The 55,384-nt window shown below is 71.2% G+C and carries 59 protein-coding genes (2 of these 59 running past the window's edge); 28 read left to right on the plus strand and 31 right to left on the minus strand.

All coding sequences use genetic code 11. The features are described 5' to 3' along the window. On the minus strand, positions 1–140 hold the 5' end (the start) of the coding sequence (ligM, locus tag CVS47_RS15435; protein WP_127096880.1) for a vanillate/3-O-methylgallate O-demethylase. The gene continues 1,267 nt to the left of window position 1, outside the view; the window shows 140 of its 1,407 coding nt (coding positions 1–140); its start codon is at positions 138–140; the stop codon falls past the left edge of the window. A gap of 208 nt (positions 141–348) precedes the next feature. Between ligM (CVS47_RS15435) and CVS47_RS15440 the strand changes: the two genes are divergently transcribed. The 6 genes from CVS47_RS15440 (at position 349) to CVS47_RS15465 (ending at position 6,728) form a co-directional block, all read left to right on the plus strand. Continuing rightward, entirely contained in the window at positions 349–1,104 is a 756-nt protein-coding gene (locus CVS47_RS15440) for a PIG-L deacetylase family protein (RefSeq protein WP_127096881.1), read from the plus strand. After that, on the plus strand, positions 1,101–1,811 hold the full coding sequence (locus CVS47_RS15445; RefSeq protein ID WP_127096882.1) for a 4-carboxy-4-hydroxy-2-oxoadipate aldolase/oxaloacetate decarboxylase: 711 nt from the start codon (positions 1,101–1,103) through the stop codon (positions 1,809–1,811). Before CVS47_RS15440 ends, CVS47_RS15445 begins: the two co-directional genes overlap by 4 nt. Then, positions 1,804–2,916: a PrpF domain-containing protein gene (locus CVS47_RS15450; protein WP_127096883.1), complete on the plus strand. Its 1,113-nt coding sequence runs from the start codon at positions 1,804–1,806 to the stop codon at positions 2,914–2,916. Before CVS47_RS15445 ends, CVS47_RS15450 begins: the two co-directional genes overlap by 8 nt. Then, positions 2,913–3,869, plus strand: coding sequence for a VOC family protein (locus CVS47_RS15455; RefSeq protein ID WP_127096884.1), 957 nt, complete (start codon positions 2,913–2,915; stop codon positions 3,867–3,869). The genes CVS47_RS15450 and CVS47_RS15455 overlap by 4 nt, the downstream gene beginning before the upstream one ends. 107 nt (positions 3,870–3,976) lie before the next feature. Beyond that, positions 3,977–5,470: an aldehyde dehydrogenase family protein gene (locus tag CVS47_RS15460; protein ID WP_127096885.1), complete on the plus strand. Its 1,494-nt coding sequence runs from the start codon at positions 3,977–3,979 to the stop codon at positions 5,468–5,470. 19 nt (positions 5,471–5,489) lie between these two features. After that, positions 5,490–6,728 (plus strand): MFS transporter, encoded by a 1,239-nt coding sequence (locus tag CVS47_RS15465; protein ID WP_127096886.1) that lies wholly within the window; start codon positions 5,490–5,492, stop codon positions 6,726–6,728. On the opposite strand, the gene CVS47_RS15470 is transcribed toward CVS47_RS15465, so the two are convergent. The 7 genes from CVS47_RS15470 to CVS47_RS15500 all read right to left on the minus strand — a co-directional run bounded on the left by CVS47_RS15470 (position 6,697) and on the right by CVS47_RS15500 (position 12,653). Further along, positions 6,697–7,548 (minus strand): PaaX family transcriptional regulator, encoded by an 852-nt coding sequence (locus CVS47_RS15470; protein WP_127096887.1) that lies wholly within the window; start codon positions 7,546–7,548, stop codon positions 6,697–6,699. The genes CVS47_RS15465 and CVS47_RS15470 overlap by 32 nt on opposite strands. Continuing rightward, positions 7,545–8,345, minus strand: a complete 801-nt coding sequence (locus tag CVS47_RS15475; protein ID WP_127096888.1) for an ABC transporter ATP-binding protein — start codon at positions 8,343–8,345, stop codon at positions 7,545–7,547. Before CVS47_RS15475 ends, CVS47_RS15470 begins: the two co-directional genes overlap by 4 nt. Then, entirely contained in the window at positions 8,338–9,162 is an 825-nt protein-coding gene (locus CVS47_RS15480) for an ABC transporter permease (protein ID WP_127096889.1), read from the minus strand. Before CVS47_RS15480 ends, CVS47_RS15475 begins: the two co-directional genes overlap by 8 nt. Then, positions 9,159–10,016, minus strand: a complete 858-nt coding sequence (locus CVS47_RS15485) for an ABC transporter permease (protein ID WP_241240191.1) — start codon at positions 10,014–10,016, stop codon at positions 9,159–9,161. Before CVS47_RS15485 ends, CVS47_RS15480 begins: the two co-directional genes overlap by 4 nt. Positions 10,017–10,095: 79 nt before the next feature. Further along, positions 10,096–11,094 carry an ABC transporter substrate-binding protein gene (locus tag CVS47_RS15490; protein ID WP_127096890.1) on the minus strand — a complete coding sequence of 333 codons (999 nt, stop codon included), beginning with the start codon at positions 11,092–11,094 and terminating at the stop codon, positions 10,096–10,098. Positions 11,095–11,270: 176 nt separating this feature from the next. After that, the gene (locus tag CVS47_RS15495) at positions 11,271–12,203 is read right to left on the minus strand and encodes a helix-turn-helix transcriptional regulator (RefSeq protein ID WP_127096891.1); all 933 of its coding nucleotides are present in this window, start codon (positions 12,201–12,203) and stop codon (positions 11,271–11,273) included. A 9-nt stretch (positions 12,204–12,212) separates the two neighbouring features. Further along, positions 12,213–12,653: a VOC family protein gene (locus CVS47_RS15500; RefSeq protein ID WP_127096892.1), complete on the minus strand. Its 441-nt coding sequence runs from the start codon at positions 12,651–12,653 to the stop codon at positions 12,213–12,215. 158 nt (positions 12,654–12,811) lie between these two features. On the opposite strand from CVS47_RS15500, the gene CVS47_RS15505 reads away from it, so the two are divergent. From CVS47_RS15505 to CVS47_RS15520, 4 genes are all read left to right on the plus strand, one after another. After that, positions 12,812–13,510 carry an alpha/beta hydrolase gene (locus tag CVS47_RS15505; RefSeq protein ID WP_127096893.1) on the plus strand — a complete coding sequence of 233 codons (699 nt, stop codon included), beginning with the start codon at positions 12,812–12,814 and terminating at the stop codon, positions 13,508–13,510. Positions 13,511–13,582: 72 nt separating this feature from the next. Continuing rightward, positions 13,583–14,413 carry an alpha/beta fold hydrolase gene (locus CVS47_RS15510; protein WP_127096894.1) on the plus strand — a complete coding sequence of 277 codons (831 nt, stop codon included), beginning with the start codon at positions 13,583–13,585 and terminating at the stop codon, positions 14,411–14,413. A gap of 55 nt (positions 14,414–14,468) precedes the next feature. Then, complete coding sequence (locus CVS47_RS15515) at positions 14,469–15,260, plus strand: alpha/beta fold hydrolase (RefSeq protein ID WP_127096895.1); 792 nt, start codon at positions 14,469–14,471, stop codon at positions 15,258–15,260. A 115-nt stretch (positions 15,261–15,375) separates the two neighbouring features. Beyond that, on the plus strand, positions 15,376–16,872 hold the full coding sequence (locus CVS47_RS15520) for an MFS transporter (RefSeq protein ID WP_127096896.1): 1,497 nt from the start codon (positions 15,376–15,378) through the stop codon (positions 16,870–16,872). A gap of 48 nt (positions 16,873–16,920) precedes the next feature. Here CVS47_RS15520 and CVS47_RS15525 read toward each other — a convergent pair whose 3' ends face one another. The 10 genes from CVS47_RS15525 to CVS47_RS15570 all read right to left on the minus strand — a co-directional run bounded on the left by CVS47_RS15525 (position 16,921) and on the right by CVS47_RS15570 (position 28,010). Beyond that, positions 16,921–18,039, minus strand: a complete 1,119-nt coding sequence (locus CVS47_RS15525) for an NAD(P)-dependent alcohol dehydrogenase (protein WP_127096897.1) — start codon at positions 18,037–18,039, stop codon at positions 16,921–16,923. A 70-nt stretch (positions 18,040–18,109) separates the two neighbouring features. Then, positions 18,110–19,597, minus strand: a complete 1,488-nt coding sequence (locus CVS47_RS15530; protein ID WP_127096898.1) for a benzaldehyde dehydrogenase — start codon at positions 19,595–19,597, stop codon at positions 18,110–18,112. A 44-nt stretch (positions 19,598–19,641) separates the two neighbouring features. Beyond that, the gene (locus tag CVS47_RS15535) at positions 19,642–20,580 is read right to left on the minus strand and encodes a sugar phosphate isomerase/epimerase family protein (protein WP_127096899.1); all 939 of its coding nucleotides are present in this window, start codon (positions 20,578–20,580) and stop codon (positions 19,642–19,644) included. Between the two features lie 8 nt (positions 20,581–20,588). Next, on the minus strand, positions 20,589–21,371 hold the full coding sequence (locus CVS47_RS15540; RefSeq protein ID WP_127096900.1) for an SDR family NAD(P)-dependent oxidoreductase: 783 nt from the start codon (positions 21,369–21,371) through the stop codon (positions 20,589–20,591). Between the two features lie 88 nt (positions 21,372–21,459). Further along, positions 21,460–22,455, minus strand: a complete 996-nt coding sequence (locus tag CVS47_RS15545) for a sugar ABC transporter substrate-binding protein (RefSeq protein ID WP_127096901.1) — start codon at positions 22,453–22,455, stop codon at positions 21,460–21,462. 94 nt (positions 22,456–22,549) lie between these two features. Further along, positions 22,550–23,542 (minus strand): ABC transporter permease, encoded by a 993-nt coding sequence (locus CVS47_RS15550; protein WP_127096902.1) that lies wholly within the window; start codon positions 23,540–23,542, stop codon positions 22,550–22,552. Further along, positions 23,526–25,073 (minus strand): sugar ABC transporter ATP-binding protein, encoded by a 1,548-nt coding sequence (locus tag CVS47_RS15555; RefSeq protein ID WP_241240192.1) that lies wholly within the window; start codon positions 25,071–25,073, stop codon positions 23,526–23,528. The genes CVS47_RS15550 and CVS47_RS15555 overlap by 17 nt, the downstream gene beginning before the upstream one ends. Beyond that, on the minus strand, positions 25,070–26,140 hold the full coding sequence (locus tag CVS47_RS15560) for a zinc-dependent alcohol dehydrogenase (protein WP_127096903.1): 1,071 nt from the start codon (positions 26,138–26,140) through the stop codon (positions 25,070–25,072). Before CVS47_RS15560 ends, CVS47_RS15555 begins: the two co-directional genes overlap by 4 nt. 32 nt (positions 26,141–26,172) lie before the next feature. Beyond that, on the minus strand, positions 26,173–27,135 hold the full coding sequence (locus tag CVS47_RS15565; protein WP_127096904.1) for a transketolase family protein: 963 nt from the start codon (positions 27,133–27,135) through the stop codon (positions 26,173–26,175). Beyond that, a complete protein-coding gene (locus CVS47_RS15570) occupies positions 27,135–28,010 on the minus strand; it encodes a transketolase (RefSeq protein ID WP_127096905.1) in 876 nt (291 codons plus the stop codon). Before CVS47_RS15570 ends, CVS47_RS15565 begins: the two co-directional genes overlap by 1 nt. A 252-nt stretch (positions 28,011–28,262) precedes the next feature. Here CVS47_RS15570 and CVS47_RS15575 point away from each other — a divergent pair, with 252 nt between their 5' ends. The 5 genes from CVS47_RS15575 to CVS47_RS15595 all read left to right on the plus strand — a co-directional run bounded on the left by CVS47_RS15575 (position 28,263) and on the right by CVS47_RS15595 (position 32,821). Beyond that, a complete protein-coding gene (locus CVS47_RS15575) occupies positions 28,263–28,799 on the plus strand; it encodes a MarR family winged helix-turn-helix transcriptional regulator (RefSeq protein ID WP_164734678.1) in 537 nt (178 codons plus the stop codon). A gap of 114 nt (positions 28,800–28,913) precedes the next feature. After that, entirely contained in the window at positions 28,914–29,789 is an 876-nt protein-coding gene (locus CVS47_RS15580; RefSeq protein WP_127096907.1) for a methylenetetrahydrofolate reductase, read from the plus strand. A gap of 11 nt (positions 29,790–29,800) precedes the next feature. Next, positions 29,801–30,676: a formyltetrahydrofolate deformylase gene (gene purU / locus CVS47_RS15585; RefSeq protein WP_127096908.1), complete on the plus strand. Its 876-nt coding sequence runs from the start codon at positions 29,801–29,803 to the stop codon at positions 30,674–30,676. Positions 30,677–30,731: 55 nt separating this feature from the next. Then, positions 30,732–32,144: a vanillate/3-O-methylgallate O-demethylase gene (gene ligM, locus CVS47_RS15590; protein WP_127096909.1), complete on the plus strand. Its 1,413-nt coding sequence runs from the start codon at positions 30,732–30,734 to the stop codon at positions 32,142–32,144. Between the two features lie 89 nt (positions 32,145–32,233). Further along, a complete protein-coding gene (locus CVS47_RS15595) occupies positions 32,234–32,821 on the plus strand; it encodes a PadR family transcriptional regulator (RefSeq protein ID WP_127096910.1) in 588 nt (195 codons plus the stop codon). A 9-nt stretch (positions 32,822–32,830) separates the two neighbouring features. Here CVS47_RS15595 and CVS47_RS15600 read toward each other — a convergent pair whose 3' ends face one another. The 3 genes from CVS47_RS15600 to CVS47_RS15610 form a co-directional block, all read right to left on the minus strand. After that, the gene (locus CVS47_RS15600) at positions 32,831–33,850 is read right to left on the minus strand and encodes an acyl-CoA thioesterase (protein ID WP_241240193.1); all 1,020 of its coding nucleotides are present in this window, start codon (positions 33,848–33,850) and stop codon (positions 32,831–32,833) included. An 81-nt stretch (positions 33,851–33,931) separates the two neighbouring features. Next, positions 33,932–34,813, minus strand: a complete 882-nt coding sequence (locus CVS47_RS15605) for a serine hydrolase (RefSeq protein WP_241240366.1) — start codon at positions 34,811–34,813, stop codon at positions 33,932–33,934. A 103-nt stretch (positions 34,814–34,916) separates the two neighbouring features. Then, positions 34,917–36,881 (minus strand): M13 family metallopeptidase, encoded by a 1,965-nt coding sequence (locus CVS47_RS15610; protein WP_127096913.1) that lies wholly within the window; start codon positions 36,879–36,881, stop codon positions 34,917–34,919. 223 nt (positions 36,882–37,104) lie between these two features. Here CVS47_RS15610 and CVS47_RS15615 point away from each other — a divergent pair, with 223 nt between their 5' ends. The 4 genes from CVS47_RS15615 to CVS47_RS15630 all read left to right on the plus strand — a co-directional run bounded on the left by CVS47_RS15615 (position 37,105) and on the right by CVS47_RS15630 (position 41,129). After that, the gene (locus CVS47_RS15615) at positions 37,105–37,656 is read left to right on the plus strand and encodes an isochorismatase family protein (protein ID WP_127096914.1); all 552 of its coding nucleotides are present in this window, start codon (positions 37,105–37,107) and stop codon (positions 37,654–37,656) included. A gap of 32 nt (positions 37,657–37,688) precedes the next feature. After that, a complete protein-coding gene (locus CVS47_RS15620; RefSeq protein ID WP_127096915.1) occupies positions 37,689–39,011 on the plus strand; it encodes an MATE family efflux transporter in 1,323 nt (440 codons plus the stop codon). 73 nt (positions 39,012–39,084) lie between these two features. Further along, a complete protein-coding gene (locus tag CVS47_RS15625; RefSeq protein ID WP_127096916.1) occupies positions 39,085–39,618 on the plus strand; it encodes a hypothetical protein in 534 nt (177 codons plus the stop codon). A gap of 26 nt (positions 39,619–39,644) precedes the next feature. Then, positions 39,645–41,129 (plus strand): AAA family ATPase, encoded by a 1,485-nt coding sequence (locus tag CVS47_RS15630; RefSeq protein WP_127096917.1) that lies wholly within the window; start codon positions 39,645–39,647, stop codon positions 41,127–41,129. Between the two features lie 19 nt (positions 41,130–41,148). On the opposite strand, the gene CVS47_RS15635 is transcribed toward CVS47_RS15630, so the two are convergent. Then, on the minus strand, positions 41,149–41,814 hold the full coding sequence (locus CVS47_RS15635; protein WP_127096918.1) for a TrmH family RNA methyltransferase: 666 nt from the start codon (positions 41,812–41,814) through the stop codon (positions 41,149–41,151). A gap of 74 nt (positions 41,815–41,888) precedes the next feature. On the opposite strand from CVS47_RS15635, the gene CVS47_RS15640 reads away from it, so the two are divergent. Both CVS47_RS15640 and CVS47_RS15645 read left to right on the plus strand, forming a co-directional pair. Beyond that, complete coding sequence (locus tag CVS47_RS15640) at positions 41,889–43,199, plus strand: Nramp family divalent metal transporter (RefSeq protein WP_127096919.1); 1,311 nt, start codon at positions 41,889–41,891, stop codon at positions 43,197–43,199. A gap of 32 nt (positions 43,200–43,231) precedes the next feature. Further along, the gene (locus tag CVS47_RS15645; protein WP_127096920.1) at positions 43,232–43,867 is read left to right on the plus strand and encodes a metal-dependent transcriptional regulator; all 636 of its coding nucleotides are present in this window, start codon (positions 43,232–43,234) and stop codon (positions 43,865–43,867) included. A 329-nt stretch (positions 43,868–44,196) separates the two neighbouring features. Here the strand turns inward: CVS47_RS15645 and CVS47_RS15650 are convergent, their stop codons facing one another. Further along, positions 44,197–45,159, minus strand: coding sequence for an SDR family NAD(P)-dependent oxidoreductase (locus CVS47_RS15650; RefSeq protein ID WP_127096921.1), 963 nt, complete (start codon positions 45,157–45,159; stop codon positions 44,197–44,199). Positions 45,160–45,273: 114 nt separating this feature from the next. Between CVS47_RS15650 and CVS47_RS15655 the strand changes: the two genes are divergently transcribed. The 3 genes from CVS47_RS15655 to CVS47_RS16825 are packed head-to-tail and all read left to right on the plus strand — an operon-like array spanning position 45,274 to position 46,795. Beyond that, positions 45,274–46,083 (plus strand): HAD-IIA family hydrolase, encoded by an 810-nt coding sequence (locus CVS47_RS15655; protein WP_127096922.1) that lies wholly within the window; start codon positions 45,274–45,276, stop codon positions 46,081–46,083. Then, positions 46,083–46,655 (plus strand): YdeI/OmpD-associated family protein, encoded by a 573-nt coding sequence (locus tag CVS47_RS15660; protein WP_127096923.1) that lies wholly within the window; start codon positions 46,083–46,085, stop codon positions 46,653–46,655. The genes CVS47_RS15655 and CVS47_RS15660 overlap by 1 nt, the downstream gene beginning before the upstream one ends. After that, positions 46,652–46,795 (plus strand): hypothetical protein, encoded by a 144-nt coding sequence (locus CVS47_RS16825; RefSeq protein WP_164734679.1) that lies wholly within the window; start codon positions 46,652–46,654, stop codon positions 46,793–46,795. The genes CVS47_RS15660 and CVS47_RS16825 overlap by 4 nt, the downstream gene beginning before the upstream one ends. A 6-nt stretch (positions 46,796–46,801) precedes the next feature. On the opposite strand, the gene pyrE is transcribed toward CVS47_RS16825, so the two are convergent. Then, positions 46,802–47,380 (minus strand): orotate phosphoribosyltransferase, encoded by a 579-nt coding sequence (gene pyrE, locus CVS47_RS15665; protein WP_127096924.1) that lies wholly within the window; start codon positions 47,378–47,380, stop codon positions 46,802–46,804. A 74-nt stretch (positions 47,381–47,454) separates the two neighbouring features. On the opposite strand from pyrE, the gene CVS47_RS15670 reads away from it, so the two are divergent. Next, positions 47,455–48,297 (plus strand): exodeoxyribonuclease III, encoded by an 843-nt coding sequence (locus tag CVS47_RS15670; protein WP_127096925.1) that lies wholly within the window; start codon positions 47,455–47,457, stop codon positions 48,295–48,297. On the opposite strand, the gene CVS47_RS15675 is transcribed toward CVS47_RS15670, so the two are convergent. The 4 genes from CVS47_RS15675 to CVS47_RS15690 are packed head-to-tail and all read right to left on the minus strand — an operon-like array spanning position 48,294 to position 50,724. After that, positions 48,294–48,914: a hypothetical protein gene (locus CVS47_RS15675; protein ID WP_241240194.1), complete on the minus strand. Its 621-nt coding sequence runs from the start codon at positions 48,912–48,914 to the stop codon at positions 48,294–48,296. The two genes, CVS47_RS15670 and CVS47_RS15675, sit on opposite strands and share 4 nt — an antisense overlap. Positions 48,915–48,926: 12 nt before the next feature. Then, a complete protein-coding gene (locus tag CVS47_RS15680) occupies positions 48,927–49,550 on the minus strand; it encodes a dihydrofolate reductase family protein (RefSeq protein WP_127096926.1) in 624 nt (207 codons plus the stop codon). A gap of 31 nt (positions 49,551–49,581) precedes the next feature. Further along, on the minus strand, positions 49,582–50,283 hold the full coding sequence (locus tag CVS47_RS15685) for a winged helix-turn-helix transcriptional regulator (RefSeq protein WP_127096927.1): 702 nt from the start codon (positions 50,281–50,283) through the stop codon (positions 49,582–49,584). Continuing rightward, positions 50,284–50,724 (minus strand): VOC family protein, encoded by a 441-nt coding sequence (locus CVS47_RS15690; protein WP_127096928.1) that lies wholly within the window; start codon positions 50,722–50,724, stop codon positions 50,284–50,286. 137 nt (positions 50,725–50,861) lie between these two features. On the opposite strand from CVS47_RS15690, the gene CVS47_RS15695 reads away from it, so the two are divergent. Further along, positions 50,862–52,166 (plus strand): sensor histidine kinase, encoded by a 1,305-nt coding sequence (locus CVS47_RS15695; RefSeq protein WP_338142371.1) that lies wholly within the window; start codon positions 50,862–50,864, stop codon positions 52,164–52,166. Beyond that, the gene (locus CVS47_RS15700) at positions 52,163–52,840 is read left to right on the plus strand and encodes a response regulator (RefSeq protein WP_127096930.1); all 678 of its coding nucleotides are present in this window, start codon (positions 52,163–52,165) and stop codon (positions 52,838–52,840) included. Before CVS47_RS15695 ends, CVS47_RS15700 begins: the two co-directional genes overlap by 4 nt. Here CVS47_RS15700 and CVS47_RS15705 read toward each other — a convergent pair. The 3 genes from CVS47_RS15705 to CVS47_RS15715 form a co-directional block, all read right to left on the minus strand. Beyond that, positions 52,837–53,832: an IS481 family transposase gene (locus tag CVS47_RS15705; protein ID WP_127096931.1), complete on the minus strand. Its 996-nt coding sequence runs from the start codon at positions 53,830–53,832 to the stop codon at positions 52,837–52,839. The two genes, CVS47_RS15700 and CVS47_RS15705, sit on opposite strands and share 4 nt — an antisense overlap. Before the next feature lie 115 nt (positions 53,833–53,947). Next, positions 53,948–54,220: a hypothetical protein gene (locus tag CVS47_RS15710; RefSeq protein WP_127096932.1), complete on the minus strand. Its 273-nt coding sequence runs from the start codon at positions 54,218–54,220 to the stop codon at positions 53,948–53,950. A gap of 360 nt (positions 54,221–54,580) precedes the next feature. Beyond that, positions 54,581–55,150, minus strand: coding sequence for an NADPH-dependent FMN reductase (locus CVS47_RS15715; protein ID WP_127096933.1), 570 nt, complete (start codon positions 55,148–55,150; stop codon positions 54,581–54,583). 188 nt (positions 55,151–55,338) lie between these two features. On the opposite strand from CVS47_RS15715, the gene CVS47_RS15720 reads away from it, so the two are divergent. Further along, positions 55,339–55,384, plus strand: partial view of an ABC transporter ATP-binding protein gene (locus tag CVS47_RS15720; RefSeq protein ID WP_127096934.1) — the start only. It continues 839 nt past the right edge of the window; only the first 46 of its 885 coding nucleotides appear in the window; the start codon lies at positions 55,339–55,341; its stop codon lies beyond the right edge, outside the window.

The raw sequence follows: 55,384 nt of genomic DNA on the forward strand, positions 1-55,384 counted from the left end.
CGCCACGACTTCTGCTCGCGCCGCCAGTTGCTGAACTCCGCCGGAACCACCGGGTAGATGTAGGTGCCCAGCGGCGAGTTGCGCAGGTGCTGAACCGTGTCGCCGGCCTCGTCGAGGACCTGCTGCAGGTTGTCGGCCATGGGTGTTCCCTTCCACTTCTTCGTCGGATGGTGCCGTCCGCGGCAACCGGAGGTCAGATACCTCTGTCCATAGTCATCTGCGGTAGCCAGAATTGTAACCAAAATCTTGACCATTACGCCAGGGGTGTGGTTGCCTGTGAGCACCGTGCCGCTCGCCGCCGAGCACGCCCCTCGGGGCGACCACGGACGCCGCGCGACAGGAGCCCCCTTGGCAGACACAGCCCCCTCGCTTCTGGTGGTCAGCGCCCACGCGGGCGACTTCGTCTGGCGCGCCGGCGGCGCGATCGCGGCCGCCACCCAGCGGGGCGAGCGCGCCCACGTCGTCTGCCTCTCCTACGGTGAGCGCGGCGAGTCCGCCAGCCAGTGGCTGCAGGGCAAGTCGCTCGAGGACATCAAGGCGATCCGTCGCGACGAGGCGACGGCGGCGGCATCCGCCCTCGGAGCCGACATCGAGTTCCTGGATGCCGGCGACTACCCGCTCCTGGAGACGACCGCGACCGTCGAGAAGCTCGTGGACGTCTACCGCCGGGTGCAGCCGACCGTCGTGCTCACCCACCCGCTGACCGACCCCTACAACGGCGATCACCCCGCGGCCGCGCGGATGGCCCTGCAGGCCCGGGTGCTCGCCCAGGCGATCGGCGTGGCGAACTCCGACGGCACCTACCCCGGCACCGACGACATCATCGGCGCCCCGCCCGTGTTCTTCTTCGAGCCGCATCAGCCCGAGCAGTCCGACTTCAAGCCGAACGTGCTGCTGGACATCACCGCTGCGTTCCCGCTCAAGCGCAAGGCCATGGAGTGCCTGCCCGCGCAGAAGCACATGTGGGAGTACTACACGTCTCTCGCCGTCCGCCGCGGGGTGCAGGTCAAGCGCAACGCCGGACCCAACCTCGGCCTGCCCGTGGACACCATGGGCGAGGCGTACATGCGCTACCTGCCGCAGGTCACGGACGTGCTGGCGTGACAGCCGGCCCCGTCATCGTCACCGACATCGCGAGAGCGGATGCCGCGATCGTCGACGCCCTGGCCGCATTCGGCTCCGCGACCGTCCACGAGGCGATGGGCCGCATCGGCTACGCCGGTCCGCGCATCCGTCCGCTGCAATCGGGTACCGCGATCGCCGGCAGCGCGGTGACGGTGCAGGCCGCGCCCGGCGACAACCTCATGGTGCACGTCGCCATCGAGCAGGCGCAGCCGGGCGACGTGATCGTCGTCGTGCCCGTGACCGACTCCCCGTACGGCTTCATCGGCGACCTCATGGCCACCCAGATGCAGGTGCGCGGGGTGCGCGGCTACGTGACCACGGGCGGGGTGCGCGACACGGCCGAGCTGCGGGGCATGGGCTTCCCGGTGTGGACCGCCCACGTCAGCGCCCAGGGCACCGTCAAGGACACCGCGGGCTCGGTGAACGTGCCGGTGCTGCTCCACGACGTGCGCGTCTGCGCCGGCGACATCGTGGTCGCAGACGACGACGGCGTCACCGTCGTGCCGCGCGCCCGGGCGGCCGCCACGCTCGAGGCCGCCCAGGCCCGGGTCGACCGCGAGGCCGCGAACCGCGAGCGCTATCGCGCCGGAGAGATCTCGATGGACCTCAACGCCCTGCGCCCGGTGATCGCCGACCTCGGCGTGCGCGTGGTCACCCAGGCGGAGTTCGAGGCCGAGGATGACTGACGCCGACCGCGACGGCGTGCGTTGCATGGTGCTCCGCGGCGGCACGTCGAAGGGCGCGTTCTTCCTCGCCGGCGACGTGCCGTCCGAGCCGGCCGAGCGCGACGATCTGATGCTGCGGATCATGGGCTCCCCCGACCCCGCCCAGATCGACGGTCTCGGCGGCGCGCATCCGCTCACGAGCAAGGTCGCGATCGTCTCCCGATCGGACCGCGCCGACGTCGACCTCGACTACCTCTTCCTGCAGGTCGGCATCGCCGAGGCGACCGTGGGCACCCTTCAGACCTGCGGCAACCTGCTGGCCGCCGTCGGACCCTTCGCGCTCGAGCGCGGACTCATCGAGGCGGGCGGCGAGCAGACGACCGCCCGCATCCGCCTGCTCAACACCGGCGACATCGCCGACGCCCGCTTCGCCACGCCCGGCGGCCGCGTCGACTACGCCGGCGACGCCGCGATCGACGGCGTGCCCGGCACCGCCGCACCGATCGAGCTCGAGGTGCGCGGCGAGGGCGGCGTGCTGCCCACCGGCCGCGTCGCCGAGGAGCTCGACGGCCACCGCGTCACCCTGATCGACAACGGGATGCCGGTGGTGCTGCTCGACGCCGCGGAATTCGACGTCGACGGCGACGAGTCGCCGGAGGAGCTCGAGGGGCGCGCGGATCTGACCGCCTCGATCGAGCGCGTCCGCCTCGCCGCCGCGGAGCTGATGGGAGTGACGGATGCCGCGACGGCGACCGTTCCCAAGATGCTCCTGCTCTCCCCGCCCCGCCGCGGCGGCGCGATCTCGACCCGTGCCTTCATCCCCTCGCGCGTGCACACCGCGATCGGGGTGCTCATGGCGGCATCCGTGGCCGCCGGCATCCGCATCCCCGGAGCCGTCGGTCACGACCTCGCCGACCTGCCCGCAGATGAGGGAGCGCCGCTCGGCATCGAGCACCCGAGCGGCGTCTTCCCCGCGCGCGTGCGCGTGCTGCGGGCCGCCGACGGCCTGTGGACGGCGTCGTCTTCGTCGCTGCGCACGGCCCGCAAGATCTTCGACGGCACCGTCTACCCCCGACCCGCGGCATCCGCACCCGCCCCGACCCCCTCCCGAGAGGACCCCCGATGACCGCCTCCACCTCCTTCGACGTCGCCCACATCGGCAATGTCGAGCTGCTGACTGCAGAGTTCGACAAGAGCCTGTGGTTCTTCCACGACCTGCTGGCGATGCGCATCGTCGGCACCGACGGCGATTCCACGTACCTCCGCACGTGGGACGAGTACCAGCAGTTCACGATCAAGCTGACCGCGTCGTCCGACGCCGGAGTCGGCCTCACCACCTTCCGCGCGTCGAGCCAGGAGGCGCTGGAACGGCGCGTCGCCGCCATCGACCGATTCGGCCTCGGCGAGGGCTGGGTCGACGGCGAGCAGGGCACCGGTCCGACCTACCGCTTCCGCGACCCCGATGGGCACGCGATGGGCATCTACTACGAGACCGAGCGCTACGTCGCCACCGACGACAAGCCGGCGCTGAAGAACCAGGCCTCGGCCTTCCCCGGCCACGGCGTCAACGCCCGCCGCCTCGACCACATCAACTACCTCGCCAAGGATGTGGTCGCCAACGGCGAGTTCATCGCGGAGGCCCTCGGCGGTCGTGAGAGCGAGCGCATCGCCATCGACGGCGGCGGCTACGCGGCGTGGTGGTTCCACTTCAACAACAAGTCGTACGACGTGGTCTACTCCGACGACTGGACCAAGCACGGCGACCGCCTGCACCACATCGCCTTCGCCCCCGACACCCGCGAGGACATCCTGAAGGCCGCCGACATCTTCCTCGAGAACGGCATCTACATCGAGTCGGGGCCGCACAAGCACGCGATCAACCAGACCTTCTTCCTCTACGTGTGGGAGCCCGGCGGCAACCGCATCGAGTTCGCCAACGCCGGCGCCCGCCTGCTGCTCGACCCCGACCAGCCGGTCGTCGAATGGAGTGCGGAGGAGCGCAAGAAGGGCCAGGCCTGGGGCATGAAGACGATCGAGAGCTTCCACACCCACGGCACCCCGGTCGTGAAGGAGAACTAGTTTCTCCTTTTCATGTCGGTGAATGAATGGTGCAATGAAGCCCACGAGATCCACCCGGACACCCCGATCCCCCCGCTTCACCCGATTTCCGCACAGAGGAGTGCTTGATGAGTGACACCGTGACCACAGAGGTCCGCACCGGGCTGTACATCGGCGGCGAGGAGCGCCACACCGATGACACCCTGGCCATCGCCGACCCGGGCAAGCCCGGCGCCGTCGTCGGCCACGCCGCCTCCGCCTCGGCCGAGGACGTCGCCGACGCCGTCGCCGCCGCGAAGTCCGCGTTCCCCGCCTGGGCCGCGCTCAGCGCGAAGGAGCGCGCGGCGAAGATGACCGAGGCCATCGCCGGCATCGCCGACGACCGTGACGCCGACGCGGCGATCCTGTCGCAGGAGAACGGCAAGGTGCGGATGGAGTCGTGGGTCGACGCCCTCGTGCTCGAGATCCGCTGGAACCTGGCCCTGATGCTGGCCGACGAGGTCGACACGGGCAAGACGCTCCCCGTCGTGCCCGGGATGATCCCGGTCGAGACGACCGTGGCCTACCAGCCGCTCGGCGTCGTCACCGTCATCGTGCCGTTCAACTGGCCGATCGCGATCCTCGGCGCCGCCCTCCCCCACGCGCTGCTGGCCGGGAACACCGCGATCGTGAAGCCGCCGCCCTCGGCTCCGCTGGCCACCACGCGCGTCGTGCAGCGCATCGCCGAGAAGCTCCCCGCGGGTGTGCTCAACGTCGTCACCGGCAAGGACGAGAACATGGCCGGCCTCATCAAGAACACCGACGTCGCCAAGGTGTGCTTCACCGGCAGCGTCAACGGCGGCAAGCGGATCATGGAGATGGCGTCCTCCACGCTCACCCGTGTGACCCTCGAGCTGGGCGGCAACGACGCGGCGGTGTTCCTCGAGGACGCGATCATCGACGACACGCACCTCGACCGCCTCTACGCGGCGATCTACGACACCACGGGCCAGATCTGCATGAACGCGAAGCGCGTCTTCGTGCACAACTCGCGCCTCGACGAGGTCGTCGCCGGTCTCGAGGAGCGGCTGAACAAGGTCGTCCTCGGCTACGGACTCGACGAGGGCACCACGATGGGCCCGCTGCACCAGCCGGCCCAGAAGGCCTTCGTCGAGGAGATCATCCAGGAGGCGAAGGATGCCGGAGCCGACGTGCGCGAGTACGGCGAGCTCCCCGGCGGGGAGCTTTCGGGCGGCAACTTCCTGCGCCCCGCCCTCGTGGTCAACCCCGACCCGTCGCTGCGGGTGGTGACGCAGGAGCAGTTCGGTCCCGTCATCCCGGTCATCGGCTTCGACACGGAGGACGAGGCGGTCGCGCTGGCCAATGACACGTGGGGCGGCCTGTGCGGCTCGGTGTGGACGGCCGACGTCGAGGCGGCCAACCGCGTCGGCGGGCAGCTCGTGTGCGGCTACGTCTGGGTCAACGACCACGGCGCCACCCGCCTCGACCTGCGTGCGCCCTTCGGCGGCATGAAGCAGTCCGGCATGGGCCGCGAGCAGGGCATCGAGGGCGTCCGCGCCTTCCAGGACACCCGCTCCATCGCGCACATCGACACGGCGGCCCTTGCAGCCCAGGCCCACTGACGACGTCGAAGGACTCGGGATGCCGCGGCCCGCGGCATCCCGAGTCCTTCTGCTGGTCGCGGTGCTGCTCATCGCGCTCAACCTCCGGCCGACGATCACCGGGATCGGGCCGCTGCTGGCGCAGATCTCGGCCGACCTCGGCACCACGGAGGCCGCGCTCGGCGCCCTGGCGGCGGTGCCGCTCATCGCCTTCGGGCTGGTCTCGCCGCTCGCGCAGGGCCTCAGCGCCCGATTCGGGATGTCGCGGACCGTCCTGGTGGCGCTGCTCCTGCTGTGCGCCGGCACGGCATGGCGCTCCGTTCCGGGGCTCACCGCGAACCTGTGGCTGGGCACCGCGCTGATCGGGGCGTCGCTCGCGATCGTCAACGTGCTGATGCCCGCCGTGATCAAGCGCGACTTCCCCGATCGTGTGCCCGCGGTGACCGCCGTCTTCACCGCGTGCCTGGCGGGGATGGGAGCCGTCGGCTCCGGCGTCGTCGTGCCGATCTCGCACGTCGAGGCCGGGGGCGATCCGCTCGGATGGCGGGCCGCGCTGCTGTGGACCGGGGCGCTGCTGCCCTTCGCCGTGATCGCCTGGATCGCGTGCACCCGCGGGCTGCCGGCGCACCGCGCCCCGGCACGGCGCTCCTCCGTGGGCGGGACCATCTGGCGCGACGCGCTGGCATGGCAGGTGCTGCTGTACATGGGCCTGCAGTCGATGACGTTCTACATGCTCGTGACCTGGTTCGCGCCGATCGCGCAGTCGCTCGGCCGCACGGAGGTCGTCGCGGGCATCGACGTGATGATCTACCAGGTGTTCTGCTTCGCCGGCTCGCTCGTGGTCCCGCTGCTGCTGCGCGGCGCGGTCGCCCGCTTCGCCGCGGCGGCGATCCCCGCGGTCACCCTGCTCGGCATCGTCGGGCTGATCGTCGCGCCGGAGCTGTTCCTGCTCTGGGCCGTCGTCTGCGGTCTGGGCTGCGGCGCGGCGCTCGGCATGGCGATGAGCCTGTTCAGTCTCCGCGCCCGCACCCACGAGACGGCGGGCGCGCTCTCCGGCATGGCCCAGTCGGGCGGATACCTCCTCGCCGCCCTCGGCCCCATCGCCTTCGGGGCTCTCGTGACGCTGACGGGCGGGTGGGCGGCGTCGCTCGGGCTGGTCGCGGTGGTGCTGGCGGTGCAGCTCTCGATCGGGATCCTCGTGGGGCGGCCGCGCTACGTGCTCGATGGGGCGGCGCCCGACGGAACGGTCAGTCGCGGAGCGCGGGCGCCGCTCCGGTGAGCGTCGCGAACCCGGCCGACGCGGCCTCCTCGAGCCCGTCGCGCAGCCGGCGGTAGACGCGGGCGGATGCGGCGGCCGGCCAGTCGTCGTCCATGTACTCCGGCGGCAGCCCCGGGTCGGTGCCCAGCAGCTCGAGCCAGTCGGCGACGAGCTCGATCCGCGTCACGAGCGCCGCGTCGCGGACGGCGACCTCCGCGGCATCCACGTCCTCCCACGTGCCGAGGAAGGCGACGTGGGCCGCCCGGATGGCCTCGATGTCCCACGCCTGGTGCACGCTCGGCGCCATCGGGAACTCCTCGAGCTCTCGTGCCCGGAACGCCATCACGGCGCCGTCGTCGAGCTCGCCGGTAAGGGGCAGCAGCGAGGTGCGCAGGTCGACCTCTCCGGGTGCCAGCCATAGGCCGTCGCGCAGCGGTGCGAACCCGTGCCACGTCAGCGTCGAGCGCACCCGGTGACGCAGGTCGCGGCGCCCCTCGGGGATGGAGAACGTCACGAGCGTCCAGCCGCCCCCGTGCGGGCTGAAGGGGTGGTCGCCGCGCACCCGCTCGTTGCCCTGCGACAGGAGCGCGGCGCCGGCGGCGGTGAGGCGGAAGGCGATCTCGCGTCCGTGACGCTGCGAGGCCAGCACCCCCTGGCGCACGAGGCGCGAGAGGGAGGCGCGGACCGCGGCCTCCGCGATGCCCGCGCCCTCCAGGACGGTGATCACCGCGGCGGCGCGCACGGGGCGCTCGGGGTGGTCGAGCACGTGATCGCCCAGCAGCGCCAGCAGGAGCTCACGGGGCGCGCGGTAGGGCGCGACCCGCTCCTGCCCGGCGGTCATCGCACGGGCCGAACGGCCTCGCCGCGCTTGGCGCGCTGGATCTGCTCGTAGACGTGCGTGCGCAGCTCGGTGAAGCGCGGGAGCGCCCGCGTCATGATCTGGTCGCGCTCGGGGGCGAGGTCGATGACGAGGTCCTCCTGCACCCAGGTCGGCGACTTGGACAGCACCACCACGCGCTCGCCGAGGTAGACGGACTCGTCGATGTCGTGCGTGACGAAGAGGATCGACATGCCCCGCTCGAGGTGGAGGCGTCGCACCAGGTCCTCGAGGTCGGCGCGGGTCTGCGCGTCGACGGCCGCGAACGGCTCGTCCATGATGAGCACCTCGGGCTGGTAGGCCACGGCGCGGGCGATGGCCACGCGCTGCTGCATGCCGCCGGACAGCTGCCAGGGGTAGCTCTTGCCGGCGTGCTCGAGTCCGACGGCGGTGAGGGCGTCGTCGACCAGCCGGTCGCGCTCGGCGCGGCTCAGCCCCCTGTGCCGCAGCGGGAGCTCGACGTTGCCCCGCACCGTGAGCCACGGGTAGAGGCTGCGGCCGTACTCCTGGAACACCAGCGCCATGTTGGGCGGCGGTGCGGTCACGCGGGCACCGTCGAGCTCGATGACGCCGGCGGTGGGCGAGAGCAGGCCGGCGATGCACTTGAGCAGCGTCGTCTTGCCGCAGCCCGACGGCCCCACGATGCACACCAGCTCGCCGCGCCGCATCGTGATGCTGATGTCGCCGATCGCCTCCACCGAGCCGGTCGAGGACTCGTAGACCTTCTTGAGATTCGTCACGGTGAGCAGGGTGTCAGGCACTTTCTACCTCCTTGATGCCGTGGTACCAGCGCAGCACCCGGCGCTCGGCGAAGCCGAAGATGACGGCCAGCAGCACCCCGACGAGACCGAGCAGCAGGATGCCGCTCCACATCTCCGCGATGAGGTAGTTCCGCTGGAAGTAGACGATGCGGTAGCCGAGGCCCGACGACGTGTTGAACATCTCGGAGATCACCATCATGATGAGCGCGATCGACAGGGTCTGGCGGACGCCGGCCATGATGCGCGGGCTCGCGGCCGGCAGCACGAGGTAGCGGATGCGCTCCGCTCGCGTCAGCGCGAACGACCGGGCCGTCTCGGTCATGATCGCGTCGGTCGCCCGCACGCCCTCGATGGTGTTCAGCAGCACGGGCCAGATCGCCCCGGCGACGATGACGCTGACCTTCATGGTGTCGGAGATGCCCATGAGGAGGATGAAGACGGGGATGAGGGTGGGCGGCGGGATGGCGCGGAAGAACTCCAGCGTCGGCTCCAGCAGCTCCCGCAGCCAGCGTGTGAGGCCGATGATCATGCCGGCGGCGACGCCCAGCACGACGGCGAGGACGATCGCCAGCGCCAGCCGGCCGAGGCTCGGGAGCACGTCCACGACGAACGCGGGACCGATCCAGGTCTTCACGAACGCCTGCACGATGACGATCGGATCGGGGAAGAAGATCTGCGGCGACGCGCTCGACCAGACGCCCCAGACGACGAGGAGCAGGAGCGGCAGTCCGATCGCGTACACGGTGCTCTGCCCGACCCTGGCCCACACCCCCGGCCGACGGCGGGGGGTCACGACGGTGCTCGTGTACAGCGTCACAGCACCTCCTCCCCGCGCACGGACTGGTGCCACGACAGCGTGCGGCGCTCGATGAAGCGGAACACGAGGTTCACCAGCAGGCCGAGCAGGCCCGTCGTGACCACGACGGCGAAGACGGTCACGTTGTCGCCCGCGTTGCGCGCGACGTTCAGCACGTTGCCCAGGCCCGGCACGCCGATGGTCATCTCGGCGGTGATGGCGAGGATCAGGGCGACCGCCGCGCCGAGGCGCAGCCCCGTCATGAGGTAGGGCAGCGTCGTGGGGAACACGAGGTGGCGGAAGCGCGCCGCGCGTCCGAGACCGAAGCTGCGCGCGGTGTCGCGGGCGACCGCGTCGACGTCGGCCACGCCGTAGAGCACCTGCACGAAGATCTGCCAGAAGGTCGCGTAGACGATGATGACGAGCGCCGCGGGCAGCTGGATGCCGAAGATGAGGATGGCCAGCGGGATCAGCGCCACCGACGGGATGGGCCGGAGGAACTCCACGGTGGTGTGCGTCGCGCGGCGCAGCACCGGCACGAGCCCGACCACGGCGCCCAGCACGACCGCGGCGACCAGCGCGATGACGAGGCCGATCGCCCAGGACGTCATCGTGCGCCCGATGTTGCGGTAGAACTCCAGGTCGCCGAGCATCGTCCCCAGCCGCGCGAGGGTGTCGGTGGCGTAGGGCAGGTAGCGCGCGTCGATGATCCCGAGCGCGGGGATCAGCTGCCAGGTCGCGAGGAAGCCGACGACCCCCAGGGCGCCGAGCAGCGCCTTGCGCGCCGCGCTCGGCATCCGTCGCGTGCGGGCGGGCGCGACCGCATCGCGCCCCGCGGACGGCGGGGTGGTCTGCGGGGTGTCCAGCGTGGTCATCATCCGGCTCCGTGTTCTCGGGCGAAGGGCGAGGAGGATGCCCCGTCCCCGGCGACGCGGGGGACGGGGCATCCGGAGATCACTGGAGCTTGATCATCGCGTCGAAGTCGGGCTCCTTGTCGAGCACGCCGTAGCCCACGGCGAGCCCTGCCAGGGTGCGCAGGTTGTCGACGTCGAGCTCGGGGCTGAACACCGGCAGGGTGATGCCGGCGGCCGCCGCCTCGGGGATCTTCATGTTCTCGACGATCGCGGCGCGGACGGCGTCCTCGTTCGACGACGCCCACGTCAGCGCCTCCGACATCGCGTCGGCGTAGTTCTTGACCAGCTCGGGGTCCTCGTCGATCTTCTTCTGCGTCGTGATGTTCGTCAGCAGCTCGAGCCCCGGGATCGTCGCCTGGTACGGGTGCGTGATGATCGCGCCGCCGTTGCCGGCGATCTGCGACATGAAGGGGTCGGGCACCCATCCGGCGTCGATGCTGCCGGCCTCCAGCTGCGCCTGGACGTCGGGGAACGCGACCTCGACGAACTGGATGCTCTTCGGGTCTCCCCCGTCGTCCTCGACGGCCTTCATGATCGTCACGTCGCCGGCGGCGCCGAGGCTGTTGACCGAGACGCGCTTGCCCGCGAGGTCCTTCGGGCTGCTGATGCCCGAGCTCGAGAGCGCCACGACCGCGTTGACGTCGGTGTCGGCGCTGGCGGGCAGCGAGCTGGCGTAGTTGCTGATGATGACCGCACCCAGGTTCTGCAGGCTGGCACGGAAGGGGCCGAAGGGCTGGCCGATCGCGAAGTCGATGTCGCCGTTGATGAGGGCGGGGATCGCCTGGGCGCCGCCCTGGGCCGGGACCACCTCGACCTCGAGCCCGTGGTCGGCGAAGATGCCCTCGTCGATCGCGGCCCAGAGGGCGCCGCTCTCGGCGATGGGCAGCGCGGCGACGCGGATCTGCGTCATCTCGCCCGAGCCGCCGTCGGCGGTGGCGGCGGCTGATCCGGCGGGCGCCGGGGCTGCGGAGTCGGTGCAGCCGGCGAGCGCGAGAGCGGCGGCGGCCAGCAGGCCGAGCGCTGCGAGGTTCTTCTTCATTGACGGGCCTCTCGTTGACGGATGGGGCGTCGACGAAGCGTGGGGGGCTGCGACCCCGGTCCTCACGCCTCTGTGCTGACGACATCATGGTCAGCCATGGCTCATGAACTGTCAAGCGTTTCTTGACGATCGTCACCGATCCGTTGACTGAACGCTCGTTCCGGACCCGCTCGTCGTCAGCGCAGCGACGACGGCGTGCACCCGAAGCGGGCGCGGAAGGCACGGTGGAACGCGGAGACGTCGGCGAAACCGGATGCCGCGGCCACCGCCGCGATGGTGCGCCCCTGCCAGGCGGGGTCGACCAGGAGGGCACGGGCGTGCTGCAGCCGTTCGTCGCGCAGCCAGGCCGCGAACGTCTGCCCGTGGGCCGCGAAGACGCTCTGCACGGTGCGCGGCGAGCATCCCATCGCGCGCGCGAGGGCGTCGACGGAGTACGTCGGGTCACCGAGGCGCTCCCGCGCCGACGTCTGGGCAACGCGCAGCCGGTCGGCAGAAGGCGCGTCCTCGGAGGAGTCGACCGCGTCCAGCAGCGCGACGACCGCGTCGCTCATGGCGGGAGCCGCCGCCAGCCGCCCTTCCTCGACGACCGTCGCGAGCAGCCCCGCCTGGGCGGCCAGCACCGCACCGGCCGCCGTCGCGCGCACGCGCTCGTCGATCCGCACCACATCCTCGCGCGCCAGCAGGCCCCGCGGGATGCGGAGCGAATGCAGCCGCAGCGTGCGCCGGGGGTCCACCACGATGCGGAACGGCATGCTGTTGTCCAGCAGGAACGGCACCCCGCCGGGCACGGTCCAGCGCCGGCCGAGGTGCTCGACGACCCACGGCGCGCGGCTGAAGTTGAGGAACAGCGCGTCATCCGACAGGCGGGCGATCGCCGACCGGTCGCGCTGCGCAGACACCGGCGGGGTCGTCAGCACTCCGTAGCCCGTCGCGCCGAAGTCGTACAGGGCGAAGTCGGCGGCGAAGACGCCCGCCGGCCGGTCGGGCCGCACCCCGACGTACACGGGCGCCACGACGTCGCAGAAGTAGTCGTAGTCCTCGCCGCGCGCCAGATGACGCGTGCTGCCCTGGACGGTGACCGACGCCGGCGGATGCGAAGGGGCGATCATGAGCGAACGCTACTCCGGCGGAGCGAAGACCACCGTGCCGTCTGCCGCGATGCGCCACCCGGGGTTGTGCGCGATCTCCCACACGACGCCGTTCGGATCCGCCGCGTGTCCGTGGAAGATCCCCCCGAACGCCCCGTCCCGAGCGGGTGTGAGGATCGTCCCACCCGCGTTCTCGAAGGCTTCGAGCACGGATGCCACGGCCTCGCGATCCGGGACGTTGTGCGCGAGCACCACGCCCTCGACGCCGGAGCCGGGCCGCTCGCGCCCCAGGTCCTGCTCGAACTTGTCGGCGTCGAAGAAACCCAGGACGAGGCCGGGCGCAGCCTGGAAGAAGACGACCTCCTCCTCGACGTCGACCAGCGCGGTCCAGCCGAGGCCGTCGCCGTAGAACCGTCGCGTCGCGTCGAGGTCGGGCGTCGACAGGGTGACGAAGTGCAGGCTCTGATCCATGCACCCAGTGTCGCGGAACACGACGCGGGCGGACAGGGCTCGATTGCGCGCAGCGCCAGCATTCTGCGCTTCCGGCCACTGCGTCCGGGGGGCCTTCACGTCTATGGTGCGAGGAGCTCCGGGCGCAGCGGCCCGGACACCCGATCGAGGAGACGACGATGTCCGAACGCCCCACCATCCTGCTCGTGCACGGCGCCTGGCACGGCGCCTGGGCGTGGGACCTCGTGAAGACGCGGCTCGAGGAGCACGGGTGGGCCGTGCGCACCCTCGACCTCCCGACCGTGCACGCCGAACGCATCGAGGGGCTCCACCTCTCCGATGACGCCGACGCGGTGCGCGACGCGATCGCCGCCGTCGGCGGACCCGTCGTCGTCGTCGCGCACTCCTACGGCGGCGTGCCCACCACGCAGGCGGCAACGGACGACGCCGTCCAGCACATCGTCTACGTCGCCGCCTTCGTGCTCGACGAGGGCGAATCGCTCCTCGGCGCCGTCGGCGGGGTCGCCCCGTCGTGGTGGGTCGTCGACGGACCGACCGCGACCGCCGGCACCGAGCAGGAGCCCGCGGCATCCCTCTTCTTCGCCGACGTCGAGCCGAGCGCGGCCGAGGCCGCCGTCGCGCGGCTGAAGCCGCAGAGTGTGCTCGCCTTCCAGGAGCCGCTCACCGGCGCGGCGTGGCGGACGAAGCCGAGCACCTACATCGTCACCGAGCAGGACGCGATCTTCCCCGAGCCCGCCCAGGTCGGTCTGGCCGCACGCGCGGGGTCGACGGTGCGGCGTCTGAACACGAGCCACTCCCCCTTCCTCTCGCAGCCCGACGCCGTCGTGGAGATCATCGAGGAGGCCGCACGGGGGTAGGCCGCGCACGTCGGGATCCGCGCACGTCGGGTCTTCGCACGTCGGCCGACGCGCCGGGCATAGGGTGCTGGCATGAGCGCCGATGCCCTCCGCCACGAGTTCGCCGTCGACGGTCGGACGGTGGTCGCGTACGAAGCGGGCGCGGGCCCGGATGCGACAGCCGTCCTCCTCTGGTCGGGCGGCACGCCGCACACCGGTGCGCCGCTGGCTCCGCACGCCGCCTGGGCGCGCGCACACGACGTGCGGCTGATCTCGGTCGCGCGGCCGGGCTTCGGCGGTTCGCAGCGCCTGCCGGGGCGATCCGTCGCCGACGCGGCGGCGGACCTCCTCGCCGCGGCCGACGCGCTGGACGTCGACAGGTTCGCGCTGGCGGGATACTCCGGCGGGGGTCCGCACGCCCTGGCGGCCGCCGCTCACGCCGGCGACCGCGTCCTCGGGGTGGTGGCGTTCGCCTCGCCCGCGCCCTTCACCGGCGAGGCGTCGTGGTTCGAGGGCATGCACGATCCGGCGGCGCTGCAGAGCGCGGAGCGGGGCCGCGCGGCCCGGGAGACGTGGGGCGAGACGGCCGACTTCGACCCCGGGCAGTTCACCGCCGACGACTGGGCGGCGCTGGACGGCGAGCTCGCCGCGGTCGGCGAGGACGCCGGACGCGGCGGAGCGACCGAGGAGAGCGGCGGCACGGACGATGACGTGGCCTTCGTCACACCGTGGGGCGTCGACCTCGACCGCATCAGCGCGCCCGTGCACCTGGTGCACGGCGATGAGGACCGCATCATCCCCGTCCGGCACGCGCACCTCATCGCCGTACGGTGCCCGCGCGCCGAGGTGCATCCGCGTGCCGGCCGCGGTCACGTCGGGGTGCTGCGCACCTGGGCGGATGACGTCGAGCGGATGCTGCGCTGACCCTCGCGGCCGCGAGGGGGTCGCGGATGTCGGCGACTCGTGGTCTGCTGTCGGCATGGAGACGACGACGTCCGCAGACGGCACCCGCATCGCGTTCCAGCGGACCGGCGACGGCCCACCGGTCGTGATCCTCGGCGGCGCCTTCTCGCGGGCGTCCGACGGGCAGGGACTCGCCGACGCCCTCGCGATCCACGGCTTCGGCGCGGTCACCGTCGACCGGCGCGGCCGCGGCGAGAGCGGCGACCGACGGGGATCCCAGCCGGAGGACGAGGTCGCCGACGTCGCGGCGGTCATGGACGCCGTCGGCGGGAGGGCCGCGGTGCTGGGCCACTCGTCCGGTGCCGTGCTCGCGCTTTACGCGGCCTCGCTCGGCGTGCCCGTCCGGGCGCTCTTCCTCTCCGAGCCGCCGTTCCGCTTCGGCCACGATGACCCCGACCCCGCCCTCGCGGATCGACTGCAGGAGCTGGTCGACGCCGGCGACCCCGGCGAGGCCGTGTCGCTGTTCCAGCTCGAGGGCGTGGAGCTGCCGCGCGAGATGGTGGAGTCGATCCGCCGCAGCGAGATGTTCCCCGCGCTCGTGCCGCTGGCCCCGTCCACGGTCTACGACGCCCTGCTCACCGCCCGGCTGTCGACGCCGACGTCCGCGATGCGGAACGTGTCCGCGCCGGTCACCATCCTGCGCGGGGAGCAGACATTCCCGATGCTCGTCACCGCGGCCGACCAGCTGGCGGAGGCGATCCCGGCCGCCGAGCTCGTCATCGTGCCGGAGTCGGTGATGCACCGTCCCGATCCCGCCGCCACCGCTCGCGTCATCAGCGAGCGGATCTCCGCCGGCGATGCCGGGTAGAATGGAGGCCTGACCCGCCGAAGACAGGCGGGTGACGGCTGCGTCGCCGAGGCGATCGCGGTCCGAGGCTTGAAACCTCCGGCATCCTTCCTCATGAAGCCCCGGAGGTTTCTTCATGTCCACCGGCACCATCCCCCTTCCCCGCACCGGGGCCGTCCCCCTCGGCTCCCGCGGCATCCGCGGCGCCCGTCGCTGGGGTGCGCTGATCATCCTCGCGCTGGCCCAGCTCGTCGTCGTGCTCGACGGCACGATCGTCAACATCGCCCTCCCGCAGGCGCAGCTCGCCCTCGGACTCACCGACGGCCAGCGCCAGTGGGTCGTGACGGCGTACGCCCTCGCCTTCGGCGCCCTGCTCCTGCTCGGCGGCCGGATCGCCGACTACTGGGGCCGCAAGCGCACGTACATGGTCGGCATGATCGGGTTCGGCGCGGCATCCGTCTTCGGCGGTCTCGCCCAGAACGCGACCGAGCTCATCGCCGCCCGGGGACTGCAGGGCGTCTTCGCGGCACTCCTCGCCCCCGCCGCCCTCGCGCTGCTGACGGTGTCGTTCCCGGGCGGCAAGGAGCGCAACACCGCCTTCGCCGTCTTCGGCACGGTGGCGGGCACCGGCGCCGCCGTCGGCCTGCTGCTCGGCGGTGTGCTGACCGAGTTCGCGGATTGGCGGTGGTGCCTGCTGGTGAACGTCGTGTTCGTGCTCGCCGGCGTCATCGGCGGGTTCCTCTTCCTGCGCGAGTCGCGCGCCGACGGCGAGAACCGCTACGACCTCGCCGGAGCCCTCACCGTCACGGCCGGCCTCGGCTCGCTCGTCTACGGCTTCAGCCTCGCCGAGTACGGCTGGGCGCGCCTGGACACCATCGGCTTCGTCGTGCTGGGCGTGGCACTGCTCGTCGCGTTCGTCGTCATCGAGTCGCGCGTCGCGCAGCCCCTGCTGCCGCTGCGCGTCATCACCGACCGCGTGCGCGGCGGCGCCATGCTGCTTCAGGCCATCTCGGGCAGCGCGATGATCGGCGGCACGGTCTACCTCGCGTTCCACCTGCAGATCGTGCTGGGATTCACGCCGCTGGTCGCCGGCGTCGCCTCCCTGCCGATGACGATCGTCATCATGCTGTGCGCGCCGGTGCTGACGCGCCTGCTCCCCGTCATCGGGCCGCGGCCGATGATGATCGTCGGACCGCTCATCGCCGCGGCCGGCCTGCTCTACCTCAGCCGCATCACGCCGGGTGGCGATTACTTCGTCGAGGTGCTGCCGGGCCTCGTGCTCCTCGGTCTCGGCATGGCGAACCTCTTCATCCCGATGCAGAACCTCGCGCTCGCCCGCGTCGCGCCGCAGGACGCCGGGGTCGCCTCGGCCGCGGCGAACTCGGCCATGCAGATCGGCGGGTCCATCGGGCTGTCGGTCTTCACCGCGTTCTACGCCGCGGCGGTGGCGACCGTCGACGTCACCGACGGTCCGTCGCAGCTGGCCGCCTTCACAGCCGGCTACTCGGCGACGTTCCTGGCGGCGGCCGTCGTGATGGCAGCGGGATCGGTCGTGGCGTTCTTCATGATCCGCGGCACGAAGGAGCACCTGCTGCCCTCGGGCGACGGCGGCCCCGCCGTGCACCTGGGCTGAGCCCGTCGGTCGGGCGGCGCCCCCGCCCTGTCGCCGCCGCCGCCCGCCTCAGACGGACGAGATGCGCAGGATCGGCTTGATGACCTCGCCCGACGCGCTGTCGGCGATGGCCTGCTCCACCTGGTCGAGGTCGTAGAAGCGCACGAGCTCGTCGAAGGGGAACCTTCCCTGCGCGTGCAGCGCGATCAGCGCGGGGATCAGCCGTGCGCTGGTGCTGCTGCCGCCGAGGGTGCCCACGATGCGCTTGCCCCACAGGGCGGGCTGGTGCTCCACCGAGAACGCCGCGCCCGCGGGCGCGCCGCCCACGAGGATGCAGGTTCCCAGCATCCCGATCAGGCCGACGGCCTGCTCGACGACGGCGATGACCCCCGTGCACTCGATGACGTGGTCGGGGTCTCCCCCGCACGCCTCGCGGATCGCGGCATCCACGTCGCCCTCCCCCGCCCGGAAGACATGGGTGGCGCCGTACCGGCGCGCGAGCTCGAGGCGATCGGCGTTCAGGTCGACGGCGACGATGGTCGTCGCGGGCGTGCTGCGCGCCGCCATGATCGCTGCCAGTCCCACCGCCCCCGCCCCGAAGACCACGATGCTCTCGCCCGGCTGCGGTCGCGCGGTGTTCAGCACGGCGCCGGCGCCGGTCGAGATGCCGCACGCGAGCGGGCCGAGCAGCTCCAGCGGCAGAGCGGGATCGACCTTCACGAGCGAGGAGGCCAGGGCGATCGACGCGGTCGCGAACGAGGACTGGCCGAAGAAGTGCCCGGACAGCGGCGAGCCGTCTTCGCGGTGGTACGCCCCCGTGCCGGCCAGCGGCCCCGTGAAGCGCACCCCGGCTGCGACCGCGGGTCCGAGCTGCGCGCAGTACCGCGGCTCCCCGCGCAGGCAGTTGCGGCATTCGCCGCAGAACGGCCAGCCCATCACCACGTGGTCGCCGACCTCGACGGTGGTGACGCCCTCGCCGACCTCCTCCACGATCCCGGCGCCCTCGTGCCCGAGCACGCCGGGCAGCGGCAGCGGGAGGTGGCCGTCACGGGTGATGGCGTCGGTGTGGCAGACGCCGGTCGCGACCAGGCGCACGCGCACCTCCCCAGGCCCCGGAGGGTCGAGCTCCAGCGTCTCGATCTGCAGGGGAGCACCGGTCTCCTCGGCGACAGCGGCGGTGATCCTCATATCGGCCTCCTCATCGACGGCTGGGTGTGTCGAGCCTAGATCCGCTGCCGCCGCGCGGGGCCGCCTGGGCTCAGAGCGGGTACTGCCCCGGCTCGCGGCGCATCGTGATCCACCGGGTCTCGGTGAAGGCGTCGATGTTCGCCTGGGCGCCGCCGTGACGCGAGCCCGTGCCCGACGAGCCGGTGCCGCCGAACGGAGCGTTGGCCTCGTCGTTGACGGTCTGGTCGTTGATGTGCACGATGCCGGTGGGGATCCGGCGTGCCAGCTCCAGACCGCCGAACACGTCGGCGGTCACGATGCCCAGCGACAGGCCGTAGTCCGACTCGGTGGCGAGCTCGACGGCCTCGTCGTCGGTCGAGAACGACACGACGGATGCCACGGGCCCGAAGACCTCGTCGCAGTAGGCCGCCGCATCCCTCGGCGTGTTCGCCAGCACCGTCGGGCGGTAGAACAGCTGGTCGTAGGTGCCGCCGGCCTTGAGCTCCGCACCCTGCGCCACGGCGTCCTGCACGAGCGTGTGCACGCGGTCGCGCTGCACCTCGTCGATGAGGGGCCCGAGATGGACCTGCCCGGCGGCGGGGTCGCCGACGTGCATGGACTCGGCCTTCGCGGCGAGCTTGGCGACGTACTCGTCGAAGACCGACTCGTGCACGATGTGGCGTCCGACGGTCATGCAGATCTGGCCCTGGTGCAGGAAGGCGCCCCAGGTCGCGAGGTTGACGGCCTTGTCGACGTCGGCGTCGGCGCGCACGATGTAGGCCGAGTTGCCGCCGAGCTCGAGGTGGGCGCGCTTCAGGTGGCGGCCGGCCTGCTCGCCGACCGAGCGACCGGCGCGCGTCGAGCCGGTGAACGCGATGACGCGCACGCGCGGGTCGGCGATCATGGCCTCGCCGACCTCGGCGCCGCCCGGGATGAGCTGCAGCACGCCGGCGGGCAGGCCCGCCTCCTCGAAGATGCGCACCATCGACACACCGCCGGTGATGACCGTGCGCGGGTCGGGCTTGAGCAGCACGGCGTTGCCGAGCGCCAGCGCCGGCGCCACGGCGCGGATGCCCAGGATCAGCGGCACGTTGAAGGGCGAGATGACGCCGACGACGCCGACCGGCATCTGCTCGGCGAGCGAGAGCCGGGGCTCCTCGCTGGAGAGCACCGTTCCGCGCGGGGCGGACGGGAGCGACGACGCCTCGTAGCACTCGGCGGCGGTGACGTGCAGGGCGAAGCCGGCGAGCGGCGGGATCGCCCCGACCTCGCGGATGTTCCAGCCGGAGATCTCCTCGGCGTGCTCCTCCCAGAGCTGGCCGGCGCGACGCAGCACCGCCGCGCGGGCGGGGTGCGGCAGGGCCGCCCACTCCTGCTGCGCGCGGGCGGCGCCCTCGGCCGCACGGGTCACGTCGGCGGCATCCGCCATGCCGACCATCGCGAGCGTCGCGCCGGTCGCGGGCTCGGTCGAGGCGATCTCGCCGCCGCCGCCGACGACCCATTCGCCGTCGAGGAAGATGCGTCCGGAGAAGACCTCGGCGTCGAGGAGCGTTCCGGAGGTGGTGGCTGTCGTGCTCATGAGCGTGACTCCTTGTGGTGCGGGTGGGTGTTCGAAGGGGGTTGTCAGGATGCGGCGCTGCGGGCGAGGCGCTGGTTGCGTCGGCCCACGGTGCTCAGCGACCATCCCTGGCGGATGACGCGCATCGCGTCGCGGGCGAGCTCCGCTCCATCGTCGTACGGCGCGCGCCAGATGGCCAGCATGTCGGCGACGGGTCCGGCCAGCACGGAGCGCGAGAAGGCCTCGACGCCCCAGCGGCCCTCGTAGCCGTCGTCCAGCGCCTGGCGCACCACGTCGGCGAGCGCGACCGCGCCGGTGGAGAGGCGGCCGCGGCCGGACTGCCCGAGCTCGAGGTAGCCGAGGCGCGGGAGCGCCGTGCGGATCGCGGCGGACATGTCGGCCTCCTCGACCGCCATGTGGAAGGTGTCGAGGTGGATGCGCAGATGCGGGGAGCCGCTCAGCTCGGCGAAGGCCATCGCCTGCTCCGCGGTGTTCAGCAGCGAGGTCTCGTAGCGGTTCAGCACCTCGAAGGTCATCGTGACGCCGCGCTCGTGCGCGTAGTCGGCGACCGCCCCGACCTCGGCGGCCGCGCGCTCGATCGCCGCCGCCGACGTCGGACCCTGCGGGGGGCCGAACGGGCCGTACGGCACGCCGTTCATCTGGTCGCCGCCGAGGGCGACGGTGAGGTCGACGACGTCCCGCAGGAGCGCCGCACCGGCGGCGCGGCGCCCGGCGTCCTCCGACGAGACGTCGGCCTGGCCGCCCTGCCCGCCGGCGATCGTGAGGCCCGTCATGCCGTGATCCCTCAGCACGGCGGCCAGGGCCGCGGCATCCGTCGTCTTCGGATCCAGCGGCGGCAGCACGATGCGGGAGAAGCCCGCGTCGGCCAGCACCGAGAGGGCGGTGGGCAGCAGCTCGGGATCGGCGGCCGGCAGGAGCGCGTTGATGTGGCACGCGACGTCCAGCCCGGTGTCTGTCCGGAGGTCGCGGGTGGTGTCCGTCATCGTCGCGCTCAGAAGGTGGGCAGGGTGAAGCGCTGCTTGTAGGCCGAGTAGCCGTCGTCGACGTGCACGACGGTGCCGTTGATGACGTTGGCCTCGTCGGAGGCGAGGAACGCCACGACGTCGGCGATCTCCTCGGGGGCGGTCATCCTGCCTCGCAGCTGCTCGGACGCGAACAGCGCCTGGAGCTCGGCGCTGAACTGGCCGATGATCGGCGTCGCGACACGGCCCGGCGTGATCGCGACGGCGCGCACGCCGTACTCGGCGAGCTCATACGCGGCGGAGCGCGTGAAGGAGATGACGGCAGCCTTGGCGGCGCTGTAGCTGAACGCCAGCTCCGCGGCCTGCTCGCCGTAGATCGAGGAGGTGCTGATGATGACGCCGCCGGTCCCCTGGTCGCGGAACTGACGACCGGCCGCCAGGATGCCGTAGTACACGCCGTCCTGATCGATGCGGATCATGGGCGCGTAGTCGACGGCGGGGTCGTGGTCGAGCAGCGCCTTGCCGCCGGCGATGCCCGCGTTGTTGAAGATGACGTCGAGGCGTCCGAACACCTCGACCGCGTGGGCGACCGTGGCCTCCACCTGGGCGAACTCCGAGACGTCCACCTTCGAGGCCGATGCCGCGCCTGCGAACCCCAGGGCCTCGACCTCCGCGACGACGGCCTCGGCCTGTTCGAGGTTGAGGTCGGCGACGACGACCTTCGCGCCCTCGCGGACGAACTTCAGGACGGTCGCGCGACCGATCCCGCTGGCGCCGCCGGTGATGACGGCGACCTTTCCTGCTAAGCGCATGGCTGACCTTCTGACGTGAGGCGGGGGTGGGTGGCGGAAAGAGAAAGGACGGAGGGGCGGGAGGATGCTGCTCCCGCCCCTCCGCGGATCACTGGAGCTTGTCGGAGGGGGTGATCGTCGAGGCGTTCGCCTTGTCGACCAGAGTCGTCGCGACGGCGTCGTAGTTGGTCGACGGCATGGTCTTGTCCTTCTGGTAGGCCGTGACGGCCTCCATCACGGTGTCGAGGATCGACGGCCAGGGCTGCTCGACGGTGGCGAGGAACGAGCCGCCCGACTCGATCTCGGCGATGGCCTCGCTCGTGGCATCCACACCGGTGACCTTCGCCTTCGAGCCCGCCTCGGTGATGGCCTTGGAGGCGCCCAGCGCCGCGTCGTCCCAGCCCACCCACACGGCGTCCAGGCCGTCGGGGTTGGCCGACAGGTAGTCCGCCGTCAGCGCGAGCGCCTCCGTGCGGCCCGTGGCGGGCGACTTGACCTTCTGGATCGAGCCGCCGGCGATGGTGGCACCGGCGTCCTTCAGCGCCTGCTCGGCCAGTCCCGCGCGCAGGCGGATGCCGGGGTGCGGGTCATGGCCGATGACCATGACGGTCTTGCCCTCGAGTCCGCCGAGCTGCTCCTCCAGTGCGCCGACCGTCTCGTCGACGATGCCCTGCTGGTCGCTGGTGATGTTGAGCGCGAAGGCATCGCTGGCCTCGGTGGCGCTGTCGATGGCGAAGATCGGGATCTCGGCGTCCTTCGCGGCCGTGACGATCGAGCTGATCGAGGCGACGTCGGTGTAGCCGTCGAGGATGACGTCGGCGCCCTGGCCGATCGCGCTCTCGACCTGCGGGTTCATCTTCTGGAAGTCGAAGTCGCCCTGGATCATCGTGAGATCCCAGCCGAGCTCGTCGGCCTTGGCGGTGACCGCCTTGACCCACCACGCGCCGATCGGCGTCTGGTTGCCGGAGGTGAAGGCGATGACCTTGAACGGTCCGTCGCCGGAGCCGCCGGTGCCACCGCCGCCGCCCGATCCGGACGAGCATCCGGTGAGGGCGAGCACGGTCACGGCGGCCACGGCCACCAATGACGAGATTCGCTTGCGCATGTGTAACTCCTTCGTTGAACTGCGGATTGCGGGTGGGGACTGCGAGGTGACGAGCCGGTGCGGGGGCACCGGCGCGTCGAGGGATCAGGACGCGCTATCGTTCGCGCGTCTTGAGGGACGAGAGGGTGACGGCGGCGATGATGATGAGCCCCGTGACGACCTGCTGGACGTACGAGTTCACGCCGAGGATGTTGAGGCCGTTGCTCATGACGCCGATGATGGCGACGCCGACGACGGTGCCCACGATGTTCGCGGCGCCCGAGCGGACCACGGTCATGCCGAGGAAGACGGCGGCGACGGAGAAGAGGAGGTTGTCCGACCCCTGCACCGCGCTCGCGCTGCCGAGGCGGGCCGCCAGCAGGATGCCGCCGAAGGCCGAGACCACGCCCGCCACGGTGAAGGCGAGGAGGCGTGCGCGGCGCACGTTCACGCCGGAGAGCCGCGACACCTCGACGTTGCCGCCGGTGGCGTACCAGCGACGGCCGAGGGTCGTGTACTTGAGCACGAACCACAGCACGACCAGCACGCCGATCGCGAAGAACACCGGCAGGGGGATCTGGAGGATGCGCCCCTGGCCGAGGTTGTTGAAGTCGGCCGGCAGGTTGAACAGGGTGGTGCCCTGCGTCACGAGGTACGCCAGGCCCGTCACCGAGGTGAGGGTGGCGAGCGTGGCGACGAAGGCCGACAGGTTCAGATATGCGATCAGCAGGCCGTTGACGAGGCCGACGAGGAGTCCGACGGCGAGCCCCGCGAGGATGGCGACGCCCGTGGGCGTGCCGCCGAGCATCAGCGCCGCCGACGTCGCACCCGCCAGCGCGGAGGTGGCCGCCACCGACAGGTCGAAGTCGCCGACCACCATGACCAGCGTCTGCGCGCCGGCGATGATCGCCAGGATCGCCACCTGGTACAGGATGTTGCGGACGTTCGTGAAGCTCAGGAACACGTCCGGTCGCATCGCGAAGAAGAAGATGATCAGCACGACCAGGGCGAGCACGGTGCCCGATGACAGCAGGGACTGCCCGACCGAGCGGCGCGGAACGCGCAGCGTCGAGGTGTCCTCCAGTCCGGGGTTACTGGTGGTGGTCATGTGCTTCCGCCTTTCCGTAGCAGTACGCGAGCAGGACTTCCTCGTCCGCGCCCTCGGCCGGGACCTCTCCCGAGACCCGCCCCTCGTGCATGATCAGGATGCGATCGCTCATCCCGATGAGTTCCGGCAGCTCCGAGCTGACGGCGATGACCGCCGTGCCGCCCTCGGCGAGCTGCCGGATGAGGCGGTAGATCTCCGCCTTGGTGCCGACGTCGATGCCGCGGGTCGGCTCGTCCATGAGCAGCACCTTCGGCCGGCGGGCCAGCATCTTGGCCAGCACCACCTTCTGCTGGTTGCCGCCCGACAGCTCGCTGACGGGCTGCCGCGGGCCGCGCGCCTTGATCTGGAGGTCCTTCATGCCGCGCTGGGTGATGACCGAGATGCGCGAGGCCGACACGATGCCCATGGTGCTGACCTCGCTGATATTGGCCACGGCGATGTTGTCCTGGATGGTCGCGCCGAGGATGACGCCCTGGCTGCGGCGCTCCTCCGGGACGAGCGCGATGCCGGCCTCCAGGGCGCGGCCCACGCCGGGCGACTGCTTGAGCGTCGTGCCGCCGACGGTCACCACGCCGCCGCTGTGCTTCTGCGCCCCGGCGAGGATGCGCAGCAGCTCGCTGCGGCCCGATCCCGCCAGCCCGCCGATACCGAGGACCTCGCCCTCGCGCACCTCGAACGACACGTCCTTCACGCGGCGGCCGTCGATGTTCGCGGCCGTCAGCGCGACGGGGCCGGCGCCGGAGCCCCGTTCGGGGTACAGCTCGCCGGCGGAGCGGCCGACCATCGTGGAGATGACCTCGTCGATGTGCGAGTCCGCGACGTCCTTCGTGACGATCGTGCGGCCGTTGCGCATGATGGTCAGCCGGTCGCACAGCTCGAAGACCTCCTCGAGGCGGTGCGACACGTAGACGATGGCCACGCCGCGCTCGCGCAGCGAGCGCAGCACGGCGAACAGGTCGGTGATCTCCGTGTCGGTCAGCGAGGCGGTCGGCTCGTCGAGGATCAGCACGCGGGCGTCGGTCGCGAGGGCCCGCGCGAAGGCGACCATCGTCTGCTGCACGGGCGTGAGGTCGCCGGCGAGCATGTTCAGCGGGATGCGCTGGTTGATGCTGTCGAGCTGCGCACGCGCCTTGCGCTTGAGCGCGCGCCACTGCACGAGGCCGCCGCGGCTCGGGGTCTGGTCGCCGAGCAGGATGTTCTCGGCGACGCTGATGGAGGGGATGACCGACAGCTCCTGATAGAGCGCGACGACGCCGGCGTGGTTGGCGGCGCGCACCGTGGCGAACTCGACCTCCTCGCCGTCGCGCAGGAGCACGCCCTCGTCGGGCGCGTAGAGGCCGGTGACGACCTTGATCAGCGTCGACTTGCCGGCGCCGTTCTCGCCGAGCAGCGCGTGGATCTCGCCCGGCAGCACCTCGAAGCCGGCGCCGTCGAGGGCGTGCACGCCGTCGAACCGCTTGACGATGTCGCGGGCTTCGAGCGCGGGCGTCCGGGGCGCGACCGCCGGAGCCGCGGCATCCGTCAGGGTCACGAGGCGCTCCCGAGGTCGTCGATGTCGTTGCAGCGGAGCAGGACCTTCGGATGCCGGCCGCTCACGTGGACGGCGAAGGCCTCGGTCGCGTCGTCGAGGTCGAAGACGGCCTCGGTCAGCTCGCGGAGGTCGAGGAGGGGCAGCACCTGCAGTGCGCGCGGGAACGCGTAGGGCGAGACGAACACGCCCGTGAGCGTGAGCTCCTTGAGGTACAGGTAGTCCGAGAGGTTCAGGGGCATGGCGAAGTCGTGCGGGTACATCGCTCCATAGACGACGGTGGCGCCCTTCGCGGCGATGTCCAGGAGCCCCTGGACGGCCCGGGGCGAGCCGGACGCGTCGACGACGATGTCGTAGCCGCGGCCGTCCGTGATCGCGTCGGCGCGCACCTGCTGGTCTTCGGCGACGGGATCGATGACGTGCTGCGCACCGTGACGCAGGGCCATCTCACGACGCTCGGCGATGGGCTCGATCATGGTCAGCGACGTGGCGCCGTACATCTTGAGCACCTGGAGGGTCAGCTGGCCGATCGGGCCGCCGCCGCAGATCGCGACGCGGTCGCCGACGCGGATACGGGTCTTGTCGGCGATGCGGACGGCCACCGAGGTGGGCTCGAGCAGGCATCCCTGACGGAGCGTGACCTCGTCGGGCAGGCGGTAGACCTGCGACTCGTGCCAGGTGATGGTCTCGGCCATGCCGGGGCGGTTGTAGTCCTGGATGTTCTCGCAGAACTGCTGCCTGCCCTCCTGGCACGGCCGGCAGGTGCCGCAGAACCGCAGGAAGTTGCCCGACACCCGGTCGCCGACCCGCAGGCCGTTGCGGTGCGCCCGCTCGCCGAGCGCCTCGATGACGCCCGACAGCTCGTGGCCGAGGCCGATGGGCACGTCCGTGCCGAAGAAGCCCTCGGCGAGGTGCGGATCGGATCCGCAGATCGCGGAGTACGCGACGCGGATGCGCACGTCCTCCGGCCCGAGGTCCGGCTGGGGCATGTCGACGATGCCGATGCGTCCGCGGGCGGACTCGTCCGGATCGCGCAGGCTGCCGATCCTGGTGACGGCGACTGTTCTCATTCGTCTCTCCGTTGAGCGAGGGGCAGAAGGGGTCAGTCCGCGGCGATGACGCGGCGGAGGGCGGCGACGGTGGCCGACAGTCCGTAGCCGTGCTTGTCGCGCAGCTCCTCGTCGTCGCCGAAGCCGGCGTAGACCTGAGGGATGCCGAGCCGCTCGAAGGCGGTCAGGCGCACCCCGCGATCGGCCACCACGTCGGCGACGCGACTGGCGAGACCGCCGTAGGCGAGATGGTCCTCGAGGACGACGAAGCGGCCGCCGGTCTCCTCCGCGCACTGCACGATGAGGTCGGCGTCGATCGGCTTGAGCGTGAACATGTCCACCACCCGCACCGACCGTCCGTCCTTGGCGAGCTCGTCCGCGGCGTCGAGCGCCTGGGCGACGACGGTGCCGTGGGTGAAGATCGTGGCATCCGTGCCCTGACGGGCGGTGATGCCCTTGCCGATGCGGATGTCGTGCTCTCCCGGCTCGTAGAGCACCTTGTCCTTCTTGCCCACCGCGAGCCGCACGTACAGCGGGCCCTCCATCGCCATCGACTGGCGGATCACCTCGCCCACCATCAGCGGGTCGCCGACCGAGGTCACCGTCATGTTGGTGAGCGCGCACATGAGCGCGAGATCCTCGACGGCGTAGTGCGTGGAGCCGCCGTTGCCGACGAGGCCGCCGTGGGTGCCGATGATCTTGACCGGCAGGTTCGGGTAGCAGACGTCCGTGCGGATCTGCTCGAGCGCCCGCATCGACAGGAAGGGCAGCATGCCCGACACGACGGGGATGTTGCCGTCGTAGGCGAGTCCCGCGGCGATGCCCACGCAGACCTGCTCGGCGAGGCCGACGTCGATGAACCGGTCGGGGAAGGTGTCGCGGAACTCGATCACCGTCGCGCCGATGTCGGGGGTCAGCACCCAGAGGTTCGGGTGCTCATGGCCGAGCTCGGCGAGGGTGGTCCCGATGACGGAGCGGGCTCCGAGGAACTCACCGAACGTGAAGGTCTTGGGCATCAGACGGACTCCTTCTGGCGGGATGCGTCGAGCGAGGCCATCGCCCGTTCGAGATCGGCGGCACCCAGCGAGCCGGCGTGCCAGGCGAGGTTGGCCTCCATGAAGTCGACGCCCTTGCCCTTGACGGTCTCGCAGATGACGACCGTGGGCCGGTCGCTGTCGGTGGCCGGCAGCGCGTCGATCGCGGCGACGAGCTGCGCCATGTCGTGGCCGTCGACCTGCACCACGTTCCAGCCGAAGGCGGCCCACTTGTCGGGGTACGGCTCGAAGACGACCCGCTCCTCGGCGAAGCTCGTCATCAGCTGACGGTTGCGGTCGACGAAGGCGACCAGGTTGCCGAGCTCGTTGCTGCGGGCGGCCATCGCCGCCTCCCAGACGGACCCCTCACCGGTCTCGCCGTCGCCGAGCAGGCAGACGACGCGGTGCGACTCGCCGCGACCGCGGGCGCTGAGCGCCATGCCCACGGCCAGCGGAAGGCCGTGGCCGAGCGAGCCCGTGGAGCACTCGACGCCGGGGAGCTGCACCTTGCACGGGTGCATGCCGTAGGCGCTGTCGAGCTGACCGTAGGTGTCGACGATGCCGTCGTAGGAGAAGAATCCCCGGATGGCCATCGCGATGTACATGCACACGGCGGCGTGGCCCTTGCTCAGCACGAAGCGGTCGCGGGTGGGGTTGCGGATGTCGGTCGGGTCGACGCTGAGGCCGTACTGGTACAGCGCCGTGAAGATGTCGGCGGCCGACAGGTCACCGCCGATGTGCACGGCGCCCTCGTAGGTGCCGCAGAGCTGCAGGAGCTTGGCGCGCAGCTCGTAGGCCAGCTCCTCGAGCTCCGCGACGCTCGGTCGCTGGGTGGTCAGGGCAGCGGTGTCGCTCATCGCAAGCCTCCTCGTCGTGGGTCGCGTGGACGTCGGGAAGGCGCATGCAGCAGGTCTTCGTCGACGCTCCGTGATGGTCGTCCTCCGCCTGGCGGGTCCGACGAGAAGTGAAGCTAGCACGATCTCATTTACATGTAAACAGGAATGCACGTAAACTACTTTCCGGGGAACCATCCACGCTCGCGGGGGTGTTCCATGGAGTGCACACGGTACGGCGAAGACGCCGTGCCGCCCCGGGCGAGAGGATGGGCGATGGCGCACACGACGGCCGGCGGCGACGCCGGCAGAGCAGACGTGGTCACGGAGCCGCTGCCCGACACCATCGACCCGGACCACTTCACGCCCCGGCTCCTCGCGCTCGTCTCCAACGCGCTGGTCTGGCGCGAGTCGCACGAGCTGCGGCGCCGATACGGCCTGGGAACGAACGACTGGCGCGTGATCTCCACCCTCGCGGTGAACCCGGGGATGGCCGCGACCGACATCGCCGCCTACGCCGCGCTGAACAAGGCGGTCGTGTCCAAGAGCGTGGCGACGCTGCTCGAGCGCCGGCTGATCGTGCTCTCCGACGGACCCCGTGGATCGCGGCCGATGTACCTGACCAGGGCGGGCGCCGAGATGCACGACCTCATGCTCCCGATCTCGCTGCGCGGGCAGGAGATCGTGCTCTCCCACCTCGACGGCGACGAGATCGCCCGCCTGAACGACCTCCTCCAGCGCCTCCTCGACGAGACGCGCGCGCTCATGACGCTGGAGAGCGAGGCCCTGGTCGACGGGAACGCCGACTCCTGAGCGGGCGGCGGCCGCGGCATCCGAAGTCGCTATGTACATTCCCTATGGGTATAGGTAAAGTGCTAGCGAGGACGCGAAGAGGCGTCCGGCCGGTCGGAGGAAAGGACCTCGCTCATGGCACACACCACGTCTACGCGGAATGCCGCGGCGGAACGCGAGCTCGTCAGCGGCTTCTCGCTCGAGATGACGGGCAAGGACGTCCCCGGCCTCATCGAGGCGAAGGACTCCATCCCCCAGGGGACCAAGATCAACGTGACCTTCCTCGGCAATGAGGACCTCGAGATGCGGGTCGCGGCATCGAAGGCCGTGCGCGACATGGGCTTCATCCCGGTGCCGCACATCTCCGCCCGCCGCCTCTCCTCGCAGGCGCAGCTGGAGGAGTTCCTCTCCCGGCTGCAGGACGTCGACGCCACCGAGAGCGTCTTCGTGGTCGGCGGCGACCCCGCCGTGCCCGAGGGCCCGTACGAGGGCGCGTACGACGTGATCCGCACCGGGATCCTCGCCGACTACGGCGTCAAGGAGGTCAGCATCGCGGGCTACCCCGAGGGGCACCCCGACATCTCCGACGAGGTGCTCTGGCGCTCGCTCGACGAGAAGGCCGTCTCCCTGCGCGAGCAGAACATCGGCACGACGGTGCTGACGCAGTTCTCCTTCGACACCGACCCGGTCATGACCTGGATCGACCAGGTGCGCGCCCGCGGCATCGACTCCACCATCCGCATCGGCACCCCCGGACCGGCCGGCATCAAGCGCCTGCTGGGCTTCGCCCGCCGCTTCGGCATCGGCGCGAACGCGATGATCGTGAAGAAGTACGGCTTCTCCCTCACGAACCTGATGGGCACCGCCGGACCCGACCGCTTCGTCAGCGATCTCGCCTCCCTCGTGTCGGAGGACCCCGCCGCCGGCAAGGTCAGCCTGCACTTCTATACGTTCGGCGGACTGCTGGCAACATCGGAGTGGGCGCGGGACTACCTCGGCGCCCAGTCCTGACAGGAGCCCTCATGACCGTGCACACCTCTGCGCTCGCCGATCACGCCTGCCTGATCGTCCACGGCCCCGACCGCCCCGGAATCGTGGCGGCGGTCACGGCCCTGATCGCCCGCAACGGCGGCAACATCACCACGCTCGACCAGTACTCCTCCAACGCCGACGGCGGCGAGTACTTCCAGCGCGTGGTCTTCCACCGCCCCGACCTGGCCGCCGCGATGCCGGTGATCGAGGAGGACCTGACCGCGACGGTGACGCCGCTGGGCCTCGAATGGACGCTGACGGATCAGTCGATCCCGAAGCGGATGGCGATCCTCGCGTCCACGTCGGACCACTGCCTGCTCGAGCTGCTGTGGCGCCACCGCCGCGGCGAGCTGCCCGTGACCATCCCGATGGTCATCAGCAACCACACCAACACCGCCGAGGACGTCCGCTCGTTCGGGATCCCCTTCTTCCACGTCCCCTCGCAGGGGCCGGACAAGTCGGAGGCGGAGGCGAAGATCCTCGACCTGCTGCGCGGCAACGTCGATTTCGTCGTCCTCGCCCGGTACATGCAGATCATCTCGGAGGACTTCCTCGACGCCGTCGGGGTGCCGGTGATCAACATCCACCACTCCTTCCTCCCTGCCTTCATCGGCGCGGCGCCCTACCGCAAGGCGAAGGAGCGCGGCGTGAAGCTCATCGGCGCGACCTCCCACTACGTCACCAAGGACCTCGACGAGGGCCCGATCATCGAGCAGGACGTCGCCCGCGTCGACCACTCGATGAGCGCGGCCGACCTCCAGGCCCGCGGCGCCTACGTCGAGCGCGCCGTCCTGTCCCGTGCCGTGCAGTGGCACGCCCAGGACCGGATCATCCGCGACGGCAACCAGACCATCGTCTTCTCCTGAAATCGGGGATGCCTCGCGGCATCCCTCCCCCCTCACGAACAGAAAGAGGTTCACCGTGGCACCCAAGAATCTGCAGGAAGTCATCGACGCGGCCGGAAGCCCCGTCGAGCTGCTGCGCAACTCCCAGATCGGCTCCTACATCTACCCCGTCGTGCCGGCGGACTTCCAGAACTGGATCAAGGAGCAGAAGGCGTGGCGCGACACCGCCGTGCTCTACGACCAGTCGCACCACATGGACAACGTGTTCCTCAGCGGCTCCGACGCCATCAAGCTGATCTCCGACACGGCCATCAACTCGGTCGCCAACTTCGCCCTGAACAAGGCCAAGCAGTACGTGCCGACCACCGCGTCGGGTCACGTCATCGGCGACGGCATCCTCTTCCGCGAGGGCGAGGACGAATACACCTACGTCGGCCGTGCGCCCGCGTCGAACTGGCTCATGTTCCACGGCGAGACCGGCGGCTACAGCAACCTCGACATCACCGTCGACCGTCGCTCGCCCTCGCGCCCCTACGGTCACGCCGTCACCCGCCAGTACTACCGCTTCCAGATCCAGGGCCCCAACGCCTGGTCGGTCATCGAGAAGCTGAACGGCGGCTCGCTCGAGCAGCTCAAGTTCTTCAACATGTCGACGATGACCATCGACGGCACGACCGTCAAGACGCTGCGCCACGGCATGGCGGGCGCTCCGGGCCTCGAGATCTGGGGCCCCTACGAGGACCACGACCGCATCTGGACCGCCATCGTGGAGGCGGGTGCCGAGTTCGGCCTGCTGCCCGTCGGCTCGCGCGCCTACCCGTCCAACACGCTGGAGTCGGGCTGGATCCCCTCGCCGCTCCCCGCCATCTACACCGGCGAGGCGGAGCGTGCCTACCGCGAGTGGCTGCCCGCCGACGGCTACGAGGCGACCGGCACGCTGGCCGGGTCGTTCGTCTCGGAGAACATCGAGGACTACTACCTGACGCCGTGGGAGCTCGGCTACGGCTCGTTCGTGAAGTTCGACCACGACTTCATCGGCCGTGACGCGCTCGAGAAGATCGACCCGGCCTCGCAGCGCAAGAAGGTCACGCTCGCGTGGGACGCCGAAGACCTCGGCAAGGTGTGGACGTCGCTGCTGAACGTCGACGGCCCCAACTACAAGTTCTTCGACCTGCCGCTGGCCAACTACGGCTCGGCGAACTACGACGCCGTCGTGGATGCGGACGGCACCGTCGTCGGCTACTCGATGTTCACCGGCTACAGCGCCAACGAGCGCCGCGGCCTGTCGCTCGCCACCGTCGACCCGAGCGTGCCCGAGGGCACGGAGCTCAAGGTCGTCTGGGGCGAGCCGAACGGCGGCACGAAGAAGGCCAGCGTCGAGCCCCACGAGCAGACCGAGGTCCGCGCCGTGGTCAGCCCGGTGCCGTACTCCACCGTCGCCCGCGCCACCTACCAGGGCGGCTGGCGCACCGGCTACGAGTCGGCCTGAGGCCGGGCAATAGTCTCGAGGGGGTCCGATCGCGCGGTTCGTCGCCGGCCGGGCCCCCTCACTCCGTTTCGACACCTCCGGGAGGCGCCATGAGCCTGCGCAACGCGCTGCTGGCGATCCTGCGCGTCGGGGCGCTGTCGGGGTACGACCTGCAGAAGCAGTTCTCCCTGTCGGTGGGCCACGTGTGGCACGCGCCCGACTCCCAGATCTACCCCGAGCTGCGCAAGATGGAGTCCGAGGGGCTCATCGAGGGCGAGGAGCAGGCCCGCGGTGAGCGCGGCACCCGCCGGGTCTACCACGTGACCCCCGCCGGCGACGCGGCCTTCCTGGCGTGGATGTCGTCGCCGCTCGAGTACGCCCGGGTGCGCGACCCCGCGCATCTGCGCGCCGCGTACCTCGAGACGACGACGCCGGAGGCGGCACGGGCGTTCCTCGTCGGGCACATCGAGCACCACGAGGAGCTGCGCGAGCAGTGGGAGATCGAGCTGCGCCGCATCGACGCACGGGAGAACCCGATGCTCATGCGCCGCCTCGCCCAGACCCCCGCCGAGGAGCAGGACCGCACGGTCGCCTTCAAGCGCTTCGCCTATGAGGGCCTCGTGGAGCGTGCGCGCGGCGAGATCGAGTGGGCGCGCCGCGGTCTCGCGCTCATCGACAGCCTCGACGGACCGGCGTAGACCCCGGCTTCAGGGCTCCAGCGAGATCGACGCCGCGATCGGCACGATGTCCTCGCGCAGCCTGATGATCTCGCGGGCGTGCGCGTTGAGCCGCCGGTCCTCCGCCTCGACGGGCTCCCAGAAGGGCACCGGAAGAGCGACGCCGCCCTCCCCCGGCACGGCGAACACGCTCAGGCAGAGGGTGGTGAGCGTGCGCTCGTGTGGAGACCGGGGATCGGCCGTCAGCACGCGCGTGCTCACGTGCATGCTGCGGTCGCTCGTGTGGATGAGCCGGCTGTCGACCTCGACGATGTCGCCGATGCGCACCGGCGCGAAGAAGTGGATGCCGCCGGAGTACACCGCCACGGCGTGGTCGGCGAGCGGGTCCTTCCCCATCCAGCCGACGGCGCACGCGTAGGCGCTCTCGTCGATCCAGCGCATCACCGTGCCGCCGTGGGCCTTGCCGCCCCAGTTCACGACCCCGGGCGGGACGAGGAAGCGCAGGATGCTGCGGGGCGCGGCCGTGGCATCCGTGTACTCCTCCTCCCGCATGAGCCGCTTGATCTCGGTGCGCGCGGGGATGCGCAGCAGCGCTCCCTCGGCCAGCACCCGGTCGGAGCGGGTGCGCGGCTCCCACGAGGGCACCTGCTGCGCCCGGCCGTCGGCATCCTTCGCGACGAAGATGAGGATGCAGGTCGTGGCCGGCGTGTAGACGCGGGTGTCGACGTCGGCGGACGACACCGTCACCACCACGTGCATGCTCGAACGGCCGGTGTGCACGAGACGCGCCTGCACCTCGATCAGGCTGCCGGGCGCGATCGGCCGGCGGTGGCGCACGTTTCCGACGTAGGCGGTGACGCAGTAGGCCGCCGACCAGCCCACGGCGCAGGCGTAGCCCGCCTTGTCGATCCACTCCATGACGCTGCCGGCCGCGACCGAGCGGCCTCCCGCCGCGGTGTCGGCCGGTGTCGTCAGGAAGCGCAGCGTGATGCGGTCGTCGCGTGCTCGCGCGGGACCGGCTGCGGCGACGTCGGGGGCGGCGGTGCTCACGGCGCCAGCATAGAGGAGCGGATGCCGCGGCATCCGTCGTCGGTCATGCGCGGGAATCCGCCGGAACGGACGGCGACGCGTCTAGAAGACGTACTCCATGAGGTCGGTCCCCAGCACGCGGAAGGCGTCGTGCGCGCGGAGCCGGTGCGCGATGGAGAGGTCGTCGAAGCAGACGATGAGCGCGTAGGCGACACCGGCCCTGGGCCCTGCCAGCACACCCGCCTCGACGCGCACCCCCGCGTCCCGCCCCGTCTTGTTCACGAACAGGAGCCCGTGCTGGTCGCTCTCGTGGGCGAACGGGTCGAGGCCTGTGGCCGAGGCGACGAGCGAGAGGTCGTGCCCGCGGCTCAGCCACTCCGACACCTGGGCGCTCACCCCGGCCGATACGGCCGTGGTGTTCACCAGCGCGGCGAACATCGCGGCCAGCTCGCGCGCGGAGCCGAGCGCGACGTGCGGGGCGTCGTCGAGGCCGCGCGCGTCGCGGAAGCGGTCGAGCAGCGCGAGCTGCGTCATGCCGAGCGCCTCGATGCGCGCCCGCACGGCGGGGAGCCCCACGCGCTCGAGCAGCGCGTTCGCCGCGAGGGCGTCGCCCGTCGACGCCGCCAGCAGCGCCAGGTCGACGAGCGGCAGCGCCGGCGCGGCGAGATGCTGCCACACGCCGGAGACGGCCACGGCATCGACCGAGGAGCGCTCGACGATCTCGAACGGCTCGAGCGTGCCGGCCTCGAAGGCCGCCGCGACCTCGATGAGAAGCGGCACCACGCCCATGCCGGCGATCGGCAGCGTCTCGAAGTCGTCACCGGCCAGCACCTCGGTGCCCCGGTCGAGGTCGTCGATGCGCACCGAGATGCGCGCGCCCGACGCGGCGAGCGCGTCGAGGGCCTTCAGCGTCGAGGTGAAGGAGCGCCGGCCCGCGGCCGCGCGCCGCGGTGACCGGCGTCCGCCTCCGCGGGTGCCGCGCAGCGGCTCGGTGTCCCGAGCGGGCTCCGGCGGCGTACCCACGAGCGGGTCCTTCCGTCGTCGATGTGCGGGGAACGGGAGCCGCGACCCGGCCGGGTCGCGGGGCTCACCAGATGGTGACGCGCTTGTCCTCGTCGAGCCACAGCGCGTCGGCGGACGTCACCTCGAAGGCGTCGTAGAACGCGTCGACGTTGCGCACGATCTGGTTGCAGCGGAACTCGTTGGGCGAGTGCGGGTCGATCGTCAGCAGACGGATCGTCTCGGCATCCCGGCCCTTCTGCTGCCAGACCTGCGCCCAGCTGAGCAGCAGGCGCTGCACGCCGGTGTAGCCGTCGATGACCGGGGCGTCCTGTCCGTCGAGCGACAGCTCGTAGGCCTTGAGCGCGATGCCCAGTCCTCCGAGGTCGCCGATGTTCTCGCCGATCGTGAGGGCGCCGTTGACGTGGTTCTCCGGGTCGAGCCCGCGCGGCACCAGCTCGTCGTACTGTGCGATGAGCACCGAGGTGCGCTCCTCGAAGGCGGAGCGGTCCTCATCGGTCCACCAGTCCCGCAGCGACCCGTCGCCGTCGAAGCGGCTGCCCTGGTCGTCGAAGCCGTGGCCGACCTCGTGCCCGATGACCGCTCCGATGCCGCCGTAGTTGGCCGCGGCATCCCGATCGGCGTCGAAGAACGGGTACTGCAGGATCGCCGCCGGGAACACGATCTCGTTCATCAGCGGGTTGTAGTACGCGTTGACCGTCTGGGGGGTCATGAACCACTCGTCGCGGTCGATCGGCTGCCCGACCTTGCCGAGCTGACGGTCGTGCTCCCAGACGTGCGAGCGGCGGACGTTGCCCACGACGTCGGACGCGTCGATCTCGAGGGTGGAGTAGTCCTTCCACTTCGCCGGGTAGCCGATCTTCGGCGTGAACGCGTCGAGCTTGGCCAGCGCGCGCTCGCGCGTCTCGGGGGTCATCCACTCGAGCGAGCGGATGCTGCGGCGATACGCCTCGATGAGGTTGGCGACCAGCTCGTCCATCGCCTCCTTCGCGGCCGGCGGGAAGTGACGCTCGACGTAGACGCGGCCGACGGCCTCGCCCAGCGCCGCCTCGACGAGCCCCACGCCGCGCTTCCAGCGGTCGCGGTTGACCGGCACGCCGGTGAGCTGCGTGCCGTAGAACGAGAAGTTCTCGTCGACGAAGGCCTCCGACAGGAATGCGGCGGCGGAGTGCACGATCTTGAAGCGCAGCCACGCCTTCCAGTCCTCGATGCGCTCGTCGCTGAGCAGTCCGCCGAGGGCCTCGAAGAAGCTGGGCTGATAGACCACGACCTCCTCGAACGCGTCGGCGTGCGAGGCGCCGACGGCCTCGCGCCACGGCTGCAGGTCGACGCCGACGAGCGCCTGCACCTCGGCCCACGTCGTGAGGTTGTAGGTGGCGACGGCGTCGCGGCTGCGGACGTTGTCCCAGTGGTGCGAGGCGATCTCCGTCTCGAGCGCGAAGATGCGCCGCGCCTGCCCCTCGGGGTCGTCGACACCGGCGAGGCCCAGGATGCGGGCGATGTGCGCCGTGTACGCCTCGCGGGTCTCGGCGAAGTTGTCGAGGCGGTAGTAGCTCTCGTCGGGCAGCGAGAGGCCGCCCTGGATGACGAACGGAACGTACCGCGTCGGGTCGCCCGGGTCGGGCTCGACGTAGAGGTCGATGAGCCCGCTCACGCCGTCGCGCTCGAGCGCGCCGACGGTGCGGAGGAAGGAGGGGATGTCGGTCACCGCGTCGGCGGCGGCCAGGCTCGGCTCGAGCGGCGTCGCGCCGCGCTCCTCGATGGCCGCGGTGTCGGCGAAGCTCGTGTAGAGGTCGCCGATCTTGCGGGTCTCGGTGCCGGGCTCTGCGCCCTGCGACTCCTCGATGATCGCGCGGACGTCCTTCTCGGCCTGCTCGGCGATCAGGTGGAACGAGCCCCAGCGGGCCTTGTCCTCGGGTATCGCCGTGCGCTCGAGCCACTGCCCGTTGACGTGACGGAAGAGGTCGTCCTGCGGGCGGATCTCGGCACTGAGGTCGTCCAGGGCCAGCCCGGGGGGAAGGGTGTCGGTCATGCGATCCAGGATATGGCCCGCGTCTATGGGCGGGTCGTGAGGGTGGGTCCCGCCGGGTCTGCGATCCCGCGCATGGGGGCTCGTCGGAGCGCTCACGGGGCCGATCGGTGTCGGCGGCCGGGAGTAGCCTGCAGGGTGTCGGCGGGCGACTCCGTCCGCCGGATGAGGAGGATGCCGCGGCCACGCGCTCGCGGCAGCCGCCGGATGACGGAGGGATGCCGTGATGTCGACACTCGAGGGCAGGGACAGGACCGCGCTGCTGGTGGTCGATGTGCAGAACGACGTGATGGCCGAGGCCGATGACGCCGAGGCCGTCGTCGGGCGGATCGCCGGGCTCGTCGACAGGGCTCGCGCGCAGGACGTGCCGGTGGTGTGGGTGCAGCACTCCGACGAGGGACTCGTGCACGGCGGTGACGGCTGGCAGATCGTGCCCGCCCTCGTTCCGGCCGACGGCGACCCGCGTGTGGAGAAGCTGCACGGCGATTCTTTCGAGGGAACCGACCTCGAGGGGGTGCTGGCGGGCCTGGGCGTCGGCCGGCTGGTGGTCGCCGGTGCGGAGAGCGACGCGTGCATCCGCTCCACGATCCACGGCGCCTTCGCCCGCGGCTACGACACGATCCTCGTGGGCGACGCGCACACGAGCGGCGACAAGACGGCCTGGGGTGCGCCGACGCCCGCGCAGGTCGCCGCCCACATGAATCTGTACTGGAGCTTCCAGAGCGCGCCGGGCAAGACGGCCGGGGTCGTGGAGGCCGACGACGTCGTGTTCGGCTGAGCGCGGCATCCGCGCGCTCCTAGGCTGACGGGATGACCGGGTCCGCGACGCTCAACCGCGACATCCTGCGGCTCGCCGTGCCCGCGCTGGGCGCGCTGGTCGCCGAGCCGCTGTTCCTCATCGTCGACTCCGCGATGATCGGGCACCTGGGCGCCGCGCCGCTGGCCGGCCTCGCGATCGCCGGCGCGGTGCTGCAGACGATCGTCGGGCTGATGGTGTTCCTGGCCTACTCGACCACGCCCGCCGTCGCCCGGCGCTTCGGCGGCGGCGAGCCGGGCCGTGCGGTCTCCGCGGGCATCGACGGCATGTGGCTCGCGGTCGGCATCGGCGCGATCCTCGCCCTCGCCGGCTCCTTCGCCACGCCGGGGCTCGTGGCGCTCTTCGGCGCGGCCCCCGAGGTCGCGGAGCAGGCGGTGATCTACCTGGGCATCTCGGTGTGGGGGCTACCGGCGATGCTCGTGGTCTTCGCGGCGACCGGTCTGCTGCGCGGCATGCAGGACACCGTGACGCCGCTGTGGATCGCCGGCATCGGCTTCGCCGCCAACGCCCTGCTCAACTGGCTGCTCATCTACGGGCTCGGCTGGGGCATCGCCGGGTCGGCGTTCGGCACGGTACTCGCGCAGTGGGGCATGGTCGCCGCGTACGTCGTCGTCATCGGACGACTGGCGCGCACCCACTCGGCATCGGTGCGTCCACAGGGGGCGGGCGTGCGCTCGTCGGCGCTGTCGGGGGGATGGATGCTGCTCCGCACCCTGTCGCTCCGTGCCGCCCTGCTCGGCACCGTAGGCGTCGCGAGCGTGCTCGGCACCGACGAGCTCGCCGGCTGGCAGGTCGCGTTCACGATGTTCTCCACCGCCGCCTTCGCACTGGACGCGCTGGCGATCGCCGCCCAGGCCCTCGTCGGGAAGGGGCTCGGCGCCGGCGACACCGGCCAGGTGCAGCGCGTCCTGACCCGCACCGTCGCATGGGGGGCGTGGTTCGGGGTCATCGTCGGCGGACTGATCGCGGCGCTCTCCGGCGTGATCGGCCTCGTCTTCACCGGCGACCCGGCGCTGGCCGCGCTGATCCAGCCGGCGCTCCTCGTGCTCGCCGTCGCGCAGCCGATCGCGGGGATCGTCTTCGTGCTCGACGGCGTGCTGATCGGCGCGGGAGACGCGAAGTACCTGGCGATCGCGGGGGCGCTGAACCTCGTGCCGTACGTGCCGGCGCTCGTTGTGGTCGGGGTGCTGCACCCGACGGACGCGCCCGGACTGGCCTGGCTGGCCGCCGCGTTCTTCGGCGTCTACATGGTCGCGCGGCTGCTCACGCTCGGCTGGCGCGTGCGCGGGCAGGCCTGGATGACCGCGACGGTCTGAGCCGCGGCATCCGCTCTCCCGGCTCGCGTCCGATGTGGTGCCGGTTTCCAGGATGCCTGCCTATCGTGGGGTCATGTCACCGCTTTCGCGCAGAGCCGGCGCCGCGGCATCCGTCGCCATCGCCGTCGCCGTGCTCGCGGGGTGCTCCGCGACGGAGCCGCAGAACAGCGAGGGGAACGGCGGGTTCACCCCCCTGCCCACCAAGAGCGTGGACGCGAGCCTGCTGCCCAGCGGCGCGGCGGTCGACGCGTGGGCGCTCGTGGCTCTCCCCGACGACACGGTCGGCGGATCGACCGAGGTCGCCCGCGGCGCCGGCGAGGTCGAGCCCGGCAAGGAGGCCGTCATCGACCTGACGCAGGACGAGGGCCAGTGGCAGCTGACGCTCGTGTGCCAGTCGGCCGACGGGTCGGCCATGACGATGACCCCCGCCCCCGTGGAGACGAACGAGCTGCAGCCGCTGCGCTGCTCGACGGCCGGCGACGCCGCCCGCGGCGACCTCGGCAGCATCGCGTTCGCCGGCGGCAGCGGTCATTCGCTGACCCTCTCGACGACGGTCCCGGCGGTCTTCACCTACGTGATCACACCGCAGACCGCCAACCAGGACTGAGTCAGCCCGTCATTAGGGTGAGGATCATGGATCAGTCCTCCGACGAGCGCGCTCTCCTGCACGACCTGCGGTCTCTCGTGGCCCGTCTGAACGAGATGCCCGACGAGCGTGCGGCGCGGGTCACGCCGCTCGGCGAGCGCGTCAACGCGCACCTCGGCGTCGATGCGGCTTCGCTTCCCCTCGTCCGCGAGAGCATCGCTTCGCATCGCCTGGTCGACGTCGATCTCGCGCTGGAGGAGCTGGCGGCGACCGACCCGCGCGCGGAGCTCCTCGGCATCGAGGGCGGGCAGGAACGTCAGCACGAGGACTTCGCCGGGCTGCTGCGCCACCGCTTCAGCACCTTCTCCCCCGACGGCCCCGTCGAGTACCAGACCTCCGCCACCGGGTTCGGCACCTCGCGTCAGACCGTGACCGCCGGCATCCGTCTGCTGCACTTCCACGACAAGCCCGTCGCCGTGCTCCAGCGCGGCGCTGCGCGGATGTTCGGCCGGGAGAACGCCGAGCTCGTCATCCTGACGGCCGATCCGGCGACGACCGCCGCCGTCGTCGAGCACCTCCGCCGACGCATGAACGAGCTGAGTGTCGTGCGCGGGAACATCGTGACCTTCGCCAAGTCCGACGACCACGATCGCGTGGGTCGGATGGTGTTCCTCGAGCGCCCCGGCGTCGCGGCGGCGGATGTGGTGCTCCCGACAGGCCTGCTCACGCGGGTCCGCGATCACGTCGTGGGCATCGGCGAGAACGCCGTGGCACTGCGGAGTCTCGGCCAGCACCTGAAGCGCGGCCTGCTCCTCTACGGGCCGCCGGGGACGGGCAAGACGCTCACCGTCCGCCACCTGCTGCACGAGACGCCCGGCACCACCGCCGTCCTGCTGCAGGGCATGACGCTCGGTGCGGTGGGCGAGGCGGTGCGCCTGGCGCGGGCGATGACGCCGTCGATCGTCGTGCTGGAGGACGTCGACCTCGTCGCCTCCGACCGGATGATGTTCGGCGGGCCGCAGCCGCTGCTGTTCGAAATTCTCGACGCGCTCGACGGGCTCGACGGCGACGCGGACGTCGCCTTCGTGCTCACGACCAATCGCGCCGAGATCCTCGAACCCGCCCTCGCCGCTCGGCCCGGACGCATCGACCTCGCCGTCGAGGTGCCACTGCCCGACGCCACGGCCCGCCGCGAACTCTTCCGCATCTACGGGTCAGGGGTGGACCTCTCCGCCGACGCGCTCGATGCCGCGGCCGACCGCGCGGACGGCGTGACCGCGTCGTTCGCGAAGGAGCTCATCCGCCGGGTGGTGCTCCGCGCGGCCGTGGCCGATCGCGCCCCGACCGACGCCGATCTGGATGCGGCGCTCACCGAGATGATGGAGGCGGCAGAGGGCATCGCGCATGTGCTCTTCGGCGGGCGTGCGGCAGCCGGCGTCGATCCTGGCGAACGCGGCGGAGAGCCTTCGATGGTCGCCTGGTCTCCGGGTGGTGCGGTGGCGTTCACTGCGGGCGAGCCCGACCAGGCCTGAGACCCTCGGGCGGGCGCCGTCAGCCCGTCGCCCACCGCCGGCACCACTCGTACATGACGACGGCCGCCGCGGCGCCGGCGTTCAGCGAGCGCGTCGAGCCGTACTGGGTGATCTCGACGGCGCCGGATGCCGCAGCCTGAGCCTCGGCGGACAGCCCCGGCCCCTCCTGCCCGAACAGCAGGATGCACTTCTCCGGCAGGTCGGCGCGATCCACCGGGAGCGACCCCTCGACGTTGTCCACCGCGATGATCGGCAGGCCCTCGCCCGCGGCCCACGCCTGGAACGCTGTGACGTCCTCGTGGTGCACGACGTGCTGGTACCGGTCGGTGACCATGGCGCCGCGGCGGTTCCAGCGGCGGCGGCCGATGATGTGCACGGTGTCGGCGAGGAAGGCGTTGGCGCTGCGCACGATCGAGCCGATGTTCATGTCGTGCTGCCAGTTCTCGATCGCGACGTGGAACGGATGCCGCCGCTCATCGAGGTCGGCGACGATCGCGTCCATCCGCCAGTACCGGTAGCGGTCGACGACGTTGCGGCTGTCGCCCTGAGCCAGCAGTTCGGGGTCGTAGCGCGGATCGGCGGGCGGATCGGACTCGGCACCCTCGGGCGCCCCGTCCGGCCAGGGCCCGACGCCGTGAGGCAGCCGCGGCTCCTCCGGCTCGTCCTGCTCCCGCTCCGCGCTCACCGGGCAACAGTATCCGTCGCGCCCTGTGCACGTTCGGGATACCCGTGCGGCCACCGAGTTGATAGGTTTTCGGTATGCCGAAAGATTCCGCGACGCTGCGGGCCGCACCGCGTCGCGCGAGCCGGCCGCCGACGCCGCAGCGGCTGGCCTGGCTGCTGGGTCCGGCGCTCGTGGCCGGCGTCGCCTACCTCGACCCCGGCAACGTCGCCAGCAACATGACGGCCGGCGCCCGCTTCGGCTACCTGCTGGTGTGGGTCGTCGTGCTGGGCAACGTCATGGCGTGGCTGATCCAGTACCTCTCCGCGAAGCTCGGCATCGTCACGGGGCGGAGCCTCCCCGAGAACCTCGGCACGCGCATCCGCCGCCCGTGGGCCCGCCGGGCGTACTGGCTGCAGGCCGAGCTCGTCGCGATGGCGACCGACATCGCCGAGGTCATCGGCGGCGCCGTGGCGCTCAACCTGCTGTTCGGCCTCCCCCTGATCTGGGGCGGACTCGTCACCGGCCTCGTGTCGATGGCGCTGCTCGTCCTGCAGACCCGACGCGGCGCGCGCACGTTCGAGTTCGTCATCGTCGGACTCATCGTCGTCATCGCGGTCGGCTTCACCGTCGGGGTCTTCGTCGGCCCGCCCGACCCGGCCGGCGTCGTCGCGGGTCTGGTCCCCCGCTTCGACGGCGCCGACTCGGTGCTGCTGGCCGCCTCCATCCTGGGGGCGACGATCATGCCGCACGCCATCTACGCGCACTCCGCCCTCGCGCGCGACCGCTTCGCCGCTCACCGCCCGCCGAAGGGCGAGCCGGAGAACGGGACGGATGCCGCGGCCACCGGCATCCCGATCCCCCGGCTGCTGCGCGCCACCCGCTGGGACGTGAGCATCGCGATGCTCATCGCGGGCACGGTGAACCTCTGCATCCTGCTGCTCGCGGCGGCGAACCTCGCGGGCGTGCCGGGCACCGACTCGCTCGAGGGCGCCCACGCAGCTCTCGAGGCGGGCATCGGACCCGTTGTCGCCACCCTCTTCGCCGTCGGTCTGCTCGCGAGCGGCCTGGCCAGCACGTCCGTCGGCGCGTACGCCGGCGCCGAGATCATGCACGGCCTCCTCCGCGTGCGCATCCCGCTCATCGCCCGTCGCCTGGTCACGCTCATCCCCGCGCTCATCATCCTGGGCGCCGGAGTCGACCCGACCCTCGCGCTGGTGCTGAGTCAGGTCGTGCTGTCGTTCGGCATCCCCTTCGCGCTCATCCCGCTCATCGTGCTGACGGCCGACCGCGCGCTGCTGGGCGCGCACCGCAACCGGCGCATCACGACGGCGGCCGGGATCGCGGCATCCGTGTTCCTCATCGCCCTCAACGGCGTGCTGCTCTGGCTCGTGCTGGGCGGCGGCTGACCCGGCACCCGGCCGCCGGTAGCCTGAGATCCGTGGCTTCCCCCGCGATCGACGACTACCTGAAGACGATCTACCACCACACCGAGTGGCAGAGCGAGAAGATCACCCCGTCGCAGCTCGCGCTGGTGCTGGGCCTCGCCCCCTCCAGCGTCACCGAGATGGTGCGCAAGCTCGCCGCGCAGGGTCTGGTCACGCACCGCCCGTACGGGCCGATCTCGCTCACCGACGACGGGGAGCATCGCGCGGCAGCGGTCATCCGCCGCCATCGGCTCATCGAGGCGTGGCTCGTGCAGGAGTTCGGCTACGGCTGGGACGAGGTGCACGACGAGGCCGAGGTGCTCGAGCACTCCATCAGCGACCGGCTGCTCGACGGCATCGACGAGCGCCTCGGACGCCCGCGCTTCGACCCCCACGGCGATGCGATCCCGGATGCCGCGGGCCGGGTCCACCGCGACGACTTCGTGATCCTCGGCTCCGCCCCGGCGGGGCACCGCGGCCGGGTGCTGCGCGTCAGCGACCGCGACGCCGGCCTGCTGCGTGCACTCGAGGAGGCGGGCGTCCGCCCCGGCGCCGAGATGGTGGTGACGGATGCCGCGACCTGCGAGCTCGACGGCACGCCCCTGTCGCTGCCGCCCGGCGCGGCGGAGGCGGTCTGGCTCAGCGCCTGACCGTGCTCGCTCGCGGCATTCCGACTCGCCGCGGTGGTGTGCGGATCCGGAGGAGATGCGGCGAAGCGGAGGATGCGTGCTCGCTCGCGAGCGGGTCGATTTGCCGGGGCGATGTGCGGATCCGGAGGAGATGCGGCGAAGCGGAGGATGCAGCATCCGGATCCATCCTCCGGAGCGACACATCTCCTCTCGATCTGCACGCGGTCGGGCGGGAACGGACCGGGCATTCACCTGGCGCCAGGTGCCGGAACGGCGGCGAGGCGGCGGCATCACCCGTCAGGTGAACTCACGGCGGCATCACCCGTCAGGTGAACCAACGACGGCGCGGCTCAGCGCCGGGTCTTCGTGGCCTTGAGGAACGGCCACTGCACGCCCGCGGCGTCCTCGCAGACGCCCCAGAGGCGCGCGGCGATCTCCGGGTCGCGGGTGATCTTCGACGCCGTGCCCTTGCGCGGCTCGCCGCGCGTCACGAAGCGCGGTCCGAGGAAGTCGCCGCCCTCGACCTCGGGATCGGCGAGCGCGCGCACGAGCGGCCAGGCGCCGCGCTCCTTCGACTGGGTGAGGGCGGCCTGCAGGTTGTCGGTGAAGCGCGCCAGCCGGCTCGGCTCGTTGACGCCGACGACGCCGCGGGTGCGTCCGCTGACCGAGTAGCCGGGGTGGGCGATGATGCTCCGCACGGGCACGCCGGCGTCGCGCAGCCGCCGGTCGGCCTCGAAGCCGAGCGCGGTGGTGGCGACCTTGGACTGCACGTAGGCGCGCCAGCCGGTGTAGTTCTCGTGCAGCTGCGGGTCGACGGGGTCCTGCGCGCCCAGCGAGGTCGACATGCTGCCGAGCCACACCATGCGTCCGCGGCCCGCGGCGAGCGTCAGCAGCAGGGCGCCCGCGAGGGCGAAGTGGCCGAGCACGTTGGTGGCGAAGACGAGCTCATTGCCGTCGAGGGAGGTCTCGCGCTCCTTCGGCGGGTGCACGATGCCGGCGTTCAGCAGCAGGCCGTCGAGCTTGCCGCGGCCCTTGACGGTCGCGGCGGCGGCGCGGACGGATCCGAGATTGCTCGTGTCCAGCAGGAGGGTCTCGACGCTGCCGGAGGCTCCGGCATCCACCACCCTGCGCGTCACCGCGGCACGCGCCGCCGCCAGACGGTTCGGGCTGCGGCCGGTCATGACGACATGGGCGCCCGCTCCGACGAGCTGCTCGGCGGAGAAGTAGCCGAGGCCGGCGTTGGAGCCGGTGATGAGGTAGGTGCGACCGGAGAGGTCGGGGAGGTTCTCGGGGTCCCAGTCGCCGCGTGCCACGTTTCGACACTAGCCCCGCCACCGCTCGCCGGGCGGGCTCCGCGGCCCGCGAGCCGCGCGCACGCTCCGCATCCCACCCGGGCGGCCGGCGCACCCCGCGGCTAGGCTGACCGCATGCGGACCCATGCCGAGATCGAGTGCTGGCTGACCGACATGGACGGCGTGCTCGTCCATGAGAACACTCCCGTCCCTGGCGCGGCCGAGCTGCTGCAGCAGTGGACGAACGAAGGCACCCCCTTCCTCGTCCTCACCAACAACTCGATCTTCACCCCCCGGGATCTGAGCGCGCGGCTCCGCGCCTCGGGACTGGTGGTGCCCGAGGCATCCATCTGGACCTCCGCGCTGGCGACCGCCGACTTCCTCAAGGGGCAGGCGCCCGGCGCAACGGCGTTCGTGATCGGCGAGGCGGGCCTCACGACCGCTCTGCACGAGGCCGGCTTCATCATGACCGAGACCGATCCCGACTACGTGGTCGTCGGCGAGACCCGCAACTACTCGTTCGAGGCGATCACGAAGGCGATCCGGTTCATCGCGGCGGGGGCGCGCTTCATCGCGACCAACCCCGACGCGACGGGGCCCTCGACCGACGGCGTGCTGCCGGCGACCGGCGCGATCAGCGCGCTCATCACGAAGGCGATCGGCAAAGAGCCTTACGTCGTCGGGAAGCCGAACCCGATGATGTTCCGCTCGGCGCTCAACCGGATCGGCGCGCACTCCGAGAACACGGGCATGATCGGCGACCGCATGGACACCGACATCGTCGCGGGCATCGAGGCCGGGCTGCACACGATTCTGGTGCTGACCGGCATCAGCGACGCCGCGGAGATCGAGCGCTACCCGTTCCGCCCCGATGAGGTGCTGGACTCCGTCGCCGACCTCGTTCGCGACGAGCCGCTCGAGACCGAGGAAGCCGACATCCTCTGATGGGCGCCCTCGACGACGGCGAGAAGGTCGTGGCTCCGGATGCTGCGGCCTGGCGCGCCTGGCTCGAGGAGAACCACGCGACGGCGACCGGCGCCTGGCTGGTGCGCGGACGCTCCGGCTACGTCGACCGGTACGTCGCCTACGAGGACGCGATCCTGCACGCGCTGTGCTTCGGGTGGATCGACGGGCCGGTGCGGGTGTTCGACGAGGAGACCACGGGGCTGTGGTTCACACCGCGCCGGCCCGGCAGCGGCTGGGCGGCGACGAACAAGGCGCGCATCGCGCGGCTGGAGGCCGAGGGGCTGATGGCCGAGGCCGGCATCCGGGTGCTGGAGGCGGCGAAGGCGAGCGGGTCGTGGACGCTCCTGGACGGACCGGAGGCGCTGCTCGAGCCGCCCGAGCTGACCGTCGCGCTCGACGCGCTTCCCGCCGCCCGCGCCGCGTGGGACGCGTTCCCCCCGTCGACGCGCAAGGTCGGACTCACGAACATCGCGATGGCCAAGCGCCCGGAGACGCGCTCCGCCCGCATCGCCAAGATCGTCGCCGACGCGGCGGAGGGGAAGAGACCGTGAACGGACTCGATCAAGGCCTGCTCTACGGCGTCTCGGCCGTCGTGCTGCTCGGAACGCTCGTCGTCTTCGTCATGCAGTACGTGCGCATGAACCGCCGCGACCGCGACGAGCGCGACCGCGAGGACGGGCCCGACGCCTGACGCGCGCTACTGGGCGTCGAGGCCGAGGTCGTCGAGGTCGACGGCGGCCAGCCACGTCAGGCCCTCCGCCTCGACGGCGGCCTGGGCGCCGGTGCGGCGATCGACGATGACGGCGACCGCGACGACCTCGGCGCCCTCGCGGCGCAGCGCCTCGACCGCCGCGAGCGCGGACTGGCCGGTCGTCGAGGTGTCCTCGAGGACGACCACGCGCTTGCCCGAGACCTCGGCGCCCTCGACCTGACGGCCGCGGCCGTGGTCCTTGGGCTCCTTGCGCACGACGAAGGCGTCGAGCGGCCGCGGGGTGCGGGCCGACTCGTGCATGACCGCGTTCGCGATCGGGTCGGCGCCGAGCGTCAGCCCGCCCACCGCCACGACGCCCTCGACGTCGCGGATGAGGTCGAGCATGATGCGGCCGATCGCGGGCGCGGCGCGGTGGTCGAGCGTCAGCTTGCGCATGTCGACGTAGTAGGTGGCCTTCTTGCCGCTCGAGAGCGTGAAGTCCCCGTGGAACACCGCCTCGTCCTCGATCAGCGCGATGAGGTACTGGCGATCTGCTTCGAGCTCGGGCGTGGAGGCGACGGTCATGACCTCGATTGTAGGGATCGGGATGCCGCGGCATCCGCTCTTCGGACGTCGTCGGCCGACCCTAGGCTGGAAGCATGCGCCTTGCCACCTGGAACGTGAACTCCGTGCGTGCTCGTGTGGACCGGATCGTCGAGTTCGCCGTGCGCGAGAGCGTCGACGTGCTGGCCATGCAGGAGATCAAGTGCAAGGCCGAGCAGTTCCCCTTCGACGCCTTCGAAGACGCCGGCTACACCGTCGAGGCGCACGGCTTCTCGCAGTGGAACGGCGTCGCGATCGCGAGCCGCGAGCCGCTCGAGAACGTCCGCACCGCCTTCCCCGGCATGCCCGGGTTCGAGAAGGGCCACGAGGGCCCGGATGCTCCGCAGGAGGCCCGCGCGATCGCCGCGACGATCGGCGGGGTCGAGGTGTGGAGCCTCTATGTCCCGAACGGCCGCGCGCTGGGGGATCCGCACTACTACTACAAGCTCGACTGGCTTTCGGCGCTCGAGCAGTACACGCGCGAGTCGCTCGCCGCGAACCCCGACCTCGCGCTGGCGCTCGTGGGCGACTTCAACATCGCGCCCACGAACCCCGACAACGGCGTGCCCGGCGTCGTCGAGGGCTTCTCGACGCATGTCTCGCCGCCCGAGCGCGCCGCCTTCGCGTCGCTCGTCGATGCCGGAGTGAGCGACGTCGTGCGCCCGCTGGTGCCGACCGGCTACACCTACTGGGACTACAAGCAGCTGGCGTTCCCCCGCAACGAGGGCATGCGCATCGACTTCATCCTCGGCTCGCACGCGTTCGCCGACGCCGTGACGGGGGCGGCCATCCACCGCAACGAGCGCAAGGGCAAGGCGCCGAGCGATCACGTGCCCGTCGTCGTCGACCTCGATCTGACGAGCCCCGACGAGGACGACGACCGCCCGATGATCTTCTAGGGCGTCGCGGAGCCGTTCGGCGCGGGCGTGGCAGGTGTCGGCGTGCTCGTCTCCTCCGGGGTGCAGCCCGGCGGCTCGGAGTTGCCGCTGATCGCGAAGTCCTGACAGGTGAGGAACCGCGACTGGTTCATGCCGAGCAGGAGCGAGATCACCGCCACCCCCAGCACGACCGAGGTGATGAGCCAGATCGTGCGGCGGCGGCGCTCGGCGGCGAACTCGGGCCAGATGATGCGCACGAGCACCCACAGCGTGAACGGTATGCCGACGATCACGACCAGCAGCGCGAAAAGGTCGACGATCGCCGCGCCGAGGTCGTCGGGGTTCTGCGACGAGACCAGGAAGTTCAGCACGAGCCACACGGTCGGTATCAGCAGCACGAACGCTCGCACGAGACGTCCGCGCACGGGTCGGCGCTCGACCAGCACGAAGACGAACGCCGCCGTCGAGGCCGCCCAGAGGCCGAGGATGTTGTCGAAGAAGATCTCGCCCCACGCGCCGAGCGTGAACGCCGGCCACCAGGCGATGGCCGACATGCCCACCATCACGACGCCGACGGGGACGTCGCGGCGCTGACGGTCGGGGGCGGTGGTCGACTCCGCGGGAGGCTCCTGGCTCACGCCCGCACCGTATCAGGCGGTCATGTCGCCCGTCGTGGGCGCACCGTCGGGGCCGTAGCGCAGCGATACGACTCCGGAGTCCCCGGTGACTGCGGGGGCGAGCATCTTCAGCCGTGCCGGCATCGCGCCGTCGGGGAAGACCTTGCGGCCGGTGCCGAGAACGAGGGGATACACCCACAGCACCAGCTCGTCGTACGCCTCGGCCGCCAGCAGGGAGTGGACGAAGTCGATCGACCCGATGACGTGGATGTCGTCGTGCGTCTCGCGGAGGGCGGAGACGGATGCCGCGGCGTCCTCCCCCAGGCGATGCGAACCCGCCCAGCGCAGGTCGACGTCGCCGCGGGAGGCGACGTACTTGGGGATCTCGGCGAACCGGCGGCCGATGGCCCCCTCCGCCTCGCCCTCCTCGTGCTGCGGCCAGTAGGCGGCGAAGATGTCGTACGTGCGGCGGCCGAGCACGAGCGCATCCATGGCCGAGATGCCCGCCATGATCTCGCGGCCGATGATCTGGTCCTGGTAGGGAGCCTGCCATCCACCCCAGGTGAACCCGCCCGAGGTGTCCTCGTCGGGACCGCCCGGCGCCTGCGCGACGCCGTCGAGGGTGGTGAACAGATCGATGGTGATGCGACCGGACATGGTCGCCTCCTTCCCGGCGGCGGTGCCGTCGTCATGCGGCGATGATGCCGCCTCTGGGGTCGATGTGGAAGATCTCGGCGAAGCGCTCGAGCAGGTCGGCGTCGCCGCGGACGACCGCCACCTGATCCTGCGCGACCGCGTCGGCCGGAGCGAGCTCGCCGGAGATGACGGAGCGGATGCCGGGGCCCGCCACGATCACGACGTCGGGCTCGCCGGCGGGCGGCGTCCCGCCCACCGGTGGAGCGGGCGGGGCGATCTGCCAGACCTGCAGCACACTGCCGGCGACCTGGGCGCGGAGGGCGACGTCACCCACGTGGAGCTCGACGTCGACCGCCGGGCCGGAGGCCGCGGCATCCGGTCGGAAGGCGGTCCTCAGCGCCATCGTGAGCGAATCTGCCGTCACGACGTCACCGGGCTCGGGATCGCCCATCTGCGCGAAGCCCCAGCGTCCGAGCGCGAGCACGATCGGCTCGAGCTGCCGGCCGTAAGGGGTCAGCTCGTAGACGAGCCCGCAGTTCTTCAGGGGCACGCGCTGCACGACGCCGCCCTCCTGCAGCTCCTTGAGCCGGGCGGAGAGGATGTTCGTCGGGATGCGCGGCAGTCCCCTCGAGAGGTCGGTGTAGCGCCGCGGTCCGACGAGCAGGTCGCGGACGATGAGCATCGCCCACCGTTCGCCGATCAGCTCGACCGCGGTCGTGACCCCGCAGTACTGCCCGTAGCTGCGAGCGGCCACTCAGGCCTGCGCCTGCTCCGCCATATAGGCCTCGGGGCCGATCTCGGCGGCCTTGGGGTCCATCCAGAGGAATCCGACCTCGTTGCCGTCCGGGTCCTCGATGTCGCGGCTGTACATGAAGCCGTAGTCCTGCGCCTCGCGCAGCTCGCGGCCGCCGTGGGTGGTCGCGGCGGCGACGGCCGCATCGACGGCGTCGCGCGAGTCGCGGCTGAGAGACACCAGCGCGGTCGTGGTGAGGGTTGGGTCGCCGATCTCCTTCTCGGTGAAGGTGGCCATGAACTCGCGCTTCAGGACCATGAAGTAGACGTCGTCGCTCCAGACCAGGCAGGCGGCGTTGTCGTCGGTGAAGTTCGGATTGATCGTCGCCCCGAGCCCCGTGTAGAACGCCTTCGCGCGCTCCAGATCGGTGGTGGCGATGTTGACGAAGATGCTGGTGCTCATGATGACTCCTCTGTCGGTGATGGCGCCCGTCCGGGCATAATTTATACTTGCTAAAAGCAAGCATGCTTGTCAAGAGCAAGCATCAGATCCCTCGAGAGGCGGATGCCGCGGCATCCGCTCCTGCGTACCGTGGAGGTGTGATCGATGACGCCTACGTCCGCCCCGTGCCCACGGCGCGCGAGCTGAGGACCGATCTCGTGCTGGCGGGGGTGATCCTCGTCGGCGCCGTGCTCAGCGCCGCGCTCAGCGCGATCGCGGGCATCTACGGCGACGAGCAGGGCCCGCTCTGGCAGGCCGTGATCTACGCCTTCGTGCTGGCCGTGCCCCTGGCGCTGCGGCGCCGCCTCCCCGCGACGGTGGCCGTCGTGGTGTGCACCGCGTACTTCGCGGCGGCCACGTTGCGCGTGCCCGAGCTCTACGTCGGCAACATCGCCATGTTCATCGCGCTGTACACGGTGGGCGCCTGGTCACGAAGCCGCCACCGGGCGATGATCGTGCGGGTCGCGATCATCATCGGGATGTTCACGTGGCTGATCATCTCCATGTACACGGAGGCGATCGCGAAGGCCGACGAGGCCGACGTCATCGCGGGGGCGATGTCGCCGTACGTCGCCGGCGCGCTGCTCAGCGTGCTGACCAACCTGCTGTACTTCGGCGGGGCGTACTACTTCGGCGACCGCTCGTGGCTCGCGGCCCGCCAGCGCGCGACGCTCGAGCAGCGCACCGCCGAGCTCGAGCGCGAGCGCGAGGTGACCGCGGCGCAGGCGGTCGCCCTCGACCGGGTGCGCATCGCCCGCGAGCTGCACGACGTCGTCGCCCACCACGTCTCGGTGATGGGCGTGCAGGCCGGGGCCGCCGGCGCGGTCATCGCAACGGACCGGGATGCCGCGCGCGACCTGCTCGGCGGCATCGAGGGCTCCGCCCGCGAGGCCATCGACGAGCTGCATCAGCTTCTGGACACCCTCCGCGCACCGGGTGGCACCGTGGGCGGTGACGCGGGTGAGCCGTCGGGGTCGACCGTCGGACTCGAGGGGCTGCCGGCACTGGTCGCCGCATCGGACGCGACGGGGCTGCCGACCGCATTCGCGGTCGTCGGGGCCGAGGCGCCCGTGCCGCGCGTCACCCAGGTGAACCTGTACCGCATCGCCCAGGAGGCGCTCACGAACGCCCGCCGCCACGCGGGACCGGGCGCGCGCGCGGACGTACGGCTGCGCTACGACGCGTCCGCCGTCGAGTTGGAGGTCGTCAACACCGGCCGGGCGGTGCCGGAACCGCGGCCGGGGCTCGGGCAGCTCGGCATGCGGGAGCGGGCGACGGCCTCCGGCGGGCGGATCGAGATCGGTCCCCGCGAGCGCGGCGGGTTCCGCGTGCGGGTCTCGGTGCCGATCGCCGGCGCCTCCCTCGGCAGCCCGGCGTCCCCGCTGGCCGAGGCGACCCGATGATCCGCGTGCTGCTGGTCGACGACCACGCCGTCATGCGCTCGGGCTTCCGCACGATCCTCGAGGCGGGCGGCGACGTCACCGTGGTCGGCGAGGCGGCGACCGGCGCGGAGGCGGTGGCCGCGGCATCCGCTCTGGATCCCGACGTCATCTGCATGGACGTCCAGATGCCCGACATGGACGGACTGGAGGCGACGCGGCGCATCGTCGCCGACCCCGCCCTGCGAGCGGCCGTCATCGTCGTGACGACGTTCGACCGCGACGACTACCTGTTCGCCGCGCTCGAGGCCGGAGCCAGCGGTTTCCTGCTGAAGAACGCCGGCGCCGCCGAGCTCGTCTCGGCCGTGCGCGTGGTCGCGGGCGGCAACGCGCTGCTCGCGCCGGAGGTCACGCGCCGGGTGATCGAGAGGTTCGCGGCGGGGGGCGCTTCGCCGTCGCCCGCGTCGCCGGTGCCGACGCGGGGCGTGACCGAGGTTCCGCCGGGGGAGCCGCTCACCGAACGCGAGACCGAGGTGCTGCGCCTCCTCGCCCGGGCGCGCAGCAACGCCGAGATCGCTCAGGAGCTGTACATCGGCGAGGCGACGGTCAAGACGCACGTGTCGAACATCCTGCAGAAGCTCGGCGCCCGCGACCGCGTGCACGCCGCCGTCATCGCCCTGCGCCACGGGCTCGGCTAGCTGTGATGTCCAGGCAGGTTGTTGAGTCTGCTGATGGGTGGGCCGCCGATGGCGGAGTGGGTTCGGTGATGATTGTAGAAGTGCAGCCAACCGGGCAAGGCAGCGCGTCGTTCGGTTTCTGAGGAGTAGAAGCGGGCGTAGGCCCATCCGTCGGCGAGGGTGCGGTGCAGGCGCTCGATCTTCCCGTTGGTCTGCGGCCGGTAGGGGCGAGTTCGTTTGTGGCGGATCCCGAGCTGGGTGCAGGCGTCTTTCCAGGCGTGGGATCGGTAGGCCGAGCCGTTGTCGGAGAGCACGCGCTCGACGGTGACGCCGCGTTCAGCGAACCAGGTGACTGCGCGCTCGAGCACGCCGATCGCCGTGACGGCCTTCTCGTCTGCGCAGACCTCGATGTAGGCGACGCGGGAGTGGTCGTCGATCACGGTGTGCAGGAACGCGGTGCCGATGAGAGGGCGGTAGTGGCGGCCGCGTTCCCCGGTTCGGACGGCTTGGTCGCGGGCGTTGGCTTTGCTCTGCTGGCGGCTGAGGAACTTGTGTCCGCCGCCGTCGGGGATGTTGCCGAACTTGGTGACGTCGACGTGGATAAGCGAACCCGGGTGCGGGTGCTCGTAGCGTCGGATCGGCTCGCCGGTGACGCGGTCGATATGGCTGAGCCGGTTGATCCGGGCGCGCACGAGCACCGCGTGAACTGTCGATGCCGGCAACCCCAGTTCGCCGCCGATCTGCACAGGTCCGAGCCGTCGCCGCCATCGCAACCTGACGATTCGTTTGACGACATCCGGTGGTGTTCTGGTCGGCATCGACCGCGGGCGACTGGAGCGATCCACCATCCCCGCAGCGCCCTCGGCCCGATATCGGGCCGCCCACTTTCGGGCAGTCACGGGCGAGACCATGAACATCTTGGCCGCGACGATCACCGGCCACCGATCATCGACGACGAGCCGCGCCAACCGAAGTCGAGCGCGCGGAGTCAGAGCAGCATTAGCGTGGGACACGAAGGCCTCCTGAGTGCGAGAGCGGTTCCTAGACAGCTCCACTCTCGCAACGGGAGGCCTTCACCCGTCAGCGAATCACACGCTATTCACGCAACAACGTCCCTGGACATCACAGCTAGCCGCGCAAGGCGCGAGCCGCGCGAGGCAACCGCGCGAGCTGCGCGGCGAGGAAGGTCGCCGGCTTCAGGGAGAGCCGCGGCTCGGCACGGCGGAGCGCCCTGATGACGTGCACCTGCTGATCCGCGGTGAGGCCGGCGTCGTGGATGACACCGCGACCCCACTCCTGAGCCGCGGCGAGACGGTGGGCGCCGTCGGAGCCGAACAGCTCCTCCAGCTCGATGCGAGGGTCGGAGCTGTCGCCGTAGATGAGCTTGCGGAGATCGGTCATCGGCTGGTTCCTCTCGTCGGTGCCGGCGGTGGAGTCCAGGCTCCCCGATCCCGCGCACCGCCGCCTCCCTCGCGCGACGGATTCTCGTCCTGCGATCGGAGTCAACGCCCCTGCCGTACACGACTCCACAGATCGCGGCCCGGACGGCCGTGAGGCGGATGGCGCGGCCGCGGACTGCGCGATTCCGTGGAGTTGTGCACGCACGAGGCGGACCCGCGCAGCGGTTTGCCGCCCGGGCCGCCCGCTGAGAGAAGCGGATGCCGCGGCATCCGCTTCTCCCGACCGTTCACGTGACGCTTCCTGAGGAAACGACGCGGCGCATGCCGCTGGAGGCGTCACCGCAACCGGAACCAGAGAGGCTCAGACCGCAGCGGGGGTCTTCGCGTAGCGGTCGACGAGGGCGTTGAAGGCGGTGAGGTAGCCGACCAGGAACTCCGCGGTCTCGTCGTTCGTGACCTCGCCGCTGTCGGTGAAGACGCCGGGCTGCGACTGGACGTAGCCCTCCGGCTGACCCATCGTCGGCGCGTTCAGGTGGCTCATGATCGCCTTGAGGTGCTGCTGCGCGGTGGCCGTGCCGATGGCGCTGCCCGACGTGCCGATCAGGGCGGTGGGCTTGCCGTCGAAGGCGCCCTGGCCGTACGGGCGGGCGGCCCAGTCCAGTGCGTTCTTCAGCACGCCCGGGATCGAGCGGCTGTACTCCGGGGTGACGATGATGACACCGTCGACGTCGGCGATCGCCTGCTTGAAATCGCGCGCGACCTGCGGGAAGTCGGCGTCGTGGTCCTGTGAGTAGAAGGGGAGGTCGGCGATCGGGATCTCCACGAGCGTCGTGCCGGCGGGCGCGAGACGCTCGAGGGCCTTCGCGAGACGGCGGTTGATCGAGGTCGACGAGATGCTTCCGACGATGTAGCCGATGGTGCGATCGGTCATGGGATTCTCCTGTTCTCAGCGGCTGCGCGCGATGCACGCGGCGAGGGTCCGCCTCGACGGCGGGAATCGCCAGCCTATGCGGGTGCATGAATCCGGTCAGCGGCTTGACAAGGACGCCGCGCGACGGAGAGGAGATCTCCGTCCCGCGGGGGATCCGCCGCGGCATCCCTCCTCACTAGCGTGAGGGCATGCTGCAACTGAGAGACCTCGACAAGAGCTACGGCTCGCACCACG

The sequence above is a fragment of the Microbacterium lemovicicum genome (assembly GCF_003991875.1).
Lineage (GTDB): Bacteria > Actinomycetota > Actinomycetes > Actinomycetales > Microbacteriaceae > Microbacterium > Microbacterium lemovicicum.

Coding starts and splice junctions, on each gene's coding strand:
- CVS47_RS15450 (WP_127096883.1), top strand. CDS start 1,804: ATGACTGACGCCGACCGCGACGGCGTGCGTTGCATGGTGCTCCGCGGC.
- CVS47_RS15455 (WP_127096884.1), top strand. CDS start 2,913: ATGACCGCCTCCACCTCCTTCGACGTCGCCCACATCGGCAATGTCGAG.
- CVS47_RS15460 (WP_127096885.1), top strand. CDS start 3,977: ATGAGTGACACCGTGACCACAGAGGTCCGCACCGGGCTGTACATCGGC.
- CVS47_RS15465 (WP_127096886.1), top strand. CDS start 5,490: ATGCCGCGGCCCGCGGCATCCCGAGTCCTTCTGCTGGTCGCGGTGCTG.
- CVS47_RS15470 (WP_127096887.1), bottom strand. CDS start 7,548: ATGACCGCCGGGCAGGAGCGGGTCGCGCCCTACCGCGCGCCCCGTGAG.
- CVS47_RS15485 (WP_241240191.1), bottom strand. CDS start 10,016: ATGACCACGCTGGACACCCCGCAGACCACCCCGCCGTCCGCGGGGCGC.
- CVS47_RS15490 (WP_127096890.1), bottom strand. CDS start 11,094: ATGAAGAAGAACCTCGCAGCGCTCGGCCTGCTGGCCGCCGCCGCTCTC.
- CVS47_RS15495 (WP_127096891.1), bottom strand. CDS start 12,203: ATGATCGCCCCTTCGCATCCGCCGGCGTCGGTCACCGTCCAGGGCAGC.
- CVS47_RS15500 (WP_127096892.1), bottom strand. CDS start 12,653: ATGGATCAGAGCCTGCACTTCGTCACCCTGTCGACGCCCGACCTCGAC.
- CVS47_RS15505 (WP_127096893.1), top strand. CDS start 12,812: ATGTCCGAACGCCCCACCATCCTGCTCGTGCACGGCGCCTGGCACGGC.
- CVS47_RS15510 (WP_127096894.1), top strand. CDS start 13,583: ATGAGCGCCGATGCCCTCCGCCACGAGTTCGCCGTCGACGGTCGGACG.
- CVS47_RS15515 (WP_127096895.1), top strand. CDS start 14,469: ATGGAGACGACGACGTCCGCAGACGGCACCCGCATCGCGTTCCAGCGG.
- CVS47_RS15520 (WP_127096896.1), top strand. CDS start 15,376: ATGTCCACCGGCACCATCCCCCTTCCCCGCACCGGGGCCGTCCCCCTC.
- CVS47_RS15525 (WP_127096897.1), bottom strand. CDS start 18,039: ATGAGGATCACCGCCGCTGTCGCCGAGGAGACCGGTGCTCCCCTGCAG.
- CVS47_RS15530 (WP_127096898.1), bottom strand. CDS start 19,597: ATGAGCACGACAGCCACCACCTCCGGAACGCTCCTCGACGCCGAGGTC.
- CVS47_RS15535 (WP_127096899.1), bottom strand. CDS start 20,580: ATGACGGACACCACCCGCGACCTCCGGACAGACACCGGGCTGGACGTC.
- CVS47_RS15540 (WP_127096900.1), bottom strand. CDS start 21,371: ATGCGCTTAGCAGGAAAGGTCGCCGTCATCACCGGCGGCGCCAGCGGG.
- CVS47_RS15545 (WP_127096901.1), bottom strand. CDS start 22,455: ATGCGCAAGCGAATCTCGTCATTGGTGGCCGTGGCCGCCGTGACCGTG.
- CVS47_RS15550 (WP_127096902.1), bottom strand. CDS start 23,542: ATGACCACCACCAGTAACCCCGGACTGGAGGACACCTCGACGCTGCGC.
- CVS47_RS15560 (WP_127096903.1), bottom strand. CDS start 26,140: ATGAGAACAGTCGCCGTCACCAGGATCGGCAGCCTGCGCGATCCGGAC.
- CVS47_RS15565 (WP_127096904.1), bottom strand. CDS start 27,135: ATGCCCAAGACCTTCACGTTCGGTGAGTTCCTCGGAGCCCGCTCCGTC.
- CVS47_RS15570 (WP_127096905.1), bottom strand. CDS start 28,010: ATGAGCGACACCGCTGCCCTGACCACCCAGCGACCGAGCGTCGCGGAG.
- CVS47_RS15575 (WP_164734678.1), top strand. CDS start 28,263: ATGGCGCACACGACGGCCGGCGGCGACGCCGGCAGAGCAGACGTGGTC.
- CVS47_RS15580 (WP_127096907.1), top strand. CDS start 28,914: ATGGCACACACCACGTCTACGCGGAATGCCGCGGCGGAACGCGAGCTC.
- purU (WP_127096908.1), top strand. CDS start 29,801: ATGACCGTGCACACCTCTGCGCTCGCCGATCACGCCTGCCTGATCGTC.
- CVS47_RS15595 (WP_127096910.1), top strand. CDS start 32,234: ATGAGCCTGCGCAACGCGCTGCTGGCGATCCTGCGCGTCGGGGCGCTG.
- CVS47_RS15610 (WP_127096913.1), bottom strand. CDS start 36,881: ATGACCGACACCCTTCCCCCCGGGCTGGCCCTGGACGACCTCAGTGCC.
- CVS47_RS15615 (WP_127096914.1), top strand. CDS start 37,105: ATGTCGACACTCGAGGGCAGGGACAGGACCGCGCTGCTGGTGGTCGAT.
- CVS47_RS15620 (WP_127096915.1), top strand. CDS start 37,689: ATGACCGGGTCCGCGACGCTCAACCGCGACATCCTGCGGCTCGCCGTG.
- CVS47_RS15625 (WP_127096916.1), top strand. CDS start 39,085: ATGTCACCGCTTTCGCGCAGAGCCGGCGCCGCGGCATCCGTCGCCATC.
- CVS47_RS15630 (WP_127096917.1), top strand. CDS start 39,645: ATGGATCAGTCCTCCGACGAGCGCGCTCTCCTGCACGACCTGCGGTCT.
- CVS47_RS15640 (WP_127096919.1), top strand. CDS start 41,889: ATGCCGAAAGATTCCGCGACGCTGCGGGCCGCACCGCGTCGCGCGAGC.
- CVS47_RS15655 (WP_127096922.1), top strand. CDS start 45,274: ATGCGGACCCATGCCGAGATCGAGTGCTGGCTGACCGACATGGACGGC.
- CVS47_RS15660 (WP_127096923.1), top strand. CDS start 46,083: ATGGGCGCCCTCGACGACGGCGAGAAGGTCGTGGCTCCGGATGCTGCG.
- pyrE (WP_127096924.1), bottom strand. CDS start 47,380: ATGACCGTCGCCTCCACGCCCGAGCTCGAAGCAGATCGCCAGTACCTC.
- CVS47_RS15670 (WP_127096925.1), top strand. CDS start 47,455: ATGCGCCTTGCCACCTGGAACGTGAACTCCGTGCGTGCTCGTGTGGAC.
- CVS47_RS15680 (WP_127096926.1), bottom strand. CDS start 49,550: ATGTCCGGTCGCATCACCATCGATCTGTTCACCACCCTCGACGGCGTC.
- CVS47_RS15690 (WP_127096928.1), bottom strand. CDS start 50,724: ATGAGCACCAGCATCTTCGTCAACATCGCCACCACCGATCTGGAGCGC.
- CVS47_RS15700 (WP_127096930.1), top strand. CDS start 52,163: ATGATCCGCGTGCTGCTGGTCGACGACCACGCCGTCATGCGCTCGGGC.
- CVS47_RS15710 (WP_127096932.1), bottom strand. CDS start 54,220: ATGACCGATCTCCGCAAGCTCATCTACGGCGACAGCTCCGACCCTCGC.
- CVS47_RS15715 (WP_127096933.1), bottom strand. CDS start 55,150: ATGACCGATCGCACCATCGGCTACATCGTCGGAAGCATCTCGTCGACC.